Here is a 56695-nt window from a genome sequence, read left to right as displayed (position 1 = left end):
CGTCGGCGATGAACACCCGCGACAGCACGATCTCCCCCGGCTTCGAGACGCCGTTGATCGTGGCGCCCCCCGCCGGGAAGAACACATGCCCCTGGCGCCAGCCCTCGGCGTTCTGCCAGCCGCCCAGATGCGACCCCGGCACGGAGCCGGAGATCTCGTACACCCACACGAACTGCCCGTCGAAGTCCTCCCCCCACCGCACGTCGTGCAGCGTGTTGTCGGGGACCAGTCCCATCGCGCGCCACACCCGATCGGTCACGAGGGCGTCGACCGCGACCCCCTCGTCGGCCTCGTTGAAGTGCGGGAACGCGCGCCCCTCATGCAGCACTCGTGAACCGTCGCGCGACAGCACCGGCGGACGTTCCGTGGAGTTCAGGATCCCCTCGGCCAGATCCGAGGCGGGCACCAGGTCTTTCAGGCCCTGCTGGTACTGGATGCCGACGGCATCGAGGCCGAAGTCGTCGGCGATGCGCAGCGCGGCGATGTACATCTTCAGCTGCCACTGCACCTGCTCGCGCGTGAGCTCGGTGGTGGCATCCTCGCCGTACCGGAATGTCATTCCGGCGTCGATCAGCCAGTCGTACGCGGCATCAGCCTCGTCGTCGGCGACCTCCAGCATCTCGGCGTAGAGCGCCGACTGCGACAGGCGTTCCTTGTAGATGCCGGTGCGGTTGAGCAGCTCGTCGTCGAAGATCGCGTTGTACATGCCCATGCACCCCTCGTCGAAGACGCCGATGATGGCCTTGTCGGCGAGGAGTTGCGCGGCGAGCGCTTCGCCCAACTGCTTCTCGGGACTGTCCGGGAGGGCGGGTAGGGCGCGCACATGCGAGGCGTCGTGCGTGACGGAGCCGGTCTCGGTCCACTCCCTGATGCCATCCGTGAACCACTCGTCGGTGAAATCGACCGACCAGGTCGTGGCGTAGGGCTTGCCCATCTTGGTGAGCCCCGCGTTCAGACCGAGGAGTCCGACGAGGCCCGGCCAGTCCCCGGCGAAGTTCGCGACCGTGAGGATCGGCCCTTCATGCGTGCGAAGACCTGCGAGCACGTGATGCGAGTACTGCCAGTTCGCGATAGCCACGACCAGGGGCGCGTCCACCGGGATGTTCCGGAACACCTCGAGGCCCATCCGCTGGCTCGAGATGAAGCCATGACCGGTGACCGGATCGACGCCGAAGGGGCGGACGACCTCCCACCCGAGCGACGTCAGCACCCCGGTGACGCCTGCCTCGAGGTCGGCCTGGGTCGGCCACCCCGCGACGTTCGCCGATTCACGAAGGTCACCCGAGGTGATGAGGTACGCGGTCTGCGGGGCGGCTGCGGGACGAGCGGCCGGGGCCGGCAGGGTGTAGGTGGTCATGATGCCTCCGGGTTGGGGATGGGTTCGGTGCTCCGCTGCGCGGCGGCGAGATCGTGGATGACGGACCGTGAGCCCTCGTACAAGCGCAAATACCGGTCGAAGAGGGTGTCGTAGAGGGGCTGCAGCTGCGTCTGCGGCCGGATGCGCTCGGCGATCGGGTTCCAGTCGGTGATGGCGGGTGCCGCCCCGGGAGCCGCCGTCGCGGTCGCGGCGAGGAAGGCCGCGCCGTAGCTCGCGCCGATCGTCGTCTCCGGCAGCTCCTGCACGAGACCCGTGACGTCCGACACGATCTGCAGCCAGAGCCGCCCCTGGGTCCCGCCGCCGACGGCGACGATCCGACGGATGTCGGCGCCCGCTGCGCGCATCGTCTCGACGTTGTGCCGCACCCCCAGCGCGGTGGCCTCCAACGCTGCGCGGTAAAGGTCGCCGCGCGTGTGCGCGAGCGTGAGGCCGGCGATCACGCCGCGAGCGTCGGGGTCTTGGATCGGTGTGCGCTCCCCCGCGAAGTACGGCAGCATGAGCACCCCTCCGGCGCCGGGTCCTGAGGCCTCGGCTTCAGCGAGGAGTACGGGATAGTCGGCTCCCGTGAGCTCGGTCATCCATGCGGTGAGAGCGCCGGAGGTCGAGAGCCCTCCTGCGAGGTTGCGCGTGCCGTCGAACGCTCCGGCCGTCGTCCACATGGAGGGCGTGCGCAGGCTCTCGGTGCCGTTCGTGAACACCATGAACATCGTCGTGCCGTACATGAGCATGAGGTCACCCACCTCGTGCGCGCCGACGCTCACCGCCTCGGTCCACGCGTCGATCGTCCCCGCGATCACCGGGGTGCCCGCGGGGATGCCCGTGGCCGCGGCGGCCTCCGTCGTGACCTCGCCGGCGACGTCCCCTGCCCACAGCAGCCGAGGCTGCGCGATCGGGCCGGCGTATCTCGCCCACCACGCGTCATGCCAGCGCGCGTGGTCGATGTCGTAGAGCGGCGACACCTGGCTGGCGGACTGGTGGTCGAGCACGTAGGCGCCGGTCAGTCGGCCGGCGAGCCAGGAAGCCGGCATGTACAGGCGTCGGGCCCGCGCCCAGGCGTCGGGCTCCTCATCGGCGACCCAGGCGATCTTCGGTCCGCCGGCCTGCGAGGTCAGCGTCGAGCCGCCGAGCCGGGTGATCTCGTCGACGCCGAGTTCCCGGGTGATCCTGTCGATCTGGGCCGTGGAGCGGGTGTCGACCCCGTAGAGGATGGCGGGGCGCACGGGCTCGTCGCTCTCGTCGGCGAGCAGGATGCACGGCCCCATCCCGCTGACTCCGACCCCGGCGATCTCCACGTCGGCGACCGCTCCGATGAGCTCTCGGGCGAGCGACACGAATTCGTCCCACCAGATCCGCGCGTCCATCTCCACCCAGCCGGTGTGCGGGCGGTCGACGTCGTGCGCCCTCGTCGCGGTCGCGACGATGGAACCGGTGGCATCCACGAGCACGCCCTTGCTGCTCGATGTGCCGATGTCCACCCCGAGGGTGCAGCGCATATGTGTCCTCCCTGATGTCGGACGTCGACGTCCGCCGATCTGGTGGCCACTGTACGCGAAATCGATTTCATGATGCAAGGGAGCCACTCTTCCTGCACAGGAAATCCGCCCCGCGGCCTCCTCACAATGACCGTTCCCGAGGTCAGGGACCACCGGAATACCGTGACAACGTGGGCTCTCCCGCACAGGATGGAGACATGCAGATGAACGAGCCTCAGGTCTGGACTCTGATCGGCGTCTTCGCCGTCTTCATGCTGGGTGCGCTCACGCTGCTCATGCGTCAGAACGACAGGATGATCACGTCGCTCCGCGGCGAGCTGACCGCGAAGTTCGACGGCATGGACGCGAAGTTCGAGGCGCGCTTCGATGCGATGGACGCGAAGTTCGACGGCATGGACGCGAAGTTCGAGGCGCGCTTCGGCTCGATCGATCACCGACTCGAAGAACTCGACAAAGAGGTCGCGAACCTCGCGACCCGGTTCTGGCGTTCTCGCTGACCCCGTTCAGCTCCGCGGGTTCGCGGGCTGCACCTCGTTGCGCAGCACGACCGTCCGAGCCGGCTGCTGATCGCCCTTGATGCGCTCGAGCAGCATCCGCGCAGCGGTCACACCCATGTGCCGGGCGGGCAGCCGCACGACGGTGACGGCCGTGGGCGACAGAGTCGTGAACGGCAGTGAGCCGATGACCGCGACTCCGACCTCCGGCGGGGTGAGTCCGTGTTCGGTCAGCACCTGGATGGCGCCGACGCCGATGAGGTTGTTGCCCGCCACCACGGCATCCGGCGGCTCGGGAAGCGCGAGAAGCTCCTCCATCGCGGCGCGACCGCCATCGACGCGGAAGGTCGCGAATCGCGCGAGCTCATCCGGATCGAGGTCGGGGTGCGCTGCGGCGAGCGCCGCACGCCATCCCGCCGCGCGCTCGGCGGCCGTGTCGATGTGCTCGGGTCCGCCGATGTAGGCGATGCGCCGGTAGCCGGCGTTGATCAGGTCCTGGGTGGCGGAGGTGCCGGCGGCGCGGTTGGCCATGACGACACCGTCGATGTCGTACGTGGTGCTGCGGTCGACGGCGACCACGGGACGGCCGGTGGCGAGGATCGTCTCGAGATCGGAGTGCTCATCGGCGGTGGCGATGATCACACCCGACATGTGCTCGGCGATCGCGATCCGGAGGTACGTGGCCTCCTTCTCGAGCTGCGCATCGGAGTTGCAGAGCACGACCGAGTACCCGGCCTCGGAGGCGACGTCCTCCACCCCGCGAGCCATCTCGGTGAAGTAGGGGTTCTCGATGTCGGGGATCACGAGCGCGATCACCTCGGAGCTCTGGCGGCGCAGCGTGCGGGCGGTGCGGTTCGGGGTGAACTTGAGCTTGGCGGCGGCGTCGCGCACGGCTGCGACCTTCTCGTCCGACACGCTCGTCCCGTTGAACACGCGCGAGACCGTCGCGGGAGAGACCCCCGCGAGCTCTGCGACGTCGTAGATCGTGGTCATGCACCCTCACTGCCTGTCCGATCGCGCCGGACGTGAAGCAACAGTATCGCGCACGTTCGCGTTCTCTGGTGTTCCGATCTGAAATCGATTACATTGGCGGCCATGACTTCTGCACCCTCTGATCTGGCATCTCTCGCGGCGCTGCGGCCGATCCAGACCCGCTCCATCTCACCCGAGAACTTCGACGGCTCCGCGGGGGGCGGCGGCCGGGCGACCGAGGGAACGGGCGCCGCGAACGCTCGCGACCTCGGCCCCGGCTGGAAGATCTCGCCGAGCGTCGACATCAAGGCCGGCGAGACGTTCGAGCTCGCGAGCATCCGCGGAGCGGGCAAGATCACCCACATCTGGATCACGACGCACACCGACAACTGGCGCACCCTGCTGCTGCGGGCGTATTGGGACGGGGCGGAGGAGCCGGCGGTCGAGGTGCCGTACGGCGACTTCTTCTGCAACGGATGGGGCGTCTTCGCGCAGGTGAACTCGCAGACCATCGCCGCCAACCCCCACGGCGGCTTCAACTCGTACTGGCCGATGCCGTTCCGCGATGGTGCGCGCCTCACGATCGAGAACACCTCCGTCGTCGACGTGCGCGTGTACTACCAGGTGACCTACGAGGTCGGCGGCGACCACGCGAACGACGCCTACTTCCACGCGCAATGGCGGCGATCGAACCCCTTGGAGGAGCTCACCCCGCACGTGATCCTCGAGGGCATCGAGGGGCAGGGCCAGTACGTGGGCACGTACATCGCGTGGGGAGTGAACTCCAACGGCTGGTGGGGCGAGGGCGAGATCAAGTTCTACCTCGACGACGACACCGACCATCCGACGATCTGCGGCACCGGCACCGAGGACTACTTCGGCGGCGCCTGGAACTTCGACATCCCGGGCCGGGGGTACACCGAGTTCTCGACGCCGTACCTCGGGATGCCCCAGGTAATCCGCCCCGACGGCCTCTACGTGTCGCAGCAGCGGTTCGGCATGTATCGGTGGCACCTGCTCGACCCGATCCACTTCGCGACGGGCATCCCGAAGGTCGACATCCAGGCGCTCGGCTGGCGCAGCGGCTGGCGCTATCTCCCGCTGCGCGACGACATCGCCTCGACGGCGATGTTCTACCTCGACCGGCCGACGGCTCGTCGCCCGAAGACGCCGACAGCTGACGACTTGGAGGTGCACCTGGGGTCCGCTCCCGTGCCGGACATCGGGGCCTCCCCCTCGCGGCCGCCGCAGGACTGAGCCCCGCAGGACTGAGCCCCGCAGGACCGGGCCCTGCGGGGATCAGTCCCCGCCCGCTCAGCCCGCGCGCACCACCGTGAAGGGGCAGTCCCCCTCGACCACGTCGATCTCCACCTGTTCGCCGACGGTCACCGTGCCGTACCCGGCTGAGCCGACCCAGGGCCAGCGGCCGGGAGCGCCGACGTGCAGTTCGCCGTTCGCCTCATCGACGCGCACACCCGACCGGGCCTGGAGCAGCGTCCACCCCGCCATGGCCCTGGCGTAGTGGTCGCCGCACTCGATCTCGTTGTACGGGTTGCGGCGGCGGCCGTCATGACGGTTCCAGAGCCCGTCCAGCACCTGCCGTGCCTCGTCTTCCAGCCCCTCGAAGACGCAGTGCGCCGCGACCTGCCACTCGATGCCCGTCCACACCTCGTCCGCGTAACGGGTCGGCACGTCGGGGCGGCCGCCCTCAGGCCAGGTGCACATCAGCAGCCCGACGTCCTCCGCAGTGTCGGCATAGACCCGGTAGGGATGCTCGAAGTCGGCGAAGCCGTGCCGGAGGTTCGAGGCGACCACGTGACGCAGAGCGCTGCGCACGTGCTCCGGCGGCAGGATGTGGCCGAGTCCGAGCTGATGGGCCCACCACTGTCCGATGACCTGATCCGAGAGCACCCCGGTGCGCCATTGGTAGTCCTCCGGGTCGCCCTCGTCGAGCACCTGGATGTAGTGGGTGCCGTCGAAGAGTGCGTCATCGTACATCTGTGACCCCGACTGGAACCGCTCCTGCGCCTCGGTCGCCGCGTCGGCATCTCCGACGAGAAGAGCCAGCTCCTCGTAGGCCCGCAGCGCCGCGAGCCACAGCGTGCCCATGAACGGGTTCGCCCCCGCGAGGTCGATGTCGTGGGTGCTGGGCTGGATGCCGCGGAGCACGCCGTCGCCGTCGCCGTCCCAGCGGTCGACGATGTGCGTATAGAGCCTGACGAGCTGCGGCCACCGCCGCTCCAGCCAGTCACGACCGGCACCGCGCTGCACGTCCCTGAGGGATTTGAGGATGGTCGCGAGCATGCCGTCGAGCGCGGGCTCCTCCGGTCCGCCGATGAACTCGTCCGTCATCTGCGGCAGATAGGTCGGCACACGCAGCCGGTGCGGGATCGCGCCGTCGGCGGCCTGCATCACGTCGAACTCGGTGTCGCGCATGTCACGCTCGAGGCTCGGCCAGAGACCCGCGAGCGCCGCCTCGTACTGCCAGACGTGGGTGCAGTTGAGCGGACACGATCCACCGAAGACGCCCGACCACATCCAGGTCGAGTCGCCGAGCGATCCCTCGTAACCGTAGAACCTGCCGTCGGCGCCGATGAAGCACGTCGGGCTGCGAACGTAGGCGGCCTGCGCGGCCAGGTGCTCGACCTCGCGGGGGTCGAGGCTGGAGTCGACGAGTGTCGAGGTCCACTTCGCGGTGCGCTCGGTGAGTTCACCCCAGCGTCGCTCGACCGTCGACTGCACGTCCATCGCGTCGAGGAATCGCAGTCCGTACGCGTTGCCGAGGTAGAAGCGCGATGACCCCCACTCGGGGTGCGGCCGCCCGAACTGCTCGATGTCGACGAAGCGGTTCGGCAGATGCCAGGAGATCGAGAAGCGGATGGTGCGGGACGCCCCTGGCTCGAGGGCGAACGGGACACCGACCACGCCGAGCCACGACCGTCCCTGCGCACTGGCTCCGGTTCCGCCGCGAGGCGCGTTGAGCTGCGGATCACCCACCGTGGGAGCGAGAGCGAGCCGGGACCGACCGTCGTTGGCCGCGCGCGAGCGCAGGAAGGCGTCCAGGTGCTCGAGCCCGCTGCATCGGGTGAGGACGGCCGCGCTCTCGTCGTCGGCCGCGAGGACGAGCTGACCGGCGAGCTGGTCGCTCTCGTCGAGGGACGGGTTGTCCATGACGATGCGCGACCACCCCTTGCCGCGGCGCAGCCGGTTGACGTTGCCGCCGAGCCCCGGTGTGCTGTCGGAGATGGGCGTGATGCCATCCCAGCCGATCGCGTTGAGGAGTGAGCCGGCGAGCGTGCCGTGCACCGCGATCGGTCCGGTGTTGGTGAGCGTGAACTCGAACATCCCGGTCGGGATCGAGCTGAACTCGACATCGCGCGGTGCGAGCGGATTGAGCACACGCATCCGCACCGCCACGGGATGACGGGTGTCGGTGAGGTCGACCTCGGCGATCGGATAGGTCCCCCGGAACGAGGCGGACTCGAACGTGCCGAAGGCCTCGGCCGCTGCCGTCATCCACTCCGGCACATGCCCGTCGGTGGTGAGCGACGCCGCGGGGTCCGGCACGGGGGTGCCCTGCACCATCGAGATCACGTTGAGGGGCGGCTCGACCTGGGTCACCCGCATCCAGAACCCCGTGCCCGGCAGAGCGCCGAGGTGGTTCGGCATCCCCTGCAGCTGCCATTGACGCAGCGAGCCGTCGGCGTTCACCGCGAATCCGCCGGTGCCGATCCCCCCGACCGGCATCGCGAGGGCCGGAGCCTCGGTGTGGGGGCGGGACTGCGGCAGGATGTCCGTCATGATTCTCCTCTGGCGGGTCGGCGGGCGGGCGGGAGCGGGGGAAGGGCGACGCCGGATGCCGTGGCCGCCGGCCAGGCTGCGGCCACCGCGAGCACCATGAGCACCGGGGCGACGAACAGCAGGAGCCCACCGAACCAGGTGAGTCCGAGCCAGGTGAGCGCCGACGAGGCGGCCAGCGCGGCGAGGGGTCCCGCCGGACGACGCAATGCCGCGACGGCGGACACGGTCACGAGCGTGCGCAGACTCACGTCGTCACGCATCGCCCCCACCGGTACGGCGACCACCGCGACGATCGCGCAGAGTACGGCCACGAGGGTCGCGGCCACCGCGAGCACCGGGAACAGGGGTACGGCCGCCGCCTCGGCCACGGCGGCTGTGAGCATCGACCACGCCACCGCCACGGCGGGCATACCCGCGCCGAGGAGCATGAGGGTCAGGCGCCGCCCGTAGCGCGCGGGAGGACGGTCGAAGATCCGGTCGTGCATCGAGCCGAGCGCCCAGGCGGCAGGGAACGCCGAAGCGCCGACGACGAGCACCGGGACGAGTGGCGACCCGGGGCCGAGCAGCGCCGTCGCGAAGGCCCACGCCGCCAGTCCCGTCACACCGGTGACGCCGAGAGGTGCGAGCGCACGCCAGGCCGCTCCGGGCAGCCGCAGGAGCACCGGGTCGATGGAGCCGCGCACGGGCGCGGTCACCCCGGTCATCCCTTCAGTCCCGTCGACGCGACACTCTCCACGATCTGACGTTGGAAGGCCAGGAAGACCACGAGCAGCGGCACGACGACCATGGTGATCGCGGCGAACACGATGACCGCCGGCGCGGCGCCGAACCCGTTCTGCAGCGTGACCAGTCCGAGCGGAAGCGTCATGTTCTCCGGGCTCGACAGGAAGATCAACGGCCCGAAGTAGCCGTTCCACGATGCCTCGAACCCGAGGATCGCGAGGGCGGCGACCGCTGGCGCCGACAGCGGGATGAGCATGCGGAACAGGATCCACAGGTGTCCTGCACCATCGAGCCGCGCCGCCTCGTCGAGCTCACGGGGGATCGTCTTGAAGTACTGCGAGAGGAAGAAGATCTGGAACACGTTGATCAGGGCCGGAAGCCACAGCGAGGCCAGGGTGTCGACGAGGCCGAGCTGGCGCATCATGATGAAGATCGGGATGATCACCAGCTGCCCCGGCACCATGAGGGCCGAGAGCATCACGACCAGCAGCACCCGGCTGCCGCGGAAGTCGATCCTGGCGAACGCGTACGCGGCGAGCACGGAGAAGAACAGGGCTCCGACGGTCGAGATCAGCGCGAGCGCGAGCGAGTTGCCGAACTGCTGGAAGAACGGCATGTATTCGAACACGTCGCCGAAGTTCTCGACCGTGAACGGGATCGGCAGCCACCGGGGCGGCGACGCGAAGGCGAACTCGGGCTCGGTGAGGCTCTGGACGATGAGCCAGATCAGCGGCGAGAGCATGAGGATGCCGAAGACCACGAGCACGATGTCGACGATCACCCCTCCGACACTCGGCCGGTGGCGGCGGCGAAGGCGAGCGCGCTCGACACGGGTGAGGACATCGGTCTGCGCCGGATCGACGGCGGGTGGCAGCAGCGTCATGATTCGTGCACCCACTTCCGGCGGCCGAGGAACTGCAACACGGTGACTCCCATGATGATGAGGAACACGAGCAGGGCGACGGCGGCGGCGTAGCCCATGTCGAACGCCTGGAAGCCCTTCTCGTACAGATACATGATGATCGTGGTCGTGGAGTTCTGCGGCCCGCCCTTGGTGATGATCTGGATGGGGTCGAAGATCTGGAACGCGCCGATGAAGGTGATGATCGTCGCGAAGAACAGGGTCGGCGACATCAGCGGCAGCGTGACGTTCCAGAACACCTGCCACGACGTCGCGCCGTCGGTGCGCGCCGCTTCCACGAGTTCACTCGGCACGGTCTGGAGACCCGCCAGCATGATGATGAACGTGAACCCGACGGTGTGCCAGAGGTCGATGAAGATGATCGCCGGCATGGCCCACGCGGGATCGGCGAAGAAGTTGGGCAGTTCGATTCCGAAGCCGGCCGCGTACTGCGCCACGTAGCCGAACGTGGGATCGAGCACGTACTTCCATAGCAGTGCGACCGCGGCCCACGAGATGAGGAACGGGAAGAAGATCGCCACGCGCGCGAAGTAGCTCAGCACGCGACTCGCCACCCGGTTCACGGCCAGCGCGAGCAGCAGCCCGAACACCAGGTGGGTGACGATCGATGCGAAGGCGAACACGAAGGTGTTCAGCAGCACCTGCGGCAGGATCGGGTCCGAGAACAGCGTCGCGAAGTTGTCGAGGCCGACGAACTCGGGCTGCGTGAGCATGTCCCACTTCAGGAACGCGAGCACGATCGCGAACACGAACGGTCCGGCGACGAACACGAGGAACAGCAGCAGCGCGGGGCTGACGAACATCCAACCCGTGATCGCGGTGCGACGCCGCTGGAGCTCGGCTCCAGGGCGCCGCACCGGACGGGCAGCGGTCAGACTACTCACCGACCAGCTTCTCCAACTCGGCCTGCGCCGCGTCGAGGGTCTTCTGCGCCTCCCCCTGGCCGGCGATGATCGTGCCCCAGGCCTCTTCGATCACCTTCTGCGCCTCGGCGCCCTGGTCGATCGACGGGATCGGCGTCGCGAACGACATCGCCTCGCTCAACCGGATGGTGCCCTCCGGCGCATTGTCGGTGAACGCGGGCGAGTTCGCGACGGACTCCCGCGCGGGGACGATGGTTCCGCCGATCTCGGCGAAGTAGCTGCCGGCCTCCTCCGACATCAGGAACTTGATGAACGTCCAGGCGGCCTGCTTGTTGTCGCTGTTCTTCGCGATGTTCCAGGCGTCCCATCCGACGGGTGAGCCGTTGCCGGTCTGGGTCGGCCAGTTCACGACGACGGTCTTGTCGACCATGTCGAGCTCGCGCACACCGAGCACGGGCCAGCGTCCTCCACTCAGGATGGCGAGCTTGCCCTGCTTGAACGCGGTGTTGCCGTCGAACTGACCGCCGGGCTTCGGGGCGAGGCCCATCTCGACCAGGCTGCGGGCGAACTCCGCGGAGGCGACGGCCTCGGGCGAGTTGTAGGTGGGGGTGCTCCAGTCCTCGTTGAACGTGCTGGCGCCGTTGGTGGTGAGCCACGGCATCACATCGACGAAGTAGCCCGATCCGGCGCCGACCAGGTACGCACCGGTCTTCTCCTTGATCTGCTTTCCGGCGGCGACGAACTCGTCCCAGGTCCAGTTGCCGTCCTCCGGGATCGCGACACCGGCCTTCTCGAAGACGTCCTTGTTGAGGTACATGGCCATGGTGTTGAACCCGCCGGGGATGAACACGGTCTCCCCCTCGGGGCCGGCCGCGAACTCCTCGTTGAACTTCTGCAGGTTGGGGCTGATGTCGTCCCAGTAGTCGTCGACGACGTCCTGGTCCTGCTCGATGTAGGGGGCGAGGTCGGCGAGGATCCCCTTGGAGGCGAAGAGGCGCTGGCCCTCGGTGGCGACCTGGATGATGTCGATCTTCTGGCCGCCCGCCAAGCGGGTCGCGACGGTGGTCGAGAACGTGGCCCAGTTGCCGCTCGGGATGCCGACGGCCTTGAGCTTGATGTCGGGGTATTCCTTGTTGAACTCGGCGAACAGCGCGTTGAAGGCCTTCTGCTGATCGGCGTCGCCCATGTAGACGAAGTTCAGCTCGCCGCTGTCCGGCTCTCCTTCCGCGCCCGCTCCTCCGCCGCCGCCACCGCCGGAGCACCCGCTCAGGGCGATGCCGGCCACGGCGACGGATGCTGCGACCTTCCACATGCGACTGCGTGTCTTCCGCATTGGTCCTCCTCAGGACGTCACTCATCTTCGAGTCGTGCTGTGTCTCGGCTCCTGCCGATGGGTACCGACCAGCGCACGTCGATCCGCGGTGATCGGGTATGCGTCAGAGTAGGCGAAATCGATTTCATGCGCAAGAGTCGCGAGAGGGTCATCCGTCCGCGGCGCGGTCGAGGTCCACCGAGAACCAGAACACGTTGTAGGGGTCCCAGAGCGAGAGGGTGAAGTAGATCCGTCGCCCGTCGTCCGACACCTGGCGGGGATTCAGATACGGCGCGTACAGCCCGGGATAGTCGCCACCGTCGATCACCTCGATCGGCTCTCCCCATGGACCCCACGGCGTGATCCCCTCGCGGATGTATGCGTTCCCGGCATCCGAATACGTCATGATCCACCGTTCGAGGTACGTCGACCACATCACCGAGAGCTCGCCGATGGTCCCCTCGACGATGGTCTCCGCCTCGGTCATGTCGTCGCTCCACCGCGGACTCTCACCCTCGAGACCCGCGTAGTAGGAGTAGGCCGACTGGTCCTCGACCGCCTCCTCCGTCGCGGGGACGCGCATCAGCTTCACCTCCCCGAACCGGCCGGACGGGATCGCCCACAGGTAGATCCAGTCCTTGCCCGCCTCGGTCACGGGAGCGGCGGCGAATTGGACGAAGTTCGAGTCCCCCGGCCATTCGACACCCTCCACCGGATCCCAGCTCTGGCCGTCGTCCCGCGAGACGATGAGTGCGGAACGGCGGGAATCCCAGGCCCCGGGGTCGCCCCAGAAGCTCACCGACATGTAGGAGACGTAGATCGTGTCCCCAATCGCGAAGCCGGCGGTGGGGATCTTCGTCACCTCACCGCTCCCGTCGTTCGCATCGTGGTCACCCTCGATCATCGGGGCCGCGAGACCGATGCCGTCGCTCACCCACCCGTCGAAGAAGATGCCGTCGGAGGGGTCGTCGTCGGTGCTCCATGCGGCGACGTTCGAGCGCCACTGCCCACCCTGGCCACCCGTGGTCCCCGGCGCCCGCTCGCCGAAGGTGTCGCCGAAGAAGAAGAAGGTCTTGTCGCCGACGGTCGCCATCGACCCCAGGTCGGTGCCGGCGACGCCGACGGACTCGGTGTCGTTGATGGCCGCGGGACCGGTGAGCTGCGCGACCTCGGTGAGACCCGACACGCCATCGAGGACGAACGGCTTGTCCTGATCGGTGTCGATGTCCACGGTGTCGTCGTTCGCGGTGCCTCCGGAACAGGCGGCGAGGCCGAGCGCGACGACGACGGATGCCGCCGCGGCGATCGGGCGCAGACGGCGCAGGCGGCGGGCGGGGGTGTCGGACATGGTGCTCCTCGTCGAGCGGCAGATGAGATGCCGAATCTAGCGAAATCGATTTCAGATTGCTAGGGCTCCGGCCGCGGGAAACGTCGACGCCGCCACCCGCCAGCCTGCAGAAACGACGGATGCCGTGGGGTCTCCCCCACGGCATCCGCACTCACCGAGCAGGCGTCAGCCTCGACCGCCCGTGACGTTGGTCCACCCGGAGGGCGCAGACCGCTCGCCCTCGCCGAACTCGTTCACCGCCGTGACCGTGACCCGGTAGCGTCCGGGGTGCACGTCCGCGAGTGTCGTGCTCGTCTCTCCGGCCGCGACCTCGACGCGGATCGTGCGCCCTGACGTCGCCACCGCCTCGACCACGTAGCCCGTGATCGCGGAGTCGCCCGCGTCGGCCGGCGCGGCCCATGCCACCTGCAGCGATCGGCCGGAGCCCACCGCCGTCGGCGCGGCCACCGCCCCCGGGACATCCCGCTGAGCGAGGTCCTGCACCGGAATGCGGGTCAGCTCGACGTCCTCCTTGTTCGTGCCGTACGAGACGTAGAGGTCGTCGCCCCAGAGGACGCTCTTCTGGTAGCTGTAGCCGAGGTTCTTGGACTTGCCTTCGTATCGGCGCGGCTGAAGATCGTTCGCGTCGCGCAGGACGTATCCGTCGTCGAACGTCTCTCCATCAGCGCTCAGGACGATGACCAGCGGGAAGCGGGTCTTGGTCCCGGTCAGGCTGCCGACGAGGTAGGCGGTGCCGTCGGGCAGGTTTCCCGCGCTCTGCTTCGTCCGCGAATCCGGCACGTTCGTGACGACGGAGTCCGACCAGGTCGCACCGTCGTCCTCGCTGACGGAGGCGAGCTTGAACATCGAGCTGCCGCCCTGATCGCGGAAGGTCATCACGATCGAGCCGTCCTCCCTGACGTGCCAGCTCGGCTCGAGCTCGCGCGACATCTCGTCGGGCAGATACGGCTGATTGTCGAACTCCCCCTGCGTCCATCCGGTCACTCCGAGGGGGTCGTCCGTGTAGTACGGCTTCACCTGCAACCCGGGCTGCACGTGGAACGCCGTGAGCACGCGGCCGCTGGGGAGCGCCTTGACGTCCTGCTCGATGATGCCGTCGACGGGCACGCCGTTCTGGTCGGTCACGCGCTGCGGAGCCGACCAGTTCACGCCGTCGGTGCTCGTGACGTACTCGGTGTATCCGCCGCGGGGCTTGAGGGCGGCCGGCCACACGTTGAGGTAGGCGACGAGGGTCTCCCCGTCGGTCCACCATCCTCCGTTGGAGGTGTAGCCGTCGGTGCGCGGCGCCGTGAGCGGAACCGGCTCGGACCAGACCTCGCCGTCGTCGCTGACGCTGTACTTCACGACGGTCTCCGGGGCGTCCTCGTCCAGCGCCGAACTCTGCCACTGGGCGTACAGCTTTCCGCGGAACGGCAGCAGCACGGTCCCGTGGTTGAACTTGTCGTCCTGATCTCCTGGTTCGAAGATCGTGACGGTCTCGGCGTTCTCGGCCTGCGGCAACCCGAGCGAGATCAGGGACGTGGTGTCGATGAGGCCGTCGACCACCCGGATCGGCGCGGACTCGTCGTCGGCGACGGCGGGTCCGGCGAGACCGGCGACCAGCACCGCGGCGGTCAGCAGCGCACCCGCAGCGAGCGTTCGCCTGCGGAGTGTGACGTGTGAGGGCAGCATTGCAACTCCTTTGTCGTGCGACGCCCGTCGTCGGACGCCGCGGTTTCAGTGAAAACGAGGCACGGCGCGTTCGAGACGCGCGAGCACCTCGGCGTCCGGCTCGGGGATGGGCATGCGCTTGCCCCCGACCGGGCGCCCGGCGAGGCGGTGGACGGCGCGCATGCGCGCGGGGGATCCGTCCACGGCTTCGACGACCTCGTCGATGTCTGTCTGCAGTGTCGCGATGCGACCGGTGTCGTCCGCGAGAAGAGCGTCCCGCATCGCGACGAACGGCACCGCGAAGGCCGATGCGACACCCGAGATCACCCCGTCCGCCCCCGCTCGTCCGGCGCGCGCGAAGTCGCCGTCCGCTCCGGTGTAGATCCGGAAGCCCTCGGGCAGCCGTTCCCGGAAGGACGAGATCAGGTCGAGCGATTCACCGCTCACCTTCACTCCGACGACCCCGGGCAGCTCTGCGAGACGGACGAGGAGATCGGCATCGACCGGGATGCCGGTGCGGGCCTCGAACATGTAGACGTAGACATCGAGTCCAGCGGCCTCCGACGCGACCTCGCGGAAGAAGTCGTAGACCTCGTCGGGTGTGGCTGGAAGGTAATAGGGGGTGAGGACGGCGATCTCCGTCGCTCCGGCGTCGCGGGCACCGCGGATGAGCTGCGACACCTCGAACCGGCTCGCCGCCCCCACGTGCACGATCACCCGCACGCCCGCCAGGATCTCCACCGACAGGCGCGCGACGGCGTTGCGCTCCTCGATCGACAGGGCCGGGAACTCACCCGTCGTCCCCAGCACGAGCGCACCCTGCACGCCGGACGCGGCGACGTATTCGAGGATCCGGCGTGAACCGTCGAGGTCCAGCCCTCCGCTCTGATCGAACGAGAGGGGTACGGCGGTGATGATGTCGTGCGAGCGCATGGCGATGGAGCTTCTTTCGAGCGAGGCGTGGAGGAGGACGGACGTCGGATGCAGGCGTCTCATCGCGTGCATCCGACGGAGGGGTCAGCCGGCGAAGGCCTCGTCCATGGCGCGCAGCACGTCGTCGACGCTCGCCTGGTCCGAGAACAGCTGCTGGGTGCCGATGAACAGCGCCGACTGGGCCTTGGCGTTCGGCCAGCCCTGATCGGGCATCGGCGCCGTGTCGCCGGCGGCGATGATGTCGGCGGCGGACTGCATGACGGGGTCGAGTTCGACCTCGGCGTCGCTCAGCGCGGGGATGCCGGGGGCGGTCGCGAACCAGATCGCCGTCGCCTCGGGGGTCGCGAGCCAGTCGACGAAGTCCAGCGCGTTGACCTTGTTCTTCGCCGACTCGTTGACGGCGAAGCTCACGCCGATGCCGCGGGGGATCGCCGTGGTGCCGGAGTCGTCTCCCGGCAGCGCGAAGAAGCCGAACTCGGTTCCCTCCGGGGCCGTCGAGGCGATCTGCGGATACGAGGCCAGCACCTGCACGACGCCCACCGCGGCGCCCGAGTTCACGAGCGCGTACGACGCCGTCACGTCGGTCCCGAGCGGGTCGTCGTTGAAGCACCCGGCGTCGCTCATCTCCAGGTACTTGTCGAAGGCGTCACCCCAGCCCGACCCCGCGAAGGTCGCGGATCCATCGGTGAGCTCGGCATCGAAGTCCGGGGCGTCGCCGTAGACGGTCGAGGCCACGAGCGCGTACGGGATGAGCTGCGTGACCCAGTCGGTCTGGATCCCGAGGGCGAATGCGACCTTGCCTGCGTCCTTCACATCCGCGCAGTAGTCGAGCAGTTCACTGTAGGTCGTCGGCACCTCGAGCCCGAGCTCGGCCAGGGTGCCGGTGTTGTAGATGGCGCCGACGGCGTCGAGCTTCGACGGCAGCCCGTAGGTCTTCCCGTCGATCTGCAGCGTCTCGGCAGTGCCCTCGTCGACCGCGTCGACCCAGGGACGGTCCGACAGGTCGGCGAGGTATCCGGCCCCCTGCAGGACGTCGATGGCGCCCGGGTTGCCTCCGCCGGCCCACACCGTGAAGACGTCGGGCGCGGTCCCGCTGGAGAGCTGCGTGCGCACGGTGGTCTGGAACTGGGAGGTGTCGGCGACGGTGAGGTTCACGTCGAGGCCGGTCTTCTCCTCGTACGCTTCGACGACGGCCTCCATCGGCGCCTGGTTGTTCGAGGTGGTCGCGATGGTGAGCGCATCGGTGGGCTCGTCCGGCGACGCTGCCGGTTCCGACGAGCAGGCCGCGAGGCCGACGGCCGCGACGGCGACACCGGCGACGATGGCGATGTGACGCAGTTTCATGGTGGATAAACTCCAATGCAGGAAGGGGGCGAGAGCCCCCGGAACAGGTGTGAGCGGGGTGGCGGGGGTCATCCGGCCGGGAAACGGAAGGTGAAGGTTCCGGATTCCAGCCGCAAGCGGATGCTCCCCTGGCCGTGGTCCATCAGGGTGACGCCTTGCGAGTGCGTCGTGTTCTCGCCTCCTTCCGTGATCTCGGATGCCGAGCGGCAGGGAAGCTCGGCGACGGCAGGCGCCCCGGGAGGAACCGTGACCGTCCAGGTGATCTCGTCGCCCTCGCGGCGCCAGGCGCTCTCGACCCGTCCGCGCGGAGTCTCGAGCGCCCCTTGCGCGTGGGTGAGGAACGGATCGAACCGCGGCGCGAGCCTGAGGTCGCGGTAGCCCGCGGAATCGCTCTGCTGCGTGATGCCGAGGATCCCCGACAGGAACCACTGCCCGACGGAGCCGAGCGAGTAGTGGTTGAAGCTGTTCATGCGAGCCGACTGGAACCCGTGCTCGGGCGTCCATCCGTCCCAGCGCTCCCAGATCGTCGTGGCCCCGTTGCGCACCGAGAACAGCCACGACGGGTAGCGGTCGTTGTGGAGCAGGCGGAACGCGAGATCCTCCCGCCCGATCTCGGCGAGCACGGGGCACAGCAGCCCGACGGTCACGAAACCCGTCGTCAGGGACACGTCGCGGCGCAGCACGGATTCCACCAGCTTCTCCGCGATGCGGTCGCGCTCGGCGTCGTCGCGGTGGAGCCCGAACGACAGGGCGAGCAGGTATCCGCCCTGCGTGTCACCGGCCACGGTGCCGTCCGCGGCGATGAACGCGGACCCGAATGCGGCGGCGATCCGTTCCCGCAACTCGTCGATGTCGTCGGCGTCGTGGTCCCTGCCGACGAGTCGGAGGGTGCGCGCTGTGAGGTCGGCGCTGTGCGCGAAGTAGGCGGTCGACAGCACGTCCTTGCGCGTCTCCTCGCCGATCTGCAGCCAGTCGCCGTAGTCGTTGCCGACCTGTGCGCGCCAGATGAGGGAGGGGTTGTGCCGTTCGACGTGTCGCACCCACGCGATCATGGAGTCCGCCGCCTCCTCCAGCACAGTCAGGTCGCCGGTCGCACGATGGATGTGCCACGGGATCGTGACGCCACCGTCTCCCCACGCCGGAGCGCCCTCGCGGAGGTGGATGAGGTGCGGCGCGATGTCGGGGAACGCACCGTCGTCGTTCTGCGCGCTGCGCACGTCGCGCATCCATCGCCGGAGGAGCGGTCCGACGTCGGCGATGGCCAGGGCCGTCGGCGCGAACACCTGGGCGTCGGCGAGCCAGCCGAGACGCTCGTCCCGTTGGGGGCAGTCGGTCGGTATGGAGACGAAGTTGCCCCGGAGCCCCCAGCAGATGTTCTGGAAGAGACGATCGAGCGGGGCGTCCGACGACGAGAAGTCGCCGAGGAACTCGACGTCGTTGTGCAGCACGACGGCCTCGACGTCGGCAGCGTCCAGCGGCCCTTCCAGCCCGGTGATCTCGGCGAACCGGAACCCGTGCAGGGTGAACCGCGGCTCGAAAACCTGCACCGTCTCGCCGTTCGTCCAGAACACGTCGAGGGGCTCGGCGGTTCGCAGGTTCGCGGTGTACAGCTCGCCGTGGTCGAGCACTTCGGCGTGATCGAGCTGGATCCGGGTGCCCGCGGCCTGCCCCCGCACGGTCAGGCGCACGCGGCCGACGAGGTTCTGCCCGAAGTCGACGATGTGCCGCCGCTCCCCGACCTCCTCGACGGAGACCGCCGGCAGTGTCGCGGTCGCCCTGACCCCCGGGTCCACCTCGGGGGTGAGCCGATCGACGTCGGTCCCCACGACCACCGCCGACGACCAGTCGGAGATGTCGGTGTCGGGAAGGTGCCAGTCGGGCTGGGCACGACGGGAGTCCTCGTACTGTCCCATCAACAGGTCGGCGTAGAGGATCTCGCTCGCGGTCTCGCGCCAGGACTCGTCCGTGGCGAGGGTCGATCGACCGCCGTCGGTCGCGTCCATCGTCAGCTGCACGAGGAGCGCCGGCTCCGTGCCGTAGTGCTGAGCCTGGTGCCGACGGTCGGTGCCGATGAAGCCCACGTACCAGCCGTCGCCGAGCAGAGCGGCGATGCTGTTTCGGCCCGGACGCAGGTGGGCCGTGACATCCCAGGACTGATAGGTGATCCGGTCCCGATACTCGGTCCAGCCCGGAGCCAGCTCGTCGACGCCCACGCGGTGGCCGTTGACGTACAGGCGGTAGACGCCCTGTGCCGAGGCGTGCACCTTCGCCACCGCCGGCACGGCGTCGAGGTCGAAATGACGGACGAACCGTCGTACCGGCTGGAGCTTGTTCACGGTGAAGCTGATGTCCGTGTCCTGCGGCGGCAGAGCGACGTGCCGGTACACCGGGTTGCGTCCGATCCACGCCGCAGCCCATTCGTCGGGATGGACGATCCCGGTCGCGAACGCGGCGACGCGCTCGACCACCGCGCCGGTCTCGTCTTCGACCGTGACCGTCCAGTCGTAGTCGACGGAGGATGCGAGCGGGGCGCCGGCGTAGCGGATGCCGGTCGTCTGCGTCGACTCGACGCGCCCGGAGTCCCAGGCCCGCGCGCTGCCGCCGCCAGGAAGACGCGCGGCGACGACGACGCGATACGCGTTCTGTCTCGCACCCGTCCGGTCGGAGCGCAGGCGCCACGAGAACACCGGTGCCGCGACGATGCCCTGCGGCGAGTCCTGACCGTCGGCACGCAGCGCATAGGGTTCGAACGCGCTCATCCCTTCAGCCCGCCGGCGAAGCCCTGGATGATCTGCTTCTGCATGAGGAAGTAGACGAGCAGCACAGGAACCACGCTGATCACGAGACCCGCGAACACGACCGGCCAGTTCGACACGAACTGCCCGACGAACGCATACAGCGCGACGGTGACGGTCTGCTGCGGAGTGCCGCTCAGGTAGAGCAGCGGCACGAGGAAGTCGTTCCACACCGCGATGGCGTTCAGGATCACGACGGTCCCCGTGATGGGGCGCAGGAGCGGGAAGACGATGCTGAGGAACGTGCGGAACGTGCCGGCGCCGTCGATCGCCGCCGCCTCCTCGTAATCGCGGTCGAGCGTGCGCAGGAAGCCCGTGTACAGGAAGACCGAGAACGGCACCTGGCTGCCCGTGTAGAACAGGATCAGCGAAGCGAGAGAGCCCAGCAGCCCGAGGTCGCGCATCGTCTGGTACAGCGGGATGAGGGCGACCTGGAACGGGATCATCATGCCCGCGAGCACGATCCAGAACAGCGTGGTCGACAGCCCGGACATGACCCGTGCCAGCGGATAAGCGGCCATCGAGGAGATCGCGACGATGAGCACGACGCTGGTCACGGTGACGATCGCGCTGTTGAGGAGTGCGGTCCCGAGGCCGGCTTGATTCCACGCCTGGACGAAGTTGTCGAGCGTGGGCTGAGCGGCGGGGACGAGCGGCGACGAGGAGTCGTTCGCCGAGCGCAGCGACATGTTCACGAGGATGTACACCGGGAACACGAAGATCAGCGCGATGCCGATCATCAGGACCTCGCGGGCGAAGACGCCCTTCGTGTAGCGGAACATCAGTCATTCCCCTTCCGGGACAGACGCTGCTGGCCGACGGAGAAGATCGCGACCACCACGGCGAGCACGAGTGCGAGCGCGATGCCGTAGCCGAACTCGTTGAACTGGAACGCCGACTTGTAGAGCAGCGTCGAGAGGGTCTCGGTCGAGCCCCCAGGCCCGCCGGCGGTGAGGACGAACACCTCGGTGAACATCTTCAGACCACCGATGATCGTGAGCATCACGTTGATCGCCGTGGCGGGGGCGAGCAGGGGCCAGGTGACCGACCAGAAACGACGCCACGCGCCCGCACCGTCGACGGCCGCTGCTTCGTTCACCTCCTGCGGGATGGACTGGAGCCCGGCCAGGTAGATCACCATCGAGTAGCCGGCGTGCTGCCAGACCACCATCATCACGATGGAGAAGGCTGCCCAGAACGGATCGCCGAGCCAGCTGGGCGCGACGTCGCCGAGCCCGAGGCCGTCGAGGACGCCGTTGACCGCGCCGTCCGGTGTCAACATGAACTTCCACAGGTACGCCACCACGACCGGTGTGATGACGACGGGCGCGAAGAACAGCACACGTAGGAAGTTGCGGGACTTCAGCCCGGAATTGACGCCGAGCGCGAGCAGCAGACCGATCCCGTTCTGCAGCACCGTCACCGCGAACGCGAAGATCAGCGTCATCTTGAGCGCTTCGAGCGAGCTGTCGCTCGTGAAGATGCGCACGAAGTTCGCGAAGCCGACGAAGTCGTAGTTCTGCGACAGGCCGTCCCAGTTCGTGAACGCGAGCACGGCGCCGCGGATCGACGGCACGATGACCGCGAAGCCGTAGAACAGCAGCGCCGGGATCGCGAGGAGGAGCAGGGCCTTCGACTGGGCGACGCCGACGAAGCGCCGACGTGGACGAGGGTCTTCGTGCACGGGGTCCGCCGGCACGGTTGCAGCCTCTCTCGCCTCGAGGATGCTCATGAGGCGAGGCCTCTCGCCGACGCGGTCTCCGGTCCGATGAGGGCCTGGACGGCGTGGCTCATCCGTCCCCGCGCGCCGTCGAGGTGCTCGCGGAGTTCGGTGCGCACCTTCTCCACGTCGCCCTCCTCGATGAGGTCGAGCAGGCGTCCGTGATCGTGGGCCGAGGGGTGCAGGTCGACGTCTTCCTCGACCGTGAGCTGCATGAGGCTGGCGAAGACAGGCTCATAGGCCTCCCACACGTCGATCAGGCGACGGTTCCCGCCCACGCGGTAGAGGAGCGCGTGGAAGCGCATGTCGGCGTCGGCGAAGTCCGCGGCCGCCGAGCGGTCGGCGCACGCCACCATCTCCTCGACGATCTCGCGACCGATGCGCAGCTGTTCCGGCGTCGCCTGAGCGATCGCGCGGGTCACGGCGACGAGCTCGATGGACTCGCGCAGCTCGTAGAGGTCGTCGATGTCGCTCTCGCTGAGTCCGACGACGAAGAAGCCCCGCCGTCGCGACTCGACGAGTCCCTGCGACTCGAGCTGGCGCAGGGCATCGCGCACGGGTCCTCGGCTGACGTCGTACTCCGCGGCGACCGAGTCCTCGACCAGGTGCGTGCCCGGTTGCAGGTGTCGCCGCACGATCTGATCGCGCAGCACAGCTGCCAGCTGATCTCCGAGCGCCGGCGCTCGGGTGGGCCTCATCGTGACCACTGCGTCACCCCTTCGTGTACCGTTAACGATCGACAGTTAACTGGAATCGATTTCAGAAGTCAACTCGGGTGCACGAAAAGCCCCGCCTCACGAGAGCGAGACGGGGCGGGCGCCTGAGGGCCGGCGCGGTTCAGCTCAGCCAGGCCGGCGCTCGACCGCGGAGGAATGCCCCGTCGACCGAGAACCGCCCTGCGCCGGTGAAAGCGAGCGCGAGCGCTGCAGCGCCGAGCACGGCGACGAACTCGTACCCGCCCTCGCCCACCCAGAGACCCGCGGGAAGGTGTACCGCGACGAGCGCGACGATCATGTCGATCGCGAGCAGGATGCCCACCGGGCGGGTGAAGAGCCCGAGCATGAGCAGGAGGCCGCCGATGAGCTCGACGAAGGCGACGATCGGCGCCGCGATCTCGGGCAGCGGGATCCCCATGCCCGCGAAGCTGCCGATCGTTCCGGGCAGTGTGAACTCGAAGATCTTCTGCGCACCGTGCGCGGCGAAGATCGCGCCGACCACGACGCGCAGGATCAGCAGTCCCAGCGAGGGGGCGGACGAGGAGGCTTTGGTGTTCGTCATGAGGAGTTCTTCCTTCGTGGCAGGACACCCGCGCGCCAGGCGCGGAGCAGGGTCGTTCCCTGCGTCCACGCTAGGAAGCGCACTTTTCCATCTCCTGTGGGCATCGGTCGCCCGAGTCGCCCGCGTCGCCGAGGACGCAGATCCCCGACCTACGCGGTCCCGCGCGGATCCCAGAGCACGACGTCGGTGGAGCGGCGGATGCGACGACCGCTAGGCACGGGCACGACGCCCGCGGATCCCGCGGCGAAGACCCGCACGCCCGGCCGGTTCTCGCGCTCGGTGCGCAGCGCGCTCTCGAGCACGGCGATCCGCCCCCGCAGCATCCTGTTCTCATCTTCGAGGTCGAGCAGACGGGCGATCGCCGGGAGGCTCATGCCTTCGGAGGAGAGCTGCGCCACCTCGCGCAGCTGCTCGATGTTCCGGGGGGAATAGCGGCGGGAACCACCGGTGGTCCGTCCTGGTACCACGAGTCCGATGCGATCGTACTGCCGGAGGGTCTGCGGGTGGAGGCCCGAGAGTTCTGCCGCGGCCGCGATCGCGAACACAGGCGTGTCAGCGTTCATCACAGGATCTTCTCTCCACTCCCGCTTCCTGCTCCACGTGCTGCTCGCGCACGCGCTGCTCCGCCGCCCGCGCACGCAGGCAGAAACGCCGGATCAGGCACATCCCTGTCGGAACGGCCTGATCCGGCGCGAACGCCTGCGTCGGCACGGGGGCAGCAGAGGTCGGTCATCGCCGAGCTTTCGCCATGAGCTCGGCCCGCGGGTTCTCCGTGGGTTCGAGCTCCTGGAACTTCTCCAGAGCCTCACGTGCGGCCTCGTCGAGGTGCGTCGGCACCGCGACCTGGAGCTCGGCGAGCAGATCGCCCGTGCCCTTCGATGTCGCGACTCCTCGCCCCTTGACCCGCAGCACCCGCCCGGAGGGGGTGCCCGGTGCGACGCGGAGCTTGACCACGTCTCCCCCGAGGGTCGGGACCTCGATGGTCGCGCCCAGGGTCGCCTCGGTGAAGGTCACCGGCACCACGACACGGAGGTTGAGCCCGTCGCGTGTGAAGACCGGGTGCGGGCGCACCGTGATCTGCACCACGATGTCGCCGTTCTCCCCGCCGTCCGGCGAAGGGCGGCCGCGACCGCGCAGACGGATCTTCTGCCCGTCCGCCACACCCGCCGGGATCTTCACCTTGAACGGCTTGCCGTCCTCCCCCTGCAGGGAGATCGTCTCGCCCTGCACGGCCGTCGCGAAGTCGAGCGTGGTGCGGGCCGTGACGTCGGCGCCGCGCTGTGGACCGCCGAAGCCGCGGTAACCACCGCTCGGCTGCCCGAAGCGCCCGCCTCCGAAGCTCGCACCCTGACCCTGGTTGAACACCGCGAAGATGTCCTCGAAGTCGGCGGTCTGCCCTCGACCCTGCTGGCCGAAACGGCTGAACACGTCTTCGAACCCACCGGCGCCCTGGCCGCTCGCCGTGAAGCGAGCGCCGGAGCCCATGGCACGGATCTCGTCGTACTCCTTGCGCTGTTCCGCGTCGGAGAGCACCGAGTAGGCCTCACTGATCTCCTTGAACTTCGCTTCCGCCTTGGCATCACCCTGATTGGAGTCCGGGTGGTACTTCCGTGCGAGCTTGCGATACGTCTTCTTCAGATCCGCATCGCTGACGTCCTTGGAGACCCCGAGGGTCTTGTAGAAGTCCTTGTCGAACCAATCCTGGCTGGCCATCGATCACCTACTCCGCGGGGACGGCGACGACGACCTTCGCGGGACGCAGCTCGACGTCACCGAGGCGGTAGCCCACCTCGACGACCTCGAGCACCGTGGTCTTCTCGGCGCCGGGGGTCGGCTGCTGGAAGATGGCCTCGTGGCGCTGGGGGTCGAACTCCTCGCCCTTCTCGCCGTAGGCCACCACTCCGAGACGCTCCACGACCGCGCGCACCTTCTCGGCGATCACGGCGAAGGGCGTGCCCTCCACCAGGTCGCCGTGCTGTGCGGCGCGATCGAGGTCGTCGAGCACGGGGATGAGGCCCTTGGCGGCTTCGCCCTTCGCGCGCTCGATCTCGATCTGGCGCTGCTCCTCCGTGCGACGGCGGTAGTTGGCGTACTCGGCCTGGAGCCGCTTGAGGTCGTTCAGCAGCGTGGACTCGAGGTCGGCGAGCACGGCGTCTTCGGCCGCGGCCTCACCAGTCTGCGTGGCCCCGAGGATGTCGTCGACAGTGAGGTCTTCGGCAGTCTCGGGATTCACGGCGCCGTCGACCGGCGTCTCGTCCGAGCCCTCGGCGGCCTGCGCCTCACGGGAGTCCTGGTGCGGCACGGGGCCGGATGCCTGAGCATCCGACCCCTCGCTGCGACCTTCGGCGGACTCAGGATTCTGGTTCTCGTCGAAGTTCTTGTCGGTCATGGTTACTTCTTCTCGTCCTCGTCGTCGACGACCTCGGCATCGATGACGTCTTCCTCGGAGGAGGGGGCGTCACCGGTCGGGGCCTCGCCGTCAGTCGGAGCACCGGCGGCGGCATCCGCCTGCGAGGAGGCGTAGATGGCCTCGCCGAGCTTGGACTGCGACTGGTTGAGCTTGTCGAACGCGGTCTTCACAGCGTCGTCATCCTCACCGGCCAGAGCCGTCTTGAGCGCGTCGACGTCGGCCTTGACCTCGGTCTTCACGTCTTCAGGCAGCTTGTCGTCGTTCTCGGTGATCAGCTTGTCGATGGAGTACGCGAGCGTCTCGGCCTGGTTGCGGACTTCGGCCGCCTCACGGCGCTGCTTGTCTTCAGCGGCGTGCTCTTCGGCCTCGCGCACCATGCGCTCGATGTCTTCCTTCGACAGCGAGGAGCCGCCGGAGATGACGATCGACTTCTCGGTGCCGGTGCCCTTGTCCTTCGCGGACACGTGCACGATGCCGTTGGCGTCGATGTCGAAGGTGACCTCGATCTGCGGGATGCCGCGGGGAGCCGGGGCGATACCGGTCAGCTCGAACGTGCCGAGCGGCTTGTTGTCGCGCGTGAAGTCACGCTCGCCCTGGAAGACCTGGATCGCGACGGACGGCTGGTTGTCGTCTGCCGTGGTGAAGGTCTCGCTGCGCTTGGTCGGGATGGCCGTGTTGCGCTCGATGAGCTTGGTCATCATGCCGCCCTTGGTCTCGATGCCGAGGCTCAGCGGGGTGACGTCGATGAGGAGGACGTCCTTGCGCTCGCCCTTGAGGACACCGGCCTGGAGCGCGGCGCCGACGGCGACGACCTCATCCGGGTTGACGCCCTTGTTCGCGTCCTTGCCGGTCTCGCGCTTGACGAGCTCGGCGACCGCGGGCATACGGGTCGATCCACCGACGAGCACGATGTGGTCGATCTCGGAGACCTTGATGCCGGCTTCGCGGATGACATCCTCGAACGGCTTCTTGGTGCGGTCGAGGAGGTCCTTCGTGAGGTCTTCGAACTTCGCACGGGTGATGGTCTCGGACAGCGACACCGGGCCGGACTCCGTCAGCGACAGGTACGGCAGGTTGATGCTGGTCGACGTGGAGGAGGAGAGCTCCTTCTTCGCCTGCTCCGCAGCCTCCTTGAGACGCTGCAGGGCGATCTTGTCACCCGACACGTCGACACCCGTGGTCTCCTTGAACTGCTTGATCAGGTAGTCGACCAGGCGCTGGTCCCAGTCGTCTCCACCGAGGCGGTTGTCACCGGCGGTGGCGCGCACCTGGATCGTGGAGAAGTCGTCGTCCTTGCCCACCTCGAGCAGCGAGACGTCGAAGGTTCCGCCACCCAGGTCGAAGACCAGGATGAGCTCGTCTTCCTTGCCCTTGTCGAGGCCGTAGGCCAGAGCGGCCGCCGTCGGCTCGTTGATGATGCGCAGGACGTTGAGGCCCGAGATCTCGCCGGCCTCCTTGGTGGCCTGACGCTCGGCGTCGTTGAAGTACGCGGGGACCGTGATGACCGCGTCGGTCACCGTGTCGCCCAGGTACGCCTCGGCGTCGCGCTTGAGCTTCATGAGGATGCGCGCGGAGATCTCCTGCGGCGTCCACTTCTTGCCGTCGACGTCGAAGCTCCAGTCGGTGCCCATGTGGCGCTTGACGGATGCGATCGTCCGGTCGACGTTGGTGACGGCCTGGCGCTTCGCGGTCTCACCGACGAGCACCTCCCCGTCTTTGGTGAAGGCCACGACCGAGGGGGTCGTGCGGAACCCCTCGGCGTTGGCGATGACCTTGGGCTCGCCACCCTCGAGGACGCTGACGACGGAGTTGGTGGTTCCGAGGTCGATACCGACAGCACGTGCCATGTGTTCTCTCCTTTGTTGGAAGTTCGTTTTCAGAAGTTCGTGTGGCGCAGAAGTCCGCGTTGCCCGGAAATCCGCGGCGATCAGGGAAACCTGAGTCGCGATGACTCAACTGTACGCCCGCCGATCGCGCGTGTCAAATCAACTTGATACGAGTCGACTCAAGTTTGCCGACACGGATCCAGAGACCCTCTGCGCCCGATCGGAAATCCGCTGAGGCTGCGAATCAGAAGGGCGCCGGGGCGTGCTCCTCCACGAAGGTGACCGTGTTCTGGGGCTGCTCCCGATCGACATAGACCCTGCCCGTCGGACTCGTCCAGGCATAGGCACCGTCGCCGAGCACCTCGACGACCCACGGGGAATGGTGCTTGAGCACGTGATGGCGGCGGCAGAGGTGACCCAGATTTCGCGCGGCGGTCGGCCCGCCGCGGGCGGCATCGTGATGGTGGTCGATGTCGCAGTCGCGGGCGGCGTGCCCGCAGGCGGGGAACCGGCAGCGTTGATCTCGGGCCCGCAGATGCCGTTTCAGTTCGGAACCAGGACGGTAGCGATCGACCGCGAGGAGCGCGCCAGTGATCGGGTGCGTGAGGATCCGATCCCATCCGGACACCGCACCTGCAAGAGCTTTCGCCGAGGCGGCGTCGATCGGCGTGCGCCCGTCGAGTTCGGCCGGCATTGCACCCTCTCCCATCAGCGTCGTGACCGGAACGGTGACCGACACCGAACCGCGGATCGCGGCGAGGAGACCGTCGCTCGTGTCATGGCCCGCCGGAGCACCGGTGAGCAGCAAGTCGAGAGCGAGGTCGGCGCGGATCTGCGCGACGGTACGCTGATCCGCCTCCTCCTGTTCCTGCACTGGCTCCTGATCCTGATCCTGCGCCGAGGCCTGCTCCGGAGGTTCCGGCTTCTGCACGGTCTGCGCCATCTGCGTCAATCGCTCGAACGCACCGTGGACGAGCGTGGACGGCCCGAGCAGACCGAGCTGCGACATACCATCGCCGACTTCTTTCACCCAGACGGACCGCTTCTCTCGCGCATCCCTGTGCCGCTCGTCGACCGACCGGGACTGGAAACGCTCCGCGACCCGCCGCCCGTGCCGCGACACCCGGTTCGGGGATTCCGATTCGGCGAAGGGGACCATCTCGGCGGAGTATGCGTCGCGATCGGCTGCGTCTTCCAGATGCTCTGCCGCATCGCAGATAGCCCGCGCATGTGCGGCGCTGATCCGGCCGGCCCCCTGGGCGGCCCATACCAGCGGGAAGCGCTCGACCCGCCACACCGCCTCCGTCATCCGCGCCTGCAGTGTGCGGTCGCTCACCCGCAGCGCTGCCGCCATCTCGGCCGCGACCGTGCGAGCCGCGAGGTCGCCGAAATCGGGATGGTCCGCCTCGTCGGCCACCTGCAGCGCGAGCCGGGAACCGACTGCGAGAACGCCGTCGCGCGCGGCCTGCAGACTGCTGATCGTGCGCTCCAACCCGACGAGCATGTCGGCGAGCTCGGCAAGCGTCTTCACCTGCTCGACCGTCGCGTCCGCCAGTGCTGCCATACCTCGAGTCAATCAGGGACCACTGACATTCAAAGTGCCAGATCAGGGGTCGAAAACGAAATATCGATATACGGTCGCGGAGGTTCCACAACTCGCCGCGATATCGATCCGCACATCCCGAAAGCGATACTTGACCCTGACACTGTGGCAGACGGGAGAACAGAGACATGTTGTCCATCGGAGCGTTCGCGCAGATCGGCCAGGTGACCCACCGGATGCTCCGGCATTGGGACACAGCCGGGCTGCTCGTGCCCGCCCAGGTGGACGAGTTCAGCGGATACCGGTCCTACGACCCCTCACAACTGGAACGACTGCATCGGATCGTCGCCCTGCGCCAGCTGGGATTCGGACTCGATGACATCTCGTCGATCCTCGAGCGGGGAGTCGATGCCGATCGCATCGCCGCCCTGCTGCGCATCCGTCGCGCCGAGGTCGAGCAGGAGCACCGGATCGCCGCGGAGAGACTCGTCGATGTGGAACGGCGTCTCCACCTCATCGAGAGAGAGAACCACATGTCCCAGATCGAGATCATCGAGAAGCCCCTCCCCGCGGCGCGTCTGGCGGCGATCCGCACGACCGTCGCGGATCAGCCATCGGTCGCCGGAGTGGTCGGCCCCGCGTTCGACACGGTCGCGGAGATCATCGGTGACGACCATTCCCTGGCCACCCCGATCGCGCAGTACGAGACGCTCGACGACGGGCTCCGGGTGACCGTCGGCTACACGTACTCCGGACCGGCTCACGACGGGTTCGAGATCATCGAGCTGCCCGCCGCGGAGCAAGCGGTGTGCGGCATCCACCTCGGGTCGATGGATCACATCGACGAGAGCTGGCAGGCGATCCACTCCGAGATCCTCGCCCGCGGCCTCGTGCACGACGGCCCGTGCCGGGAGCTGTACGTGCGCGCGATCAGCGACGACCAGTCCGACTGGGTGACCGAACTGCAGCAGCCGGTGCGGCGCAGCTGAGCACACCACCACGTCGACGGCAGAACGGGGTCGCGTCCGGCTGACACGTGAGCGCGACCCCGTTAGGCTGACCGGCATGACGCGCCCCTCCCGCATCCCCCGGTTCCTGGCCGTGACGACGCTCGCGGCGGTCACCGTCGTGTCGTTGAGCGGGTGCCTGTACTCGCAGATCCCGGAGGCGGGGCCTTCCTCCGCGCCGTCGTCGGAGAGCGGGAGCCCGTCGGAGGCGCCGAGCGAGGGCGCGCAGGGGTCGACACTGACCTTCGAAGAGGGACTCGACCTCGCGAGCGACACCTACATCGAGTGGGGCGACGGATTCCTGGCCGACGAGCGATGGGAGACCGTCTCCCCGGACGACGGCAACGGCGGCTGGACGTACGGCACGGCCGACGGCACCTGCACCGTGCGGTTCTGGCAGGGGCACCTGACCGATGTGCCCATCGTCGAGGGTGATGACAGCGCGTCGTCGGACGCGATCCTCGGCGTCCTGCTGGAGACCCCGACCGCCGACATCACTCCGGTCGCGACCACCGGCGAGTTCAGCTACATGGCCGGCGGGAGCGGCGGCGTCGAGATGCGCCAGGTCAGCGCGGTGGAGGGCTCCCGCTCCTGGCTCATGGCCGCGCGCGCGTTCACCCAGACCGGAGTGGGCCTCTACACGATCGTGGACTGCACGGCCAACGACGCCGAGAAGATCATGGGCGACGTCAACGAGGCCAACGCGGTCGTCGTCACCCCGTGACCTGAGGCGGGCTCACTTGCCGCCGGGTGGTCCGATCAGGAGCAGGATGACGTAGAGCGCGACGATGCCGACGGCGAGCAGGACCGCGAGCACCCAGGGACGCTGCAGGAACCAGCGCATCACACGGTCGTACCAGCGGCGGTCACGCGGATCATCGGTCTGCTCGAGACGCCAGGTCCCCTCGAGGCGGCCGGAGCGATGCAGCCAGATCTCGGTCGGAATGGTGGCGTACGGGACAACGGCGCTCGCGACGGCGAGGACGCCGACACCGAGGTGCCAGCGCTGATTGAGCGCGACGAGGATCGCGGTCGCCGCGTAGGCGAGGAACACGAAACCGTGGATGCCGCCGCCGACAGTCACCATGACCCCGGGAGCGCCGACGGCGCGGGCGATGATCGCGCCGATCAGGATCGTCCAGGTGATCGCCTCGGCGATCGCGAGAACTCGGAACAGACGGTCGGGTGTGCGGAACACGGGACTCCTCGGGTGGGGGTCCTCCCACCGTATCCGGGCGATCATCCCCTCGAATCAACCGAATGGTTGAACCTGCCGGAATACCGGGCATCGCGACGACGTTGCCGAAGGCATGGTGACAGTGGATGCGGATGCGCTCTCGCAGGTGCTCGGCTCCGTCGACCTGCGCGTCGGCATCGGCCGACGCGCCTCGCTGCCTGCGGGCGGGCTGCTCCCGATCCCCACCGACACCATCACCCTGGTCTACATCGTGCACGGCGGCGTGGTCGGGCATCCTCCGCTCGGCGAAGGATGCCATCTCGACGTGGATCCGAGGTCGCGGCGCCTCACGGTCGATCCCCTGGCCCGGCACGACGCGCTCGTCGCCGGCGACGCGTTCCTCACCCTCGGCGGGTCGCCGTTCGTGCTCGAAGCACAGGACGACACGAGCCTCATGATCGCCGACATCCAACTCGCGGATGCGACGTCGCCGCTGCCCGCCCTGCTGCCGCCGTTCCTCACCGTCACCGGATTCGACGCGATCGAGCCTGCGGCTGCCGCCCTCGCCCTGAACATGGGCGTCGTCGATCACTCCCAGAAGCCCGCCCGCCAGGGTGACCCCATCATCTGCCGCATGATGGCGACGACCGTACTGCTGTCGGTCATCCGCGCATGGGCGGCGAACGGATGCGCGCCGACGGGCTGGCCCTCGCTGTCGACCGACCCGTTCCTCGATCGCGTGGTCGATGCCATCCGCGAGGAACCGGGCCGCGACTGGACGGTCGAGCGTCTCGCCGCGATCGGCGCCATGTCGAGGTCGACCTTCGCCGAGCGGTTCCGCACCACGGTCGGCCGCTCCCCCGCCGACTACGTCACCGAGGTGCGGATCGACGCGGCGAAGCGGATGCTCGAGGCCGGACGTTCCGTGTCGGAGGTCTCCCGCGAACTGGGCTACGCCTCCGACGAGGGGTTCAGCCGGGCGTTCCGGCGCCGCACCGGATTGACCCCCTCGTCGTGGCGCCTGGCGAATCGGACGCCGATCCCCGCCTGACGCCGCCGCCCGGCACGGCCGTCACCCCCTGCTGCTCACCCGGTTCGACGCCCCGAACAGCACCGCACCGGCGAGAAGCGCGACGGCGCCGATCACGTACACCAACTCGACGTTGAGCGTGTCGACGAGCAGGCCGCCGATGCCGGCCGCGAGCGTGATGGCGCCCTGGAACCCGACGACCACGAGACTGCCGCCCGCCTCGAGACGGTCGGGCATGCGGTGCCCCACCCACGTGTTCACGACGATCAGCCAGGAGGAGAAGAAGAAGCCCCACACGAGGACGACGATGCCGACACCGACGATCGATCCGGAGAACAGGATCATCGACAGGACCGACACGGCGATGACGAGGGGAGCGAACACCGCGAAGAACACGAACGTGCGGTCGATCACGAGCCCGATCGTGATGTTGCCGAGGAGCCCACCCACGCCGAACAGGGCGAGCAGCACGACGATGGTCGAGGCGTCGACCTCGGGGATCCGCTCGAGCGCCAGGCGCACGTAGGTGTAGGCGAGGAAGTGTCCCAGCACCACGAGCACGTGCCCGACCATGCCGAGCCCGATGCCCGGTCGACGCAGTGTGTCGACGAGCAGGCGCAGACTCGACGCACGCTCCGCCGGCACCGAGGGCAGCGCCAAGCGCAGCACCACGGAGAGCAGCACCATGAGCACACCCGCGATGGCGAACACCATCCGCCAGTCGACGAGCTCCGCGAGCATGACGCCCAGCGGCACGCCTGCCACGGTCGCGAGCGAGACACCGGCCGAGGTGAACATCACTCCGCGGCCGAGGTTCTCGGGTCCGGCGAGCCGCGCGGCGACGGTGATCGACATCGCCCAGAAGGCGCTGATCGCCGCCCCCAGCAGGAAGCGCGCCAGCAGCACGATGATCAGATTCGGTGAGATCGCAACGATCAGGTTCGACACCGCGGCGGCGAGCGCCATCCACACGAGCAGCGAACGACGGTCGAGACGCGGGAAGATGAGGCCGATCGTCGGAGCCACCAGGAGTCCGACCAGCGCCGTGACCGTCACCGTCTGCCCGGCCTGACCGGGAGTAACCCCGAGCCCGTCGGCCATCTCGGTGAGCACGCCGTTGGGGAGGAACTCGGCCGTGACCAGCAGGAAACCCATCATCATCAGGACGATCAGTCCGCCGTAGCGGATGCGGGCGGCAGCAGTGGGCGGCACTGTGGGAACGGGCGCTGTCGTGGTCATGGTTCCACGCTCGCAGCATCCGGATGCCGTCGCCCGACGGGTCGTCCGGGGCATCCGACCATTCGTCCGGAGCTGACCGACCTGGACGGAGGGAGTTCCTGCTCGTGCGCGAGCAGAGTGCGCAGACCTGCTCGCCGCCTCGTTCGCCTGACGACCCGCGGTTGCCAGGCGGACGGCGAGCTCAGGCGGCGAGGCGGGCGGCCAGCAACGTCACGAGTTCGTAGACCACATGGCTCGCGGCGATGCCCGTCATCTGGGCGTGGTCGTAGGCGGGCGACACCTCGACCACGTCCGCGCCGACGATGTTCTGCTGCTTCAGGGCGCGCAGGATCCGCAGCAGCTCGCGGCTCGTCAACCCGCCCGCCTCCGGGGTACCTGTGCCCGGCGCGTGGGCGGGGTCGAGCACGTCGATGTCGATCGACACGTACAGCGGCTTGTCGCCGATGCGCTGCAGGATGCGGGCGATGCCGGCTTCGACCCCGTGCTCCTCGATGTACTCGCTCGACACGATCGAGAAGCCCAGACGCTCGTCGTCCTCGAGGTCCTGCTTGGAGTACAGGGGACCGCGGGTGCCGACGTGACAGCTCGCGGTGAGGTCGATCAGCCCCTCCTCGCTCGCGCGGCGGAAGGGCGTGCCGTGCGTGATGGGGGCCCCGAAGTAGGTGTCCCACGTGTCGAGGTGCGCGTCGAAGTGCAGCACCGCGACCGGACCGTGCTTCGCCGTTACCGCACGCAGCAGCGGCAGGGCGACCGTGTGGTCGCCGCCGATCGTGACGATGCGCTGCACCTGCTCGCCGAGCGCCAGCGCCGCACGCTCGACCTCGGTCACGGCCTCGGTGAGGTCGAAGGGGTTGACCGGGATGTCACCGGCATCCACCACCTGGGCGACCTGGAACGGAGATACGTCCTGCGCGGGGTTGTACGGCCGCAGCAGACGCGACGACTCGCGCACGTGCGACGGACCGAAACGCGTGCCGGGGCGGTAGCTCACACCCGAGTCGAACGGGATGCCGACGACCGCGATGTCGGCGCGGGGCACGTCTTCGATCCGCGGCAGCCGCGCGAAGGTCGCGATGCCGGAGTAGCGGGGGTTCACGGACGCGTCGATGGGGCCCACGTTCTCGGTCATTGCTCTTCCTGTTCGTCGGGATCGGGTGTTCTCAAGGGGCGGACGTCAGACGGCGTGCTGCGGGATGTGCACCAGCTGCACTCCCCCGTCGGCGATCGCGGCCCGGATGCTCGACACGATGTCGTCGCGCCGCTCCACCCGGCGCCCCGTCGCGCCGAACGCCGTGGCCAGCGCGGCCCAGTCGGGTTGCACCAGGTCGACGCCGATCGGGGCCATGCCGCGGTCGACCTCGTTCTGACGGATCTCGGCGTACCCGCCGTTGTCGACGCACACGATCGTCGCATCCAGGCGCTGCTCGACCGCGGTCACCAGTTCGTTCACGCAGAACATCAGGGCGCCGTCGCCGATGACCGTGACGACCGGGCGTTCGGTCTGCGCGACCGCGGCGCCGATCGCGGCGGGCAGGCCGTAGCCGAGCGTGGCGTAGGTGGGCGTGTACAAGAGGGAATGCGGCCGCGCGGATCGCAGCACGCTCCCCAGCGCCAGGTACACGATCTGCGAGGAGTCGCCGGCCACGATCGCGTCGTCGGGCAGGGCATCGGCGATGACCTCGGCCAGGGCCACCGTCTCGGGCGAGGTCTCCCGCATCTCGGCGTCGATCGCGGCTCGTTCGACGGCCAGCGCTGGCGCCGAGCGGGCTTCTGCCGGGAGCAGCTCCAGGAGCGCGCCGGTGACCGCGGCCGCATCGCCGGTGATCCCGACGGTCGCCTCGAGGTTCTTGTCGCGCTGTGCGGGCGAGATGTCGACGCGGATCACGCTTCCGCGCGCCTCGAGCCGCGGAGCCCAGAGCTCCGCCTCGCCGAGTTTCGAGCCGATCACGAGCAGCACGTCAGCGTCCTCAGCGACCACGCGGGCCGCGGCGAGACGCAGGTTCGACCCGAGCGACAGCGGATGCCGCTCATCGACCACGCCCTTGCCGTTGAGGGTCGTCAGGACCGGGGCGCCGAGACGCTCGGCGAGCGCGGTGACCTCGTGCGCGGCATCCGTCGCGCCCCCGCCCGCGAGGATCACCGGGGTCGTCGCCCCGGCGAGCAGTCGCGCGGCCTCGGCGAGCGCGGCGGGGTCTCCCGAGACACGGGCGGGCACGGGGCGGGGCTGCCGCGCCTCAGCGGGGACGTCGGCCGGAGCCTCGAGCACGTCGAGGGGGATCTCGATGTGCACGGGGCGAGGGCGGCCGGCGCGGAACAGCGCGAACGCGTCGTGCACGGCCTCGACGGCCTCGGCGGCACTGCTCACCCGGCGCGACCACTCGGCGATGGCGCCGACCATGGCCGACGCATCCTTCGTCTCGTGCAGTGTGCCCACGTCGGTGAACTCGGCGCCCAGCGGCACTCCTGGGGAGAGGACGATGAGCGGACGCGACTCGCAGAACGCGGTGCCGATAGCGCTCATCGCGTTCTGGAGGCCAGGACCGGAGGTGGTGATGACCACGCCGGGAAGCCCGGTCTGCTGCGCCCAGCCGTCGGCGCCGTAGCCCGACCCCTGCTCGTGACGGTTCGTCACGGCGCGGATGCCGAGGTCGGCGAGCGGCCGGTACAGCTCGAGGTTGTGGGTGCCGGGGATGCCGAAGATCGCGGTCACACCGTAGGCGCGGATCGTCTCGAGGACGGCCCGGCCGGCGGTGTCCGCGTACTGCTCTGCCGGCGTGGTGTCTGTGCTCATCGTGACATCCTCACAGGCGGTGACGACGGACGCCGTCGACCCAGGTCTCGCGCACCTCGATCGCGGAGATCTCCTCGGCGGGCACGGCCAGCGGGTCACCGGAGAGCACCGCGAAGTCGGCGTACTTGCCGACCTCGAGAGAGCCGAGGTCGTCTTCGCGGCCGATCGACACGGCGCCCTCGATCGTGTGGGCACGGAGGGCGGCGAGCGCCGAGACCCGCAGGTCGTCGGGGCCGAGCGTGTGTCCTCGGCGCGTGACGCGGGTGACCGCGGTCTGGATCGCCTCGAGCGGGATCGGCTCGGCGACCGGAGCATCCGAGGAGATCGTGAACGGCACACCGGCCCGCTCGAACTCGCCCAGCGGGTTGAAGCGCTCGCCCGGGGTGCCGATCGCCTCCTCCACCCCCTCGCCCCAGTTGAAGTAGTGCTGGGTCTGGTTGACCGGACGGATGCCGGAGGCGGCCATGCGCTCGATCTGCTCGGGCGTCGGCAGGCCGCAGTGCTCGATGCGGTGGCGGGCGTCGGGGTCGGGATGCTCGGCGAGCGCGGTCTCGATCGCCGACACCACCATCTCGATCGCGGTGGGCGACTGCGCGTGCGTCGCCGTCTGCAGGCCGGCGGCGTGCGCCTTGCGGATGAGTTCCTCGTACTCGGCGGGCTCGTGGTACAGCTGGCCGGTGCGGCACGGGTCGCCCACGTAGCCGTCAGGGAAGTACGCCGTCCACCCGCCGAGCGTGCCGTCGGCGTAGAACTTGATGCCGGCGAAGCTCAGGTGCGCGTTGCCGAACTGGCCGACCAGACCCATCTCCAGCGCCTCATCGAGCAGGTGCGACAGGAGGTACATCGACACGCGCAGCTCGAGGCGCCCCGACTCGGCGAGACGCAGATACATGTCGAACTCGCGACGCGTGACCTGGCAGTCGCCGATCGAGGTGACCCCGCCGGCGAGGAACCGCTGCGTCGCGGCATCCAGTTGACGCAGATGCTCCTCCGGCTCGTCGGCGAGATGGAAGTTCGGACCGTGGTGGCCGATCTTCACCCCGTGGACGCCGGTGAGGATGTTGCACGCCGCATCCGACAGTTCGCCGGTGAGCTCGCCGTCGGCATCGCGGAAGAACTCTCCGCCGTCGGGGTTCGGGGTGTCGCGGTCGACGCCGTTGATCTCCAGCGTGTGCGAGTTCACGACGCCGCCGTGGCCCGAGGCGTTCATGAGGTACACCTCGCGATCGGCCGCCACCTCGTCGAGTTCGAAGCGCGTGGGGTGGCGCTTCTCGGCGAGGTTGCGCTGCTCGTAGCCGTAGCCGCGCACAGGTCGTCCCTGTGGAAGGTCGGCGGCTGCGGCCTTCAGCAGCGCGACGATCTCCGGGATGCTCGCCGCCTTCTCCGGCCCGCAGTCGACCCAGCTCATCATCTGTCCGAACATGAGCGGATGCGCGTGGGCGTCGACGAAGCCGGGGACGACGACCGCGTCGCCGAGGTCGATGCGTTCGGGCGAGAGGCCCACCCCCTCCGCCGCCGCCTCGCAGTGGGCGGGGGTGCCGATCGCGAGGATCCGCCCGCGGTCGGTCAGCATCGCCGTCGCCGTGGTGGCAGCGGCATCCGCCGTGTGGATCGCGCGCGCGGTCAGGAGGGTGGGAGCCGTCTGGGCCGAGCGGTCGAAGGGGGTGAGCTTTCTCATGGGGAACCTGTTCGCGGTGGGGGCGTGCGGAGGAGGCGGGCCGTCGAGTCGGTACGGTCAGGGCAGCCGGTTGGCCGTCGTGTCCGTGCGGGCGGTGAAGGACGCCGTCACCGGGGCCTCGTCGGAGTGCTGCGGTGCGAGGCGCGTGCAGACACCGGCGATGAGGGCCATACCGATGAACATCGCGATGACCGACCAGATGCTGCCGGTCCAGGCGATGAGCTGCGTCGCGAACCAGGGCGAGAACCCGGCCCAGACCGCGGCGCCCACACCGTAGGACAGCGCGATGGAGGTGTAGCGCGCCTGTGGACGGAACATCTGCGACAGCAGGGCCGCGATCGGCGCGTAGGTCGCGCTCATCGCGATGCGCACCAGCGAGGCGAACAGGAAGATGAGCGGTTCGATGCGCCCGGGCAAGATCAGCAGGAACGGCACGAACGTGAGCACCGAGGTGATCAGGCCGATGTACATGACGTTCTTGCGCCCCCACTTGTCGCCCAGCCAGGCGACGGGAAGGGTTACGACGAACTCCACGAAGGAGGCGATCGTCATCGCGTCGAGGATGACCTGCTCGCTGATCGCGACCGTGTCGCCGGTGGCGTACGCGGTGGCGAAGGTGGTCGCCAGGTAATAGCCCCCGGTGGAGATCGGGAGGATGCCGATGCCCAGCAGGATCGGACGCCAGTTGGTGCGCAGCGCGAAGGCCAGCGGCATCGACTGCTTGCGGCCCTCGACCTTCGCTTCGAAGACCGGCGTCTCCTCCACGCGGTAGCGGACCCAGAAGCCGACGCCGACGAGCACGATCGACAGCAGGAACGGGATGCGCCAGCCGCCGTTGATGATGAAGTCGTCGCCCATGCGGGTCATGATCGCGAAGATGCCCGAGGCGAGCAGCGCACCGGCCGGGTTGCCGAGCTGAGTGAAGCCGCCGTAGAAGGTCTTGGACTTCTCGGGGGCGTGCTCGACGCTCATGAGCACAGCGCCGCCCCACTCGCCGCCGACCGCGAGACCCTGCACCGCGCGGAGCAGGATCAGGAAGATCGGGGCGAGGATGCCGATGTTGTCGTAGGTCGGAAGGCAACCGACCAGCACCGTGGCCGCGCCCATCATCAGCAGGGTGATCACGAGCGAGGTGCGGCGGCCGAGCTTGTCGCCGATGTGGCCGAAGATGATGCCGCCGAGCGGGCGGACGAGGAAGGCGACGGCGAAGGTCGCGAAGGCCGCTGCGGTCTCGGCCAGGCGGTCGCCGCTCGGGAAGAACAGCGGACCGAAGACGAGTGCGGCCGCTGTCGCGTAGACGTAGAAGTCGTACCACTCGATGGTGGTGCCGACGAAGGCGGCGATACCGGCGCGGCGTGCCCGGCTGTGGGTGCCGCTGGTGGGGGTGGTGGTCATGGGGTGCCCGCTCCTTTGCGGAAGATGTCGGATAGCGAAGGATGCTACGGAGGACGGCGCGCTTCGGCAAGGTCAGAACTCCAGTGATAGTGAGCATTCACTGGAGAAATGGCCACTGCTTTCAGCATTCCGCGCCTTCCCCTCCGTTGCCGACCCTCATACACTGAAGATGTGCACGGACAGGCGTGCGATCGCGGGAAACTGACGAGATGGGGGAGAGCATGGACTTCGACGCCGAACTCATCCGCGCCCTGCAGGAGGACGGCCGGGCCAGCATCCGCTCCCTCGCCGCGCGCGTCGGGCAGTCGAGGGCCGTGGTGGCCGCCCGGCTTCGCACCCTGCTCGCCGATCGCACGGTGCGGGTGGTCGCGGCCGTCGACCCGGTGTTCCTCGGCCAGCACGTGCTCGCCCACGTGTCGATCCGCACCGACGGGGCTGTGGAGGTCGTGGCGGAGCATCTGCGTGACATGAGCGAGACCGTGCTCGTGTCGGCGGTCGGCGGGGCCCATGACATCGTCACCGAAGTGCGCGTCGGGTCGATGTCGGAGCTGCACGACCTGCTCGCCCGTATCCGCGCGAGCGCCGGGGTGCTCGACATCAACACGATCATCTACTCCACCGTCATCAAGGGCTTCTTCGTCTCGGAGTACCACGGCGGGGTGACGCTCGACACCACCGACGAAGCCCTGATCGAGCACCTGCAGGCCGATGGGCGCATGAGCTTCCGCGCCCTCGGCGAGCAGGTGCGCCTCTCGCCCAGCGCCGTCGCCACGAGGGTGCAGCGCCTGATCGACGCCGGGGTCATCAAGATCAGCGCGGTGGAGGCACGGGGCCTCGCGCACCGGCAGCTCTCGATGGGCGTCGGCATGACCCTCGGCGACGACGACGAGGCCGTGATCGAAGAGCTGCGCCGCGGCCGCGGGGTGGACTTCGCCGCGCGCACCCTCGGACGGTTCGACGCGGTCGCCACACTCGTCGAGCCGTCCGCCGGGGCGCTGTATGCGAGCCTCGAACGCCTGCGGGCACTGCCCGGCGTCACGCGCATCGAGGCGTGGCTGCACCTCGCGGTCCTCAAGGAGGACTACGCCCGCACGCTCCGCCCGCTGCGCGCGGACTGAGACACCGCCCCGGTCAGCGGGTGCCGGCTATCGACCAGAGGTCGTAGGAGTAGAGGGAGTCGCACGTGGCCTGGCTCCAATCCTGGTCGTCCACGGTCGGCAGGCTCGAGCACGAGCTGGTGAACACCACCTCCGGTGCATCCGGTGCCGGCAGTTCCCCCGTCCAGGTGCGAACCAGTCCCGCATTGTGGACCCGGTCGAAACCGGTGAGCTCTTCGTCGATGTCGCCGGACGGCACCCAGGTGCCGGTACCCCGCAGGAAGTGCCTCAACGGCATCCGGTCGACCTGCACCGATGGTCCGATCCACCAGGGATTGTCGCCAGGGTAGGGATGCTGCTCCCGAACGACCATGATCTCCCGTCGTGACCGGTCGATCGCCATGTCGAAGCCATTGAGGTAGTCGGGCGCTCCGTCGGCGCCGGTGAGCCCCGCGTTCGTCACCTGACGCTCGGGGGAGACACGCAGCCGGTCCACCTTCGACAGGTCGACCGTCACCACGTACGCCCTCGTCGACGAATCGCCGCGGGTGTACCCCAGAATCACGCGGCCCGACGCGCCGGACACGGAGACCGCCGTCGGCTGACCCGCCCCCCAGCTCGTGGTGTCCGGGGTCGTGACGATCGGGTCCGGGTACTTGAGCCACGGACCCTCAGGATCCTCGGCGAACGCGACACCGATCTGGTTGTGAGCGCTGGCGTCGACATCGTTGCCCAGATAGAACATCGCGTAGCGGTAACGGGTGCCATCCCAGTCGAACCGGCCCTTCACGACGCTGGGGTCGCACGTGTGGAAGCTGTCCCACGACGCCCCGGTCGAGGCCTGGAGCACCGACTCCGAGCTGACGACGACGCCGTCGACCCGCTTCGTCAGGTAGATGTGGTCTTCGATCACACGGAACTCGTCGTTGTGACAGGTCCAGATCCACTCCGTGTCGCCATCGCGCACCACCGACGGCGCATAGGAGTAGTACCCCTCGGCGGGCGCGTACACCGAGGCGATCGTGGCGGGATCCCAGTCGATGCCGTCCGGCATTTCAGCCGACGCCGGCGTCTGCACGCCCAGCACCATCGCCATGATCGCCGCTGCCGCTGCGGTTCCTCTCGCGGTCCTTCTTCTCTTCGGTCCGAGCATCATCGCTCCTCTCCTCCGGGCACGGTGCCCGATCAGTCGTTTCGCGGTCCCGCATAGGCACGGGGTCGCGGGTCGCGCACGTCCCCGGTCGTGGAGCCCTGCCATTCGGGCGGCGTGAATCCGCAGTAGAGCGCAGGCAACGCCTCCTGCAAGGCGCGCTCATACTCTGCGGGATCATCGCGCCGGAAGACCCGCACGCGGTCATCGGAGTCCGCGTCGACGTCGAACGTGTACAACCCCGACTCGTGGGTGATCACCCGAGCGGTGACGAGCTCGTTCGTGATCACGACATCGTCGTCCGAGAACTCTGCCTCGTCGATGATCCGATGCGTACCGTCGGCCCGTCGCACCACTGCCGAACCGGAGACGATCAACCAGGCCGCCGTCTCCCACACGGCGTGCCGCCGCCCGTAGACCCGCCCCGCCGCCGCACGGGAGGGGTCTTCGTCGAGCGCCCGGAGGAAATCGATCCGCGTCTCCCCACCGAGCCCGTACAGGAGATAGCGGCGGAGTGCCGGATGCATGCGCTCGATCCAGGCGAGATCCTCCAACCACCAGACCGTGTTGTGCACGTCGGGCGTATAGCAGTCGACCGCCGAGGCGCACGGATAGAGTGCGAGCGGGAGCCCGGAGTCGACGACCCGACGCGCGGCGATCGGATCGAGGTAGATGTTCCATTCGAGGTAGTCGAGGGTCGTCGAACCAGCGGAGAGGTGCACGGCCGCCACTTTCTCGCGCATCAACTCCGGGTCGCGGTTGAAAGCCACGGCGATCGGCCTGGCCGACCCGAAGGACATGATGTGCACGGGTTCGTCCGATGTCCGAAGCGTCTCCAGGATCAACTCCGGCCCCTGCTGCTGGAAGACGGGGACATCGCGCATCTCGTCATCGACGTCGCGCATACGGGCGAAGGGCGAGACGGCGTACGGCACCCTCGTGCCGAACAGTGCATTGAGCTGTGCCACCGGGATGATCCCCGGGTCACGGGGCCCGGGATACCCGACCACTCCTTCCCGGACGGACTCGCGCTTCTCGATCGACACATCGAGGATGACCGCGCGCAGATCGATGCTCTCGGAGGCGAACGGGAAGACCAGATCGAAGTTGTCACCCGGATCTTCCGGGGGCAGGTAGAGGTCGGTCACGACGATCACGGGGGTGGACATGGCGTTAATCTACTCGAATAGACTCGCAGAACGAAGACATACTTGACTCGAGCCATCCCCGGAGAGGAAGTACCCGTGCCGAAGCAGGATGCACAAGAGCAACCGGCCAGGGCCGCGACGCGCACCGACGTCGCCCGCCTCGCAGGCGTGAGCACAGCGGTCGTGAGTTATGTCGTCAACAACGGTCCGCGACCGGTCGCGGCGTCCACCAGGACGCGGGTCCTCGCCGCGATGGACGAGCTCGACTACCGGCCGAATGCGGTGGCGCGCGCGCTCCGGATGCGCAGCGCGCAAGTCGTGGGACTCGTGGTGCCCGACGTGAGCAACACCTACTTCGGCGCGCTCGCGCGGGAGCTGTCCGTGCAGGCCTTCACGGCCGGATACGCTCTCCTCCTCGGCGACGCCGACAACGACATCGACCGCGAGCGGGCCCAGGTCGAGTCGCTCGTGAGCCACCAGATCGATGGGCTCGTCATCGTCAGTCTCGACCCCGCATCCGTGGCCGAGACGGGCACGACTCCGACCGTGTTCCTCGATCAGCGGTCCCGCCCCGGCCAGCTCTCGGTCATCGTGGACGACCGTGGCGGCGCCGCCACGGCCGTCTCGCACCTGATCGGTCACGGACGTACACGGATCGCTCTGCTGAGCGGTCCGCTCGGCGCCCCCGGGGTCTCGGAGCGCGAACAGGGATGGCGGCAGGAACTCGATGCTGCCGGCCTGCCGACCGGCGACGACCTGATCGTGCGGAGCGAATTCTCCCGCGCAGGCGGATTCGAGGCGGCGCTGGATCTGCTCTCCCGCGAGGGACGACCGGATGCCGTGTTCGTGACCTCCGACGTGCAGGCGCTGGGCCTGCTCGCCGCAGCGCGCCGGCTCCACCTCGACGTCCCGAAGGATCTCGCGGTGGTCTCCTTCGACGGCACCGAGGACGCCGTGTTCAGCGATCCCCCGCTCACCGCGATCGAGCAGCCGATCCATCGCATCGCCGAGACGGCCCTGGCCGCGGTGCTCGAGAAAGGCCTGGAGCACTCTCCCCTCACGATCCCGGTCGATCTCGTCGTGCGAGACTCGTGCGGATGCGGAGCCGAGCGCCGCTAGCCCGCGGACTCGACCTCCCGCCGCGACTCGGCATCCCACGCATCCAGGTCGCTCGCGGTCGGATACGACGTCTGGGCACCACGGCGCGTGGCGGCATAGGCGCCGACCAGGACCGCACGCCGTACTGCAACGACGAGCGGCTCACCTGCCGCGATCCGCTCGACCAGGGCTCCGAGGAACGCGTCGCCGCATCCGCTCGTGTCCACCGCATCGACGCGAACGGCCGCCACCGACGTGACCGCCCCTTCGTCGAGCACCAGAGCACCCCGTGATCCACGGGTCACGACCACCGCTCCATCGCGCAGCGCGGGAGGCATCTCGGACGCCGACGCATGCAGCACTCCCCCGAAGCGCGCGAACTCATGCTCGTTGACGACCAGCACCTGCGGATGCGGCATCCCCTCGGGCAGCGCTCGGAAGGGCGAAGGGTTGTGCACCACGACGGCACCGAGGGCGGAAGCGCGAACCGCGGCGGCGACCACGACCGGATCGGACAACTCGTTGCCCGTCACGACGACGTCGCCCGCGACGAGATCTTCCCGCACCTGCCGCGGGTCGACGAGTGCGTTGACGCCGCTGTCGACGACGATCACGTTCTCCCCGCCGCGATCAACGATGATCGTCGCCTCCCCGGTCGCCCCGGCGACCTGACGCACGGCGGAGACGTCGACGCCGGCCTCCCGCACCGCCGTCGCCAGCGTGCGCCCCGCATCGTCATCACCCACGGCTCCGATCAACGCGACTCTGCCGCCGAGGAGCGCAGCCGCGACTGCTTGGTTCGCCCCCTTGCCCCCCGGGGCCCTCAGAACCGGAGCGGAGTGCAGGGTCTCCCCGGGTTCGGGAAGGCGGTCCACTCGCAGCGTGCTGTCGAGGTTCAGCGATCCGACCACGACGATGCGCCCGGTCATCCTTTCAACCCCGTCGTCGACAGGGACTCGGTGTACTGCTTCTGGAAGAACAGCAGGAGAACCATGGGGATGACGCTGAGCACGAACGATCCCGCCAGGATCTGCCCCAGATCCACCGTGAACGCCGTGCTGAGGTTCGCGAGCACGATCGGGGCGAGCTGACGCTCGGGCGATGTGCCGATCAGAAGCGGCCACAGGTACGCCTGCCACTGAGACAGGAACAGCATCATGCCCGCGCCGATCAACGCCGGCTTCGACAGGGGAAGCACGATCCGCCACAGCGTCCCGAATCGACCGAGTCCGTCGACTTCGGCCGCGTCGATCAGTTCGCCCGGCACGCCCATGAAGAACTGGCGGAGGACGAAGATGGCGAATCCGTTAGCCAGCGCCGGAAGGACGAGCCCGGCATAGGAGTCGCTGAGACCCCACCCTTGGAACAGCGACGACAGGGGGATCGCGATCGCATCGAAGGGGATCATGGCGACCATGATGATGAAGCTGAAGATGATTCCGCGTCCGCGGAACTCCATCGTCGCCAGCGCATAGGCAGCCGGGATCGCAATCGCGAGTCCGACGAGGATGGTCAGCCCCGCGACGAGGAAGCTGTTGAACAGCCCGAGGAGAAACGCCCCGGATCCCAGCGCGGAGTAGTTCGAGAAGTCGCCGCCGACGGGGATGAAGGCCAACCACGACAACGGCGTCATGTTCTCGACGTAGGTGTTGCCCGGTCGCATCGACGAGGCGAAGACCCACCACAGCGGGAGAAACACCGAGACGGCGACCAGCGCCGCGGCCGTGGTGAGCAGGATGGTCGCTCCGCGCTTTCGCCTCATGAACGATCCTCCTTCAGGAGCCGGAACTGGATCAGCACGATCACCGAGAGCATGAGCATCAGCACGACCACTTCGGCCTGCCCGACTCCCATATCGCCGAGGAGATACGCGCGGTTGTAGATGTCGTACATGATGAGGTTCGTCGAACCGTTCGGCCCGCCTTTCGTGAGGATCTGGACCGGCGCGAACAGCAGGAACGACCCCACCGTGCAGGCGATCAGGACGAAGGCCATTGGGCGTTTCAGCAACGGCAGAGTGATGGCGAAGAGCCGACGCCACCAGCCGGCGCCGTCGAGGGCGGCCGCCTCGTACAGAGACCCCGGAATGTCCTTGAGGCCGGCGATGATGAAGATCATCCAGTAACCGAGAGCACCCCACGTCACCATGATCCCGATCGAGAACGCCGCCTGATTGGCCGAGGTGAGGAAGGGCTGGGCGGGCAGCCCCACCGCCTCCAGCATCCCGTTGACCAGACCGTCGGGTTGCAGCGCAGTGCTCCAGATCAGCGCGACGACGGCGCCAGGCACCGCCGCCGGTACGAAGATCATGGATCGCCACAGCCCCACCAGCGGAATGTTCTGCACGAGCAGCAATGCCAGCGCCGTCGAGAGGATGACGACGACCGGGTTGAGCACCAGGTTGAACACCAGCGTCACGACCAGGACCGAGTGGAAGTTCGGATCGCCGAACAGGTAGATGTAGTTCGCGAGGCCGTCGAACGTGGTCTCTCCCGTCGCCAGCGAGACGTGCTGGAAGCTGAGGCCGACGGCGCTGACGAGCGGGACGACGCGCATCATCACGAGCGTGACGAGCGCAGGCGCCAGCATGGCCATGGCGATGTATGTGATGCGCCGGGCCTTTCGGCGACGGAGCGGACGGAGGTCGCCGCCCGCAGCGACCGGGGTCGATGCCTCGATCGCTGCGGGTCGGTGTGTGCGGGTTCTGCTCATGTCATCTCACGCTGGTGTCGCAGGGTCGTGCCACGCCGGAGCGCGTCATTGGAGTCGAGCGATCTGAGCCTCGATGTCTTTGTCGGCCTGTGCCGCACGCTCAGCCGGGTCCGAACCGTTGCGGATGTCGGAGAACATCTGGTTCGCGCCCGGCTCGAACACGCTGTAGCCGACGACGCCGGGGCGATGCACGGCGTTGTTCTCGAGCTGGTACTGCATGATGGCGCCGAAGTTCGCCGTCGCATCGCCTCCGACCGCACTCATGTCCTCGGCATAGGTCGCGTACGCCTCTTTGTTCGTCGGCGCGATGCCGGCAACCTCGGCCGACTCCGCATTTCCCTTCGGATCGATCGTCAAGTACTCCAGGAACTCCCGCGCTGCGTCCTCCTTTGCGGTCTTCGCCGAGATCGCGACCGACCACGAGTCGGTGGAGGTCGCCTGCTCGCCACCCTCGAAGAAGGGTGCCGGCGCGACACCGTAGGAGATGTCGCCGGCCTCGGCGACGTTCACGCCCCATGGTCCCGAGATGATGAAACCTGCCTTGCCCGTCTGGAAGAGGGCGCCGTTCTTGTCGTTCGTGATCCCCCGGGGCGACAACCCGTCCTCGAACAGGTCGTGGTACCACGTCAGGGCCTTCTGCCATCCGTCGTTCGAGAAGTCGACGTCACCGTCGGCATCGATGCCGTCACCTCCACCGGCAGAGACTCCGACCATCTGCAGCTGGTAGTACGAGTCCCACTGGTCGAACAGGAACGGATACTCGGCGGCGCCCGCATCCTTGATCTTCTGCGCCGCAGCGGTGAGTTCTTCGTATGTCCAGGGTTCCGTGGGATCGCCACTCGGCGGTTCGACCCCTGCCGCAGCGAGGATGTCGGGGTTGTAGTACAGGAACTGCGACGTCGTCCATGTCTCGAGCGCATAGAGTTTGCCGTCCGCCTCACGCGCGGTGACCATGTCCTCGCTGACGGCGGCGTCGACCGCATCGTCCTTGAGATCGGAGATGTCGGCGAGGAAGCGCCGGTTCGCCCAATCGAGCACGGCACCGCCGGCATCGACCACCATGAGGTCGATGTCTCCTCCGCCGCCGGTCATGCGCTGGTTTATCGTGCTCGTGTACTGGGCGTAGGGGATGTTGAGCTGCTTGACGGTGATGTCGGGGTGCGACTTCTCGAACGCGTCGATCACCAGCGCCCAGGTCTCCGCCGGGTCCGCGTTCGCGAAGGTCAGAGTGACCTTCTCGCCGGAACCGGAGTCGGAGTCCGATCCTGAATCGGCCGGTGCGCAGGCGGCGAGGCCGACGGCGCCGACGGTCAGTGCCGTGGCGAAGGCACCGAGACGCAATGCTGTGGTCTTCATGGTTCTCTCCTCATTGAGTGGTGGTTCGGGTGCGGGTGAAACGAAGGTCAGGAGCGGAGGCGGGCGCCGCGCAGAATGCATTCGAGGATCTCGGTGGCGACGGCATCCACGTCCATGTCGACGACGATCGAGTGGGGTCCGGATTCCGAGCGGACGAAACCCGTCATACCGGCGTCGGCGCCATCGAGCTGCACCGAGATCTCCCCGCGCGCGAGCTCGAAGAGGTCCGGTCGGGCGAGCATGAGCACCGCGATGGGGTCGTGCGGAACATTGTGGTCCTGCGCGGCGAAAGACCAGAAGCGACGCATCTCGGCGCCGATCATCGCGCCCAGCGGCCCGGCCTCGGCGATGCGGTCGAGCTCGGCGTGAGCGAGCCGGATCCGTTCCGTCTGCTCGAGCCCCACCGCCACGACGGGCACACCCGAGCGGAAGACCGCATCGGCCGCGGCGATGTCGCACCGGATGTTGTGCTCCACGATGCCTGCATCGAATTCGCCGCCCATCATGACGATGCGGCGGATGCGGTGCCCGCTCGCCTCGACCGCGGCAGCGACATCCGTGAGGGGGCCGATCGCGGCCACGGTGTCCGCTCGAGCGAGTTCGGCGACGCCGTCGCGGTCGGCGCTGTAGGTGTGGGCGGCGAGACCGTCGATGGTCTCGCCCTCGTGCCCGGGCCACCACACCTCCCGACCGGAGCGGGTCTCGCGCTCTCCCAGAGCGATGGGCGGGGCGGGGCGGCCTATCGTCGCGAAGACGGCCGCGACGATCTGGGCACGCAGGTGCACATCGCCGTAGACGGTGCAGACGGCCTCGAGCTCCAGTTCCGGGCTGCCGAGGATCATCGCGATCGCGAGCAGATCGTCGACATCCGTCCCGATGTCGGTGTCGAGCGTGAAGTGGGTCGGGATCATCTGCATGCTCCGGACTCTACACGAGTAGATAGCGCGCATCAAGCGCGCCCTCTCTCACGAAGCTTCTGCGACGCCCGGAGCGCAGACATATGCGCCGCTCCCACACGCATCCGTCGCGGACCCGCGCTCTGACACGGCGCGCCGTCACCGGCCGTTCACCCGGCGCGGCCAGACTTCGAACATGAGCGAACCCGAACCTCGCCACGGCGTCCCCGAGCCCGTGGCGACTGCCAACAGCGGCGCCGTCGCCGTCGTCGGCCTCGACCTGCGGGGCGAGACGCCCGCACCGAAGAAGCAGGTGTACTCCTGGGCACTGTGGGACTGGGCGACGCAGCCCTTCAACACCGTGATCCTCACCTTCGTGTTCACGGCGCTGTACCTGGTCGGCGAGGGCTTCCTGCCCGCCGACGTCGCCGCGCTCGATGAGAGGGACCCGGTCCGACTCGCCGCAGAGGCCGACCTCGCCTCGGGACTCGGACTCGGGTCGACCATCGCCGCGTTCGGCATCCTGCTCCTCGCCCCCGTGCTCGGTCAGCGGGCGGATGCCGCGGGACGACAGAAGCTCTGGCTCGGGATCGGCACCGGCGCCCTGATCCTCTGCATGCTGGGGCTGTGGTTCGTCGAACCGACCCCGAGCCTGTTCTGGCTGGGCGTCGCACTGATCTCGGCGGCGACGGTGTTCCAGGAAATCGCCGCGGTGAACTCCAACGCGATGCTCATCGGGATCGCGAACCCCAAGAACGTGGGCCGGATCTCCGGGCTCGGCTGGGGCTTCGGCTACCTCGGCGGCATCATCGCCCTCGTGATCGTCGTCGTGCTCGACACGTTCGACTGGTTCGGCATGTCCACCGACAACGGCCTCGCGTACCGGTTGATCGCGGTCGGCTGCGCGGTGTGGGCCATCGTCTTCAGCATCCCGATCTTCCTGAACGTGCCGGAGCCGTCGCTCGGACGCCCCGAGCGCAAGGTCGGCTTCTTCGCCTCGTACGCCCTGCTGGTGAAGGACGTCGCCGGTCTCTACCGCAGCGAGGAGATGCGACCCACCTTCTGGTACCTGCTCGCGAGCGCGGTGTTCCGCGACGGACTTGGCGGCGTGTTCGCCTTCGGCGCGATCATCGGCACCGCCGTGTTCAAGTTCGGAACGCAGGACATCATCATCTTCGGCATCGCGGCGAACCTGATCGCCGGAGTCTCGACGATCGCCGCCGGTCGCCTGGACGACAGCCTCGGACCGAAGCGCATCATCCTCACCTCGATCGGGTCGATGATCGTCGCGGGCCTCGCGGTGTTCTTCCTGCGCGATGGCGGGGCCACGGTGTTCTGGGTCGGCGGCCTCATCCTGTGCGCGTTCGTGGGGCCCGCCCAGGCGGCAGCGCGTTCGTTCCTCGCCAGGGTCACCCCGGCCGGGCGCGAGGGTGAGATCTTCGGTCTCTACGCCACGACGGGCCGGGCGGCGAGCTGGATGGCCTCCGGCGCCTGGACCGTGCTCATCGTGCTGACGGACCAGACCGCGTTCGGCATCCTCGGCATCGTGGTCGTGCTGATCGCCGGCTTCCTGCTCCTGCTCCCCGTCAAGGCTCCCCGCGGGAGTAGCCTGACCGCGTGACCGTCATCCTCGCCTTCTTCGCCAACGTGCTCGTCGCGATCGCGAAGACGGTCGCCGCGGTCATCACGTCCTCGGCGTCGATGGTGGCCGAGGCCGCGCACTCATGGGCGGATGCGGGCAACGAGGTCTTCCTGCTCATCGCCGACCGCCGCGGCGCGAAGATGAAGGATGCGCGGCATCCCCTGGGATACGGACGCAACGCCTTCGTATGGTCTCTCGTGGCCGCGTTCGGCATCTTCACGGCCGGGTCGATCGTGTCGATCATGCACGGCATCCAGGAGCTGTCCGACACGGGCCCGGTCGAGAGCCCGGTGGTGGCGTACGTCGTGCTGGCGATCGCGTTCGTGCTGGAAGGGGCATCGTTCACGCAGGCGATGGTCCGCTCGCGCCGGCTCGCCAAGGAGCGCGGCTCATCCACCTGGGACTTCGTGCTCGAGACCAGCGACACCACGCTGCGTGCCGTGTTCTTCGAGGACTCCGCCGCGCTGATCGGCCTGGTGCTCGCCGGAGGTTCGATCCTGCTGCACCAGGTCACCGGCGTCGCCGCCTGGGATGCGATCGGGTCGATCCTCGTCGGCATCCTGCTCGGCGTCGTGGCCGTGATCCTCATCGGGCGCAACATCGCCTTCCTCGTCGGCACCACCGTGGCGCCGAAGCTGCGCTCCCGCGTCGGCGCCGCGCTGCTCGGGATGCCGGAGATCGAGCGGGTCACCTACCTGCACATCGAGTACGTGGGCCCGAACCGGCTGTTCCTCGTGGCCGAGGTCGACCTCGCCGGCGACGCCCGCGAACACGATGTCGCCCGACGGCTGCGCGACGTGGAGCGGCGGATCGAGGCACACGAGGCCGTGGAGACGGTCGTACTGTCGCTCTCGGTCGACGACGAACCCTCCCTCGACTTCGCCGCCGTCTGACCTCAGGCGCGCCAGTTGTCGGCGAGCTTGTTCAGCAGCCGGGCGAGCTCGAGGCGCTCCTCGTCGCTGAAGGTCGCGAGAGCGGTCGTGAGCATCTCGCGACGCTCACCGCGCATGCCCCTGGCGAGCTTGCGACCCTCGTCTGTGAGGGCGATACGGGTGCGTCGTGCGTCGTCGGGGTCGGCTTCGCGCCGCACGAAGCCGTGATCGACACCCTGCTGCACGAGCCGTGAGGCCCGCGGCTGATCGACGCCGATCGCGATACCGAGGTCGCTGACGCTGAGCGGAGCGGACGCCGCGGCCAGAGCTTCGAGCATGCGCATGCGAGCGGGTCCGCCCAGACGACCGGACGGGTCGGTCATCCAGGGGGGCATGCCGGGGTGACCGCGGTGGTGGTCGAAGTGGTCGCGGGCGTCGTCGCCGCGCGGACCTTGGTGCGGACCCCCGTGCCAGCCGTGCGGGCCGCCGTGACCGCGACCGCGATCGGCGGAGCCTCGCCCACCCGGGCCGCGCTCTCCCGGACGACGACCACGCAGGCGGGCCAGCGCCTGCGCGATGGCTTCGGCGGGGTCCTGCTCGGCAGGGTCGTGCGGTTCGGCGCCGTTCGGGTCGGTGGTCACGATCCGATTTTACATGCGACTTGACATACATTGGCACTACATGTCACACTACATGTACATGCACTGTGACATTCACATGCACACTGACAACCAAAGGACTTCCCATGAACACCTCAGAATCACAGAACCCCCAGACCACCTCCCGCCCGTTCGGCTACTGGCTCAAGGCCGCCGACCGCCTCATGGCCTCGGAGTTCGCGACCGCCTTCGACGGTGAACACGCGAGCCGCCGCGACTGGCGGATCCTCAACATCATCGACGGCACGGTCGCGTCCGACCGCCCGCTGAACGCGCACAAGCTGCACGGCCTGGTCGAGCGCGGCTGGGTCACCCCCGAAGGTGACGGCTGGACACTCACCGACGACGGCCGCGCGGCGAAGGAGCGCCTCGGCGCGATCGTCGACGGCATCCGTGCGAAGGTGTCGGCCGCTGTCTCCGACGAGGAGATGGCCACCACGCTCGCCTCGCTCGAGAAGATCGCACGGGCATTCGGCTGGGAGGAGGGCACCGCTCTTCCCCGCGGTCGAGGACGCCGTCACGGCTTCGGCGGACCACGCCACGGACGCGGCTTCCCCGGCGGTTTCGGTCGCCCCTTCGGTCGCGGCTTCGGTCGCGACTTCGGGCCCGAGCACGGACCCGGCGGGGAGGACGGTCACGGCTTCGGGCCGGAGCACGGACACGGCTTCGGACCGGGACACGGACGCGGCTGCGACGAGGAGGGCCGCCGCCACGGGCACCCCGGGCGTGGCGACCACGGCCACGGCCGCGGCCACGGACACGGCGGACACGGCCCGCACCGTGCCGCGCGGATCGCGCAGCACGCGTTCGAGCGCGGGTTCGACGCCGGCTTCACCCGCGGACGCGACGCCTGAATCACACGGAAACACCTGTGCGAAACGCCCCACCCCGACATCTCCGGGTGGGGCGTTTCGTCTCAGAGATTCAGCAGCGCCAGGACGGCGTCATCCGCGCCGGCGGCACGCAGTCGCCCCCCCATCGCCGCAGCAGCGAGCGCGTAGGGCCGCTCGTCGTCGAGGAGCAGCGACCGGGAGTTCGCCTCCTCGTTCAGCGCGACCAGTTCGAACGCCAGCACCTCGACGTCGGCATCGAGTTCACCGGCGTCGACGGCGTGTCGGAGCTGGACCTCGATGTAGCCGTACCAGTCGGTCAGTGCCGCCCGCACCGCATCGCTCACCGGCCCGGACTTGGAGTCGACGTCGGCGGCGGTCGCGGCGAAGAAGCAGCCTCCGGTGAAGATGCGGTCCTTCGAATAGGCGAGCGCGTTGCGCAGCAGTGCCGCGACTCGACGCACCCCACGTGGCTGCTGCCTGGCCGGCTCGACGATCTGCGCGGTGAAGATCTCCCGCGCGGCCGCGACCGTCGCCAGCTGCAGACCCTCCTTGCTCTGGAACAGCGTCGCGATGCTGCTCTTGCTCGAGCCCGAGGCCTCGGCGAGGCGGCCGATGGTCAAACCGTCGAGGCCCTCGACCGAGGCGAGATCGGTCGCACTCTGCAGCACGATCCGGCGCGAGGCATCGCCGCGGGCTCTCCGCCCGTCGAGGACCACGTTCTTCGACATGCCCCTAGTATACGAACGATCGTTCGCCTAGTATACGTATGATCGTTCGTATTGTTCTGGCGAAGGAGCCCCCATGCCGTTCGTTCCCGCACTCCTGGCCCGCAGCATCCCTCTGGCCGCCACCGTCTCCCCCGCCCTCTCCGGCGATCTCGCCTACCGCCTCTTCTTCACCACGGCGCCGCGGATGCCGGTGCGCGCGGCGGACGCGCCGACCCACGGCGATGCGAGGCGCGGAAGCCTGCAGGTGCGCGGCATCGACGTCACGACCTACGAGTGGGGGGCGGGTGCACGCACGGTGCTGCTCCTGCACGGATGGCGCGGTCGGGCGTCGCAGTTCGCTCCGCTCGTGCGAGAGCTGGTCGCCGAAGGCCTTCGCGTGGTCGCGTTCGATGCTCCCGCACACGGCTCCTCCGCCGGTCGCCGCACCGACATCCGCGACTGGATCGACGCCGCAGAGCAGCTCCAGGTCCGGCACGGCGCGTTCGCCGCGATCGTCGGTCACTCGTTCGGCGCCCTGGCCGCCTCGACCCTCGCGCGGTCGAGTGCGCCGGCGCCGGCGGTGGCCGCGATCGCCGGAGCCGCGAGCCCGGACGCCTTCCTCGCGGAGTTCGCCAGGGAGCTCCGCCTCGACGCCGGGACCACCGCCCGCCTGACCGAGCGATTCCAGCGGCGGCTCGGGATGGATCAGGCAGCGGTCTCTGAGCGGTACGACGCCGTGCGACATCCGCTCCCGGCGGAAACCGACCTGCTGGTGGTGCACGATCGCGGCGACCGACGGATGCCCGATGCCGATGCGCTCCGACTGCATGCCGCCCACGGCGAGCGCTCTCGCCTGCTGCGCACCGAAGGCCTCGGTCATACCCGAGTGCTGTCGGCGGATGACGTGCTCGACGCGGTGGTCGCGCTCGTCGTCGGCGGTGTCGATGGCGTGGACGCGCTGGGCACCACCGCGCGCAACGACCGTGCGGATCAGCGCGACCGACGCCGCAGCAGCGGCACGATCGCCGCCGCTGCGACCACGGCGGCTGCGGCGAGCACCGCCGCGACGAATCCGCCCGTGATGAGGACAGCGGCGATGGTGCCGAACACGGCGATGCCGAGCCCGCCTCCGAGCGCGAACCCGACCTCCTGAATCGCACCCACCTGCCCGGCCTGATCCACGGTCGTCACCTCGAACAGGGCGGTCGCCGCGAGCGTCGCGCCGACCCCGAAGCCGAGTCCCACCAGCACGAGCGGGACGGCCACGACGGCAGGGTCGAAGGCGAGCCAGACCAGACCGCCCGCCTGCAGCACGAGCGCCAGCACCGTGAGCGCGTTCGCCGACAGCCAGCGCAGCGCGAGCGGCGCCACGACCCCTCCGATCGCGATGGCGACGGCCTGCGGGAGCAGCGCGACGCCGGCCTCGGCGGCGCTCTGCCCTCGGTTGTCCTGCAGGTGCAGGCTGACCAGGAGCACGGATGCGGCCGAGGCCCCGCTGCTCACGAGGATGCGGATGATCGCAGGGCTGAAGCCCGGCACCTGGAACACGCCCATGTCGATGAGCGGGTCGCGGAGCCGTCGCTGCCTGCGGACGAAGTACACCAGCACGAGAGCCGACACCGCCGCCGCGACGATCGCGGAGAGGGGTGATGCGAGCGCCTCGTGCAGCGCATAGACGAGGGCTCCGAGGGCGACGATCGACGACAGGATGCTCGGCACGTCCCACGAGGGCTGCTGCGAGCTGCGCGAGTCCGGGACGAGCCACACGGCGAGTGCTCCGGCGATCACTGCGAGGGGCACGCTCCCGAGAAGCAGCCACCGCCATCCCGGCCCCTCGGCCAGCAGCCCGCCGAGCACCGGCCCCAGCGCGCTTCCCGTGCCGAACGTCGCCGTCCAGAGCCCATAGGCGAGCACGCGCTCTCGGGCGTGGAACGTGGCCCCGATCGTCGCGACGACGCCGGCGACGACGAACGCCTCGGCGACACCCAGCAGGGCGCGGACCACGATGAGCAGCATCCCGTCGGCGGCGATGCCGCCGACGACGTTGAGCACCGCGAACCCCGCGAGGCCGATCAGGATGATGCTCTTGCGCCCGAAGGCGTCGCCGATCCGGGCCGCGAGGATCAGGGTGGCGGCCAAGGAGAGCGCGTACACGTCGACGAGCCAGAGTCCCGCGGTCGGCGTCAGGGCGAGGTCGCCGCGGATCGCGGGGAGAGCGGTCGAGACGCTGCTGATCGCGAGCGCGCCGATGAGCACGCCCAGCAGCAGGGGGACCATCGCGAACCAGAGACGGAGAGAAGACCGGGTGCCGATGAGAGTGGGGGTGGTTGTCACCTGCTCAGTCTGTAAAGTACACACAAGTGCCGCAAGTACGGTCATTTCGGATACGTACTGACCTTTTGGATACCAAGGAGCCCGCGATGCGCGAGAAGACCGAGCGGATCGTCCGCGAGTGGACGGACACGTGCGACGCCGAGGTATCGATCGCGGTGCTCGGCGGGGCCTGGAAGCCGAGCATCCTCACCCTGCTCGGCGAGCACGGCGTGCTGCGCTTCGGCGAACTCGGCCGCCTGCTGCAGGACCCCACGGCGCGGGTGCTCACCCGTCAGCTGCGCGAGCTCGAAGAGGACGGGCTCATCACGCGCACCGTGTACCGGGAGGTGCCGCCCAAGGTCGAGTACCGGCTGAGCGAACTCGGTGCGAGCTCCGCGCAACTGCTGACCGAGATGACCCGGTGGGGCACCGCCTATGCGGCCCACCAGCGGGCGGCCTTGGACGGACGAGCGGACTCCCCGGCGACGCACGCCCTACTGCCGTCCGGCCCGCACCCGGAGTGATCAGGCTGCGACCGCGGCCGACAGGGCTGCGGCGAGTTCGTGCACCGCGACGTCGCCGCCCGCGAAGGGGAAGCCGACGACGTTCACCAGGAACACGATCAGCACGACCGCGCCGATGAGGAGCAGGAACAGGAAGACGAAGATCGCGACCGTGAGCCCGCCGTAGCCGCCGGACGTCGGCACCTCGGGAGCGACGGACGGCTGCGCCCAGTCGTCCGCCACGGCGGCGGGCGGTTCACCTTCGAGGATCGCCGGAGTCGGACGCGGCCGATCTGAGCGCCGTCGCGTCTCCGCCGGCGGCGACGGGATCACCGCATCCGCCGCGGGGATGTCCGCCGACGGTGGGGCCGCCAACAGGCCCTCTGGAATGGGGATCTCGGGTGGAGGCGGGGGGATGACGACATCGGCGGGCGGGATCGACGGCTCCTCAGGGGAGGCCGGCTCTTCCGGGTGGGTTCCGCCGCTGTCGCTCATGTCAGCCTCCGACTGCTCCGACGTCGGTGACTCCGACATCCGTCCGATGGAAGTTCTGGAACGACCGCGAAGCCGTCGGCCCGCGCTGCCCC

Annotated in this window: 51 protein-coding genes and 1 pseudogene (2 of these 52 cut by a window edge); 12 read left to right on the top strand and 40 right to left on the bottom strand. The window is 68.7% G+C overall.

Annotated elements, in window-relative coordinates; translation table 11 throughout:
* On the bottom strand, positions 1-1357 hold the 5' portion of the coding sequence (locus tag AB0E56_RS04420) for a fucose isomerase (protein ID WP_359796949.1). 278 nt of this gene lie to the left of the window's left edge; only the first 1357 of its 1635 coding nucleotides appear in the window; its start codon is at positions 1355-1357; its stop codon lies off the left edge, out of view.
* Positions 1354-2871, bottom strand: coding sequence for an FGGY family carbohydrate kinase (locus tag AB0E56_RS04415; protein ID WP_359796947.1), 1518 nt, complete (start codon positions 2869-2871; stop codon positions 1354-1356). Before AB0E56_RS04415 ends, AB0E56_RS04420 begins: the two co-directional genes overlap by 4 nt.
* Positions 2872-3068: 197 nt before the next feature.
* Between AB0E56_RS04415 and AB0E56_RS04410 the strand changes: the two genes are divergently transcribed.
* The gene (locus AB0E56_RS04410) at positions 3069-3368 is read left to right on the top strand and encodes a hypothetical protein (RefSeq protein ID WP_183151200.1); all 300 of its coding nucleotides are present in this window, start codon (positions 3069-3071) and stop codon (positions 3366-3368) included.
* A 6-nt stretch (positions 3369-3374) separates the two neighbouring features.
* Here AB0E56_RS04410 and AB0E56_RS04405 read toward each other — a convergent pair whose 3' ends face one another.
* Complete coding sequence (locus AB0E56_RS04405) at positions 3375-4358, bottom strand: LacI family DNA-binding transcriptional regulator (RefSeq protein WP_359796945.1); 984 nt, start codon at positions 4356-4358, stop codon at positions 3375-3377.
* A 102-nt stretch (positions 4359-4460) separates the two neighbouring features.
* On the opposite strand from AB0E56_RS04405, the gene AB0E56_RS04400 reads away from it, so the two are divergent.
* On the top strand, positions 4461-5594 hold the full coding sequence (locus AB0E56_RS04400) for a glycoside hydrolase family 172 protein (RefSeq protein WP_359796943.1): 1134 nt from the start codon (positions 4461-4463) through the stop codon (positions 5592-5594).
* A gap of 57 nt (positions 5595-5651) precedes the next feature.
* Here the strand turns inward: AB0E56_RS04400 and AB0E56_RS04395 are convergent, their stop codons facing one another.
* The 19 genes from AB0E56_RS04395 to AB0E56_RS04305 form a co-directional block, all read right to left on the bottom strand.
* Complete coding sequence (locus tag AB0E56_RS04395) at positions 5652-8138, bottom strand: GH116 family glycosyl-hydrolase (protein ID WP_359796941.1); 2487 nt, start codon at positions 8136-8138, stop codon at positions 5652-5654.
* A complete protein-coding gene (locus AB0E56_RS04390) occupies positions 8135-8833 on the bottom strand; it encodes a hypothetical protein (RefSeq protein WP_359796939.1) in 699 nt (232 codons plus the stop codon). The genes AB0E56_RS04395 and AB0E56_RS04390 overlap by 4 nt, the downstream gene beginning before the upstream one ends.
* A gap of 5 nt (positions 8834-8838) precedes the next feature.
* Positions 8839-9744: a carbohydrate ABC transporter permease gene (locus AB0E56_RS04385; protein ID WP_359796938.1), complete on the bottom strand. Its 906-nt coding sequence runs from the start codon at positions 9742-9744 to the stop codon at positions 8839-8841.
* Positions 9741-10667, bottom strand: coding sequence for a sugar ABC transporter permease (locus tag AB0E56_RS04380; protein ID WP_359796936.1), 927 nt, complete (start codon positions 10665-10667; stop codon positions 9741-9743). Before AB0E56_RS04380 ends, AB0E56_RS04385 begins: the two co-directional genes overlap by 4 nt.
* Entirely contained in the window at positions 10660-11979 is a 1320-nt protein-coding gene (locus AB0E56_RS04375; RefSeq protein WP_359796935.1) for a sugar ABC transporter substrate-binding protein, read from the bottom strand. The genes AB0E56_RS04380 and AB0E56_RS04375 overlap by 8 nt, the downstream gene beginning before the upstream one ends.
* 148 nt (positions 11980-12127) lie before the next feature.
* Positions 12128-13306, bottom strand: a complete 1179-nt coding sequence (locus AB0E56_RS04370) for a DUF4185 domain-containing protein (protein ID WP_359796933.1) — start codon at positions 13304-13306, stop codon at positions 12128-12130.
* Between the two features lie 165 nt (positions 13307-13471).
* Positions 13472-14977, bottom strand: coding sequence for an exo-alpha-sialidase (locus AB0E56_RS04365; protein WP_359796931.1), 1506 nt, complete (start codon positions 14975-14977; stop codon positions 13472-13474).
* 45 nt (positions 14978-15022) lie between these two features.
* The gene (locus tag AB0E56_RS04360; protein WP_359796930.1) at positions 15023-15889 is read right to left on the bottom strand and encodes a dihydrodipicolinate synthase family protein; all 867 of its coding nucleotides are present in this window, start codon (positions 15887-15889) and stop codon (positions 15023-15025) included.
* An 84-nt stretch (positions 15890-15973) separates the two neighbouring features.
* Positions 15974-17233, bottom strand: coding sequence for an extracellular solute-binding protein (locus AB0E56_RS04355; RefSeq protein ID WP_359796928.1), 1260 nt, complete (start codon positions 17231-17233; stop codon positions 15974-15976).
* 68 nt (positions 17234-17301) lie between these two features.
* Complete coding sequence (locus tag AB0E56_RS04350; protein ID WP_359796926.1) at positions 17302-19992, bottom strand: family 78 glycoside hydrolase catalytic domain; 2691 nt, start codon at positions 19990-19992, stop codon at positions 17302-17304.
* On the bottom strand, positions 19989-20810 hold the full coding sequence (locus AB0E56_RS04345; RefSeq protein ID WP_359796924.1) for a carbohydrate ABC transporter permease: 822 nt from the start codon (positions 20808-20810) through the stop codon (positions 19989-19991). Before AB0E56_RS04345 ends, AB0E56_RS04350 begins: the two co-directional genes overlap by 4 nt.
* Positions 20810-21760: a sugar ABC transporter permease gene (locus AB0E56_RS04340; RefSeq protein WP_359796923.1), complete on the bottom strand. Its 951-nt coding sequence runs from the start codon at positions 21758-21760 to the stop codon at positions 20810-20812. Before AB0E56_RS04340 ends, AB0E56_RS04345 begins: the two co-directional genes overlap by 1 nt.
* Positions 21757-22446, bottom strand: coding sequence for a GntR family transcriptional regulator (locus tag AB0E56_RS04335; protein ID WP_359796922.1), 690 nt, complete (start codon positions 22444-22446; stop codon positions 21757-21759). The genes AB0E56_RS04340 and AB0E56_RS04335 overlap by 4 nt, the downstream gene beginning before the upstream one ends.
* Positions 22447-22585: 139 nt before the next feature.
* The gene (locus AB0E56_RS04330; RefSeq protein WP_359796920.1) at positions 22586-23026 is read right to left on the bottom strand and encodes a DoxX family protein; all 441 of its coding nucleotides are present in this window, start codon (positions 23024-23026) and stop codon (positions 22586-22588) included.
* A gap of 149 nt (positions 23027-23175) precedes the next feature.
* Positions 23176-23589: a MerR family transcriptional regulator gene (locus AB0E56_RS04325; protein ID WP_183151216.1), complete on the bottom strand. Its 414-nt coding sequence runs from the start codon at positions 23587-23589 to the stop codon at positions 23176-23178.
* A 166-nt stretch (positions 23590-23755) separates the two neighbouring features.
* On the bottom strand, positions 23756-24739 hold the full coding sequence (locus tag AB0E56_RS04320; protein ID WP_359796918.1) for a DnaJ C-terminal domain-containing protein: 984 nt from the start codon (positions 24737-24739) through the stop codon (positions 23756-23758).
* Positions 24740-24746: 7 nt separating this feature from the next.
* A complete protein-coding gene (locus AB0E56_RS04315) occupies positions 24747-25415 on the bottom strand; it encodes a nucleotide exchange factor GrpE (protein WP_359796917.1) in 669 nt (222 codons plus the stop codon).
* A gap of 2 nt (positions 25416-25417) precedes the next feature.
* Positions 25418-27283 (bottom strand): molecular chaperone DnaK, encoded by a 1866-nt coding sequence (gene dnaK / locus AB0E56_RS04310; RefSeq protein WP_359796915.1) that lies wholly within the window; start codon positions 27281-27283, stop codon positions 25418-25420.
* Between the two features lie 223 nt (positions 27284-27506).
* Positions 27507-28826: a DUF222 domain-containing protein gene (locus AB0E56_RS04305; protein ID WP_359796913.1), complete on the bottom strand. Its 1320-nt coding sequence runs from the start codon at positions 28824-28826 to the stop codon at positions 27507-27509.
* 167 nt (positions 28827-28993) lie between these two features.
* On the opposite strand from AB0E56_RS04305, the gene AB0E56_RS04300 reads away from it, so the two are divergent.
* Entirely contained in the window at positions 28994-29794 is an 801-nt protein-coding gene (locus AB0E56_RS04300) for a MerR family transcriptional regulator (RefSeq protein WP_359796911.1), read from the top strand.
* A gap of 76 nt (positions 29795-29870) precedes the next feature.
* Positions 29871-30536: a hypothetical protein gene (locus AB0E56_RS04295; RefSeq protein WP_359796909.1), complete on the top strand. Its 666-nt coding sequence runs from the start codon at positions 29871-29873 to the stop codon at positions 30534-30536.
* A 12-nt stretch (positions 30537-30548) separates the two neighbouring features.
* On the opposite strand, the gene AB0E56_RS04290 is transcribed toward AB0E56_RS04295, so the two are convergent.
* Positions 30549-31010, bottom strand: coding sequence for a DUF3817 domain-containing protein (locus tag AB0E56_RS04290; RefSeq protein WP_359796908.1), 462 nt, complete (start codon positions 31008-31010; stop codon positions 30549-30551).
* A 112-nt stretch (positions 31011-31122) separates the two neighbouring features.
* Here AB0E56_RS04290 and AB0E56_RS04285 point away from each other — a divergent pair, with 112 nt between their 5' ends.
* Positions 31123-32040 carry an AraC family transcriptional regulator gene (locus tag AB0E56_RS04285; protein WP_359796907.1) on the top strand — a complete coding sequence of 306 codons (918 nt, stop codon included), beginning with the start codon at positions 31123-31125 and terminating at the stop codon, positions 32038-32040.
* A gap of 21 nt (positions 32041-32061) precedes the next feature.
* Here the strand turns inward: AB0E56_RS04285 and AB0E56_RS04280 are convergent, their stop codons facing one another.
* The 5 genes from AB0E56_RS04280 to AB0E56_RS04260 all read right to left on the bottom strand — a co-directional run bounded on the left by AB0E56_RS04280 (position 32062) and on the right by AB0E56_RS04260 (position 39122).
* The gene (locus AB0E56_RS04280; RefSeq protein ID WP_359796906.1) at positions 32062-33258 is read right to left on the bottom strand and encodes an MFS transporter; all 1197 of its coding nucleotides are present in this window, start codon (positions 33256-33258) and stop codon (positions 32062-32064) included.
* Between the two features lie 181 nt (positions 33259-33439).
* Positions 33440-34387, bottom strand: coding sequence for an agmatinase (speB, locus tag AB0E56_RS04275; RefSeq protein WP_359796905.1), 948 nt, complete (start codon positions 34385-34387; stop codon positions 33440-33442).
* A gap of 45 nt (positions 34388-34432) precedes the next feature.
* Positions 34433-36049, bottom strand: coding sequence for a thiamine pyrophosphate-dependent enzyme (locus AB0E56_RS04270; protein WP_359796903.1), 1617 nt, complete (start codon positions 36047-36049; stop codon positions 34433-34435).
* A gap of 10 nt (positions 36050-36059) precedes the next feature.
* On the bottom strand, positions 36060-37727 hold the full coding sequence (locus tag AB0E56_RS04265; RefSeq protein WP_359796901.1) for an amidohydrolase: 1668 nt from the start codon (positions 37725-37727) through the stop codon (positions 36060-36062).
* Positions 37728-37784: 57 nt separating this feature from the next.
* Positions 37785-39122 carry an MFS transporter gene (locus tag AB0E56_RS04260; protein WP_359796900.1) on the bottom strand — a complete coding sequence of 446 codons (1338 nt, stop codon included), beginning with the start codon at positions 39120-39122 and terminating at the stop codon, positions 37785-37787.
* Between the two features lie 209 nt (positions 39123-39331).
* Here AB0E56_RS04260 and AB0E56_RS04255 point away from each other — a divergent pair, with 209 nt between their 5' ends.
* Positions 39332-40240, top strand: coding sequence for an Lrp/AsnC family transcriptional regulator (locus AB0E56_RS04255; protein WP_359796898.1), 909 nt, complete (start codon positions 39332-39334; stop codon positions 40238-40240).
* Positions 40241-40253: 13 nt separating this feature from the next.
* Here AB0E56_RS04255 and AB0E56_RS04250 read toward each other — a convergent pair whose 3' ends face one another.
* Positions 40254-41375, bottom strand: a complete 1122-nt coding sequence (locus AB0E56_RS04250; RefSeq protein WP_359796897.1) for a hypothetical protein — start codon at positions 41373-41375, stop codon at positions 40254-40256.
* 29 nt (positions 41376-41404) lie between these two features.
* Positions 41405-42538, bottom strand: coding sequence for a nucleoside hydrolase (locus AB0E56_RS04245; protein WP_359796895.1), 1134 nt, complete (start codon positions 42536-42538; stop codon positions 41405-41407).
* Between the two features lie 75 nt (positions 42539-42613).
* On the opposite strand from AB0E56_RS04245, the gene AB0E56_RS04240 reads away from it, so the two are divergent.
* The gene (locus AB0E56_RS04240) at positions 42614-43636 is read left to right on the top strand and encodes a LacI family DNA-binding transcriptional regulator (protein WP_359796893.1); all 1023 of its coding nucleotides are present in this window, start codon (positions 42614-42616) and stop codon (positions 43634-43636) included.
* Here the strand turns inward: AB0E56_RS04240 and AB0E56_RS04235 are convergent.
* Genes AB0E56_RS04235 through AB0E56_RS04215 form a run of 5 tightly spaced genes read right to left on the bottom strand, consistent with a single transcriptional unit; the run spans position 43633 to position 48600 of the window.
* Positions 43633-44544: a ribokinase gene (locus AB0E56_RS04235; protein ID WP_359796891.1), complete on the bottom strand. Its 912-nt coding sequence runs from the start codon at positions 44542-44544 to the stop codon at positions 43633-43635. The two genes, AB0E56_RS04240 and AB0E56_RS04235, sit on opposite strands and share 4 nt — an antisense overlap.
* Positions 44541-45377 (bottom strand): carbohydrate ABC transporter permease, encoded by an 837-nt coding sequence (locus AB0E56_RS04230; protein WP_359796890.1) that lies wholly within the window; start codon positions 45375-45377, stop codon positions 44541-44543. Before AB0E56_RS04230 ends, AB0E56_RS04235 begins: the two co-directional genes overlap by 4 nt.
* The gene (locus tag AB0E56_RS04225) at positions 45374-46327 is read right to left on the bottom strand and encodes a sugar ABC transporter permease (protein ID WP_359796888.1); all 954 of its coding nucleotides are present in this window, start codon (positions 46325-46327) and stop codon (positions 45374-45376) included. Before AB0E56_RS04225 ends, AB0E56_RS04230 begins: the two co-directional genes overlap by 4 nt.
* A 45-nt stretch (positions 46328-46372) precedes the next feature.
* Positions 46373-47683, bottom strand: a complete 1311-nt coding sequence (locus AB0E56_RS04220; protein ID WP_359796886.1) for a sugar ABC transporter substrate-binding protein — start codon at positions 47681-47683, stop codon at positions 46373-46375.
* A 47-nt stretch (positions 47684-47730) separates the two neighbouring features.
* Positions 47731-48600, bottom strand: coding sequence for a nucleoside hydrolase (locus AB0E56_RS04215; RefSeq protein ID WP_359796884.1), 870 nt, complete (start codon positions 48598-48600; stop codon positions 47731-47733).
* Positions 48601-48775: 175 nt separating this feature from the next.
* On the opposite strand from AB0E56_RS04215, the gene AB0E56_RS04210 reads away from it, so the two are divergent.
* Complete coding sequence (locus tag AB0E56_RS04210) at positions 48776-50200, top strand: MFS transporter (protein WP_359796882.1); 1425 nt, start codon at positions 48776-48778, stop codon at positions 50198-50200.
* Complete coding sequence (locus tag AB0E56_RS04205; protein ID WP_359796881.1) at positions 50197-51114, top strand: cation diffusion facilitator family transporter; 918 nt, start codon at positions 50197-50199, stop codon at positions 51112-51114. Before AB0E56_RS04210 ends, AB0E56_RS04205 begins: the two co-directional genes overlap by 4 nt.
* A 2-nt stretch (positions 51115-51116) precedes the next feature.
* Here the strand turns inward: AB0E56_RS04205 and AB0E56_RS04200 are convergent, their stop codons facing one another.
* Positions 51117-51734: a MarR family winged helix-turn-helix transcriptional regulator gene (locus AB0E56_RS04200; RefSeq protein WP_359796880.1), complete on the bottom strand. Its 618-nt coding sequence runs from the start codon at positions 51732-51734 to the stop codon at positions 51117-51119.
* Between the two features lie 104 nt (positions 51735-51838).
* Between AB0E56_RS04200 and AB0E56_RS04195 the strand changes: the two genes are divergently transcribed.
* Positions 51839-52606 (top strand): hypothetical protein, encoded by a 768-nt coding sequence (locus AB0E56_RS04195; protein WP_359796879.1) that lies wholly within the window; start codon positions 51839-51841, stop codon positions 52604-52606.
* Between the two features lie 62 nt (positions 52607-52668).
* Here AB0E56_RS04195 and AB0E56_RS04190 read toward each other — a convergent pair whose 3' ends face one another.
* Positions 52669-53313, bottom strand: coding sequence for a TetR/AcrR family transcriptional regulator (locus AB0E56_RS04190; RefSeq protein ID WP_359796878.1), 645 nt, complete (start codon positions 53311-53313; stop codon positions 52669-52671).
* Between the two features lie 73 nt (positions 53314-53386).
* Here AB0E56_RS04190 and AB0E56_RS04185 point away from each other — a divergent pair, with 73 nt between their 5' ends.
* On the top strand, positions 53387-54445 hold the full coding sequence (locus AB0E56_RS04185; protein ID WP_359796877.1) for an alpha/beta hydrolase: 1059 nt from the start codon (positions 53387-53389) through the stop codon (positions 54443-54445).
* A 23-nt stretch (positions 54446-54468) separates the two neighbouring features.
* Here the strand turns inward: AB0E56_RS04185 and AB0E56_RS04180 are convergent.
* A pseudogene (locus AB0E56_RS04180) lies at positions 54469-55569 on the bottom strand (MFS transporter); the annotation flags it as partial.
* 143 nt (positions 55570-55712) lie between these two features.
* On the opposite strand from AB0E56_RS04180, the gene AB0E56_RS04175 reads away from it, so the two are divergent.
* On the top strand, positions 55713-56129 hold the full coding sequence (locus tag AB0E56_RS04175; RefSeq protein WP_359796875.1) for a helix-turn-helix domain-containing protein: 417 nt from the start codon (positions 55713-55715) through the stop codon (positions 56127-56129).
* Here the strand turns inward: AB0E56_RS04175 and AB0E56_RS04170 are convergent, their stop codons facing one another.
* Together AB0E56_RS04170 and dcd are read right to left on the bottom strand one after the other, a co-directional pair.
* Positions 56130-56603, bottom strand: coding sequence for a hypothetical protein (locus AB0E56_RS04170; protein WP_359796874.1), 474 nt, complete (start codon positions 56601-56603; stop codon positions 56130-56132).
* Between the two features lies 1 nt (position 56604).
* Positions 56605-56695 carry the 3' portion of a dCTP deaminase gene (dcd, locus tag AB0E56_RS04165; RefSeq protein ID WP_183151245.1) on the bottom strand. 515 nt of this gene lie beyond the right edge of the window, so 91 of the gene's 606 nt are visible here — the last part of the coding sequence; the start codon falls outside the window, past its right edge — the gene reads right to left on this strand; the stop codon is at positions 56605-56607.

The organism is Microbacterium sp. NPDC028030, assembly GCF_040637855.1.
GTDB lineage: Bacteria > Actinomycetota > Actinomycetes > Actinomycetales > Microbacteriaceae > Microbacterium.
The sequence above is the reverse complement of the archived record's forward strand: the minus strand, read 5'-3'. Positions and strand labels throughout refer to the sequence as shown.

Excerpts from the sequence above, each read along its gene's own strand:
- AB0E56_RS04280 (WP_359796906.1), bottom strand. The coding sequence starts at position 33,258 with ATGACCACGACAGCGCCCGTTCCCACAGTGCCGCCCACTGCTGCCGCC.
- AB0E56_RS04235 (WP_359796891.1), bottom strand. The coding sequence starts at position 44,544 with ATGACCGGGCGCATCGTCGTGGTCGGATCGCTGAACCTCGACAGCACG.
- AB0E56_RS04350 (WP_359796926.1), bottom strand. The coding sequence starts at position 19,992 with ATGAGCGCGTTCGAACCCTATGCGCTGCGTGCCGACGGTCAGGACTCG.
- AB0E56_RS04190 (WP_359796878.1), bottom strand. The coding sequence starts at position 53,313 with ATGTCGAAGAACGTGGTCCTCGACGGGCGGAGAGCCCGCGGCGATGCC.
- AB0E56_RS04355 (WP_359796928.1), bottom strand. The coding sequence starts at position 17,233 with ATGAAACTGCGTCACATCGCCATCGTCGCCGGTGTCGCCGTCGCGGCC.
- AB0E56_RS04385 (WP_359796938.1), bottom strand. The coding sequence starts at position 9,744 with ATGACGCTGCTGCCACCCGCCGTCGATCCGGCGCAGACCGATGTCCTC.
- AB0E56_RS04375 (WP_359796935.1), bottom strand. The coding sequence starts at position 11,979 with ATGCGGAAGACACGCAGTCGCATGTGGAAGGTCGCAGCATCCGTCGCC.
- AB0E56_RS04245 (WP_359796895.1), bottom strand. The coding sequence starts at position 42,538 with ATGTCCACCCCCGTGATCGTCGTGACCGACCTCTACCTGCCCCCGGAA.
- AB0E56_RS04395 (WP_359796941.1), bottom strand. The coding sequence starts at position 8,138 with ATGACGGACATCCTGCCGCAGTCCCGCCCCCACACCGAGGCTCCGGCC.
- AB0E56_RS04175 (WP_359796875.1), top strand. The coding sequence starts at position 55,713 with ATGCGCGAGAAGACCGAGCGGATCGTCCGCGAGTGGACGGACACGTGC.
- AB0E56_RS04260 (WP_359796900.1), bottom strand. The coding sequence starts at position 39,122 with ATGACCACCACCCCCACCAGCGGCACCCACAGCCGGGCACGCCGCGCC.
- AB0E56_RS04295 (WP_359796909.1), top strand. The coding sequence starts at position 29,871 with ATGACGCGCCCCTCCCGCATCCCCCGGTTCCTGGCCGTGACGACGCTC.
- AB0E56_RS04250 (WP_359796897.1), bottom strand. The coding sequence starts at position 41,375 with ATGATGCTCGGACCGAAGAGAAGAAGGACCGCGAGAGGAACCGCAGCG.
- AB0E56_RS04325 (WP_183151216.1), bottom strand. The coding sequence starts at position 23,589 with ATGAACGCTGACACGCCTGTGTTCGCGATCGCGGCCGCGGCAGAACTC.
- AB0E56_RS04410 (WP_183151200.1), top strand. The coding sequence starts at position 3,069 with ATGCAGATGAACGAGCCTCAGGTCTGGACTCTGATCGGCGTCTTCGCC.
- AB0E56_RS04195 (WP_359796879.1), top strand. The coding sequence starts at position 51,839 with ATGAACACCTCAGAATCACAGAACCCCCAGACCACCTCCCGCCCGTTC.
- AB0E56_RS04300 (WP_359796911.1), top strand. The coding sequence starts at position 28,994 with ATGTTGTCCATCGGAGCGTTCGCGCAGATCGGCCAGGTGACCCACCGG.
- AB0E56_RS04305 (WP_359796913.1), bottom strand. The coding sequence starts at position 28,826 with ATGGCAGCACTGGCGGACGCGACGGTCGAGCAGGTGAAGACGCTTGCC.
- AB0E56_RS04400 (WP_359796943.1), top strand. The coding sequence starts at position 4,461 with ATGACTTCTGCACCCTCTGATCTGGCATCTCTCGCGGCGCTGCGGCCG.
- AB0E56_RS04220 (WP_359796886.1), bottom strand. The coding sequence starts at position 47,683 with ATGAAGACCACAGCATTGCGTCTCGGTGCCTTCGCCACGGCACTGACC.
- AB0E56_RS04285 (WP_359796907.1), top strand. The coding sequence starts at position 31,123 with ATGGTGACAGTGGATGCGGATGCGCTCTCGCAGGTGCTCGGCTCCGTC.
- AB0E56_RS04225 (WP_359796888.1), bottom strand. The coding sequence starts at position 46,327 with ATGAGCAGAACCCGCACACACCGACCCGCAGCGATCGAGGCATCGACC.
- AB0E56_RS04335 (WP_359796922.1), bottom strand. The coding sequence starts at position 22,446 with ATGAGGCCCACCCGAGCGCCGGCGCTCGGAGATCAGCTGGCAGCTGTG.
- AB0E56_RS04405 (WP_359796945.1), bottom strand. The coding sequence starts at position 4,358 with ATGACCACGATCTACGACGTCGCAGAGCTCGCGGGGGTCTCTCCCGCG.
- AB0E56_RS04215 (WP_359796884.1), bottom strand. The coding sequence starts at position 48,600 with ATGCAGATGATCCCGACCCACTTCACGCTCGACACCGACATCGGGACG.
- AB0E56_RS04340 (WP_359796923.1), bottom strand. The coding sequence starts at position 21,760 with ATGAGCATCCTCGAGGCGAGAGAGGCTGCAACCGTGCCGGCGGACCCC.
- speB (WP_359796905.1), bottom strand. The coding sequence starts at position 34,387 with ATGACCGAGAACGTGGGCCCCATCGACGCGTCCGTGAACCCCCGCTAC.
- AB0E56_RS04230 (WP_359796890.1), bottom strand. The coding sequence starts at position 45,377 with ATGAGGCGAAAGCGCGGAGCGACCATCCTGCTCACCACGGCCGCGGCG.
- AB0E56_RS04365 (WP_359796931.1), bottom strand. The coding sequence starts at position 14,977 with ATGCTGCCCTCACACGTCACACTCCGCAGGCGAACGCTCGCTGCGGGT.
- AB0E56_RS04255 (WP_359796898.1), top strand. The coding sequence starts at position 39,332 with ATGGGGGAGAGCATGGACTTCGACGCCGAACTCATCCGCGCCCTGCAG.
- AB0E56_RS04170 (WP_359796874.1), bottom strand. The coding sequence starts at position 56,603 with ATGAGCGACAGCGGCGGAACCCACCCGGAAGAGCCGGCCTCCCCTGAG.
- AB0E56_RS04415 (WP_359796947.1), bottom strand. The coding sequence starts at position 2,871 with ATGCGCTGCACCCTCGGGGTGGACATCGGCACATCGAGCAGCAAGGGC.
- AB0E56_RS04185 (WP_359796877.1), top strand. The coding sequence starts at position 53,387 with ATGCCGTTCGTTCCCGCACTCCTGGCCCGCAGCATCCCTCTGGCCGCC.
- AB0E56_RS04320 (WP_359796918.1), bottom strand. The coding sequence starts at position 24,739 with ATGGCCAGCCAGGATTGGTTCGACAAGGACTTCTACAAGACCCTCGGG.
- dnaK (WP_359796915.1), bottom strand. The coding sequence starts at position 27,283 with ATGGCACGTGCTGTCGGTATCGACCTCGGAACCACCAACTCCGTCGTC.
- AB0E56_RS04315 (WP_359796917.1), bottom strand. The coding sequence starts at position 25,415 with ATGACCGACAAGAACTTCGACGAGAACCAGAATCCTGAGTCCGCCGAA.
- AB0E56_RS04370 (WP_359796933.1), bottom strand. The coding sequence starts at position 13,306 with ATGTCCGACACCCCCGCCCGCCGCCTGCGCCGTCTGCGCCCGATCGCC.
- AB0E56_RS04270 (WP_359796903.1), bottom strand. The coding sequence starts at position 36,049 with ATGAGCACAGACACCACGCCGGCAGAGCAGTACGCGGACACCGCCGGC.
- AB0E56_RS04360 (WP_359796930.1), bottom strand. The coding sequence starts at position 15,889 with ATGCGCTCGCACGACATCATCACCGCCGTACCCCTCTCGTTCGATCAG.
- AB0E56_RS04265 (WP_359796901.1), bottom strand. The coding sequence starts at position 37,727 with ATGAGAAAGCTCACCCCCTTCGACCGCTCGGCCCAGACGGCTCCCACC.
- AB0E56_RS04345 (WP_359796924.1), bottom strand. The coding sequence starts at position 20,810 with ATGTTCCGCTACACGAAGGGCGTCTTCGCCCGCGAGGTCCTGATGATC.
- AB0E56_RS04330 (WP_359796920.1), bottom strand. The coding sequence starts at position 23,026 with ATGACGAACACCAAAGCCTCCTCGTCCGCCCCCTCGCTGGGACTGCTG.
- AB0E56_RS04210 (WP_359796882.1), top strand. The coding sequence starts at position 48,776 with ATGAGCGAACCCGAACCTCGCCACGGCGTCCCCGAGCCCGTGGCGACT.